At 65.3% G+C, this 57,016-nt stretch carries 51 protein-coding genes, 2 tRNA genes and 1 other RNA gene (2 of these 54 only partly in view); 37 read left to right on the forward strand and 17 right to left on the reverse strand.

Features of this window, described 5'->3' with window-relative positions; translation table 11 throughout:
- From FCT00_RS11105 to FCT00_RS11145, 9 genes are all read left to right on the forward strand, one after another.
- A protein-coding gene (locus FCT00_RS11105; protein ID WP_138423064.1) for an indolepyruvate ferredoxin oxidoreductase family protein crosses the window boundary here: on the forward strand, positions 1-1,733 show its 3' portion. Its footprint begins 1,690 nt before the window's first position; only the last 1,733 of its 3,423 coding nucleotides appear in the window; its start codon lies off the left edge, out of view; it ends in the stop codon at positions 1,731-1,733.
- A gap of 174 nt (positions 1,734-1,907) precedes the next feature.
- Positions 1,908-2,825 (forward strand): lysophospholipid acyltransferase family protein, encoded by a 918-nt coding sequence (locus tag FCT00_RS11110; RefSeq protein ID WP_235888996.1) that lies wholly within the window; start codon positions 1,908-1,910, stop codon positions 2,823-2,825.
- Between the two features lie 11 nt (positions 2,826-2,836).
- Positions 2,837-3,649, forward strand: a complete 813-nt coding sequence (murI, locus tag FCT00_RS11115; RefSeq protein ID WP_138423065.1) for a glutamate racemase — start codon at positions 2,837-2,839, stop codon at positions 3,647-3,649.
- A 54-nt stretch (positions 3,650-3,703) separates the two neighbouring features.
- A complete protein-coding gene (argC, locus tag FCT00_RS11120; RefSeq protein WP_138423066.1) occupies positions 3,704-4,732 on the forward strand; it encodes an N-acetyl-gamma-glutamyl-phosphate reductase in 1,029 nt (342 codons plus the stop codon).
- A 73-nt stretch (positions 4,733-4,805) separates the two neighbouring features.
- On the forward strand, positions 4,806-5,249 hold the full coding sequence (gene ccmE, locus FCT00_RS11125; RefSeq protein WP_040885396.1) for a cytochrome c maturation protein CcmE: 444 nt from the start codon (positions 4,806-4,808) through the stop codon (positions 5,247-5,249).
- 66 nt (positions 5,250-5,315) lie between these two features.
- Complete coding sequence (locus tag FCT00_RS11130) at positions 5,316-5,927, forward strand: holin-associated N-acetylmuramidase (protein WP_008328417.1); 612 nt, start codon at positions 5,316-5,318, stop codon at positions 5,925-5,927.
- A complete protein-coding gene (locus FCT00_RS11135) occupies positions 5,918-6,448 on the forward strand; it encodes a holin family protein (RefSeq protein WP_138423067.1) in 531 nt (176 codons plus the stop codon). Before FCT00_RS11130 ends, FCT00_RS11135 begins: the two co-directional genes overlap by 10 nt.
- Positions 6,438-6,629, forward strand: coding sequence for a hypothetical protein (locus FCT00_RS11140; RefSeq protein ID WP_008328420.1), 192 nt, complete (start codon positions 6,438-6,440; stop codon positions 6,627-6,629). The genes FCT00_RS11135 and FCT00_RS11140 overlap by 11 nt, the downstream gene beginning before the upstream one ends.
- A 129-nt stretch (positions 6,630-6,758) precedes the next feature.
- Positions 6,759-7,184, forward strand: a complete 426-nt coding sequence (locus FCT00_RS11145) for a hypothetical protein (protein ID WP_138423068.1) — start codon at positions 6,759-6,761, stop codon at positions 7,182-7,184.
- Between the two features lie 28 nt (positions 7,185-7,212).
- On the opposite strand, the gene FCT00_RS11150 is transcribed toward FCT00_RS11145, so the two are convergent.
- The 3 genes from FCT00_RS11150 to FCT00_RS11160 all read right to left on the reverse strand — a co-directional run bounded on the left by FCT00_RS11150 (position 7,213) and on the right by FCT00_RS11160 (position 8,667).
- A complete protein-coding gene (locus FCT00_RS11150; protein WP_008328424.1) occupies positions 7,213-7,716 on the reverse strand; it encodes an outer membrane protein in 504 nt (167 codons plus the stop codon).
- A gap of 128 nt (positions 7,717-7,844) precedes the next feature.
- Positions 7,845-8,123 (reverse strand): hypothetical protein, encoded by a 279-nt coding sequence (locus tag FCT00_RS11155; protein ID WP_138423069.1) that lies wholly within the window; start codon positions 8,121-8,123, stop codon positions 7,845-7,847.
- Between the two features lie 70 nt (positions 8,124-8,193).
- A complete protein-coding gene (locus tag FCT00_RS11160) occupies positions 8,194-8,667 on the reverse strand; it encodes an outer membrane protein (RefSeq protein ID WP_008328428.1) in 474 nt (157 codons plus the stop codon).
- Between the two features lie 239 nt (positions 8,668-8,906).
- On the opposite strand from FCT00_RS11160, the gene FCT00_RS11165 reads away from it, so the two are divergent.
- The 3 genes from FCT00_RS11165 (at position 8,907) to FCT00_RS11175 (ending at position 12,221) form a co-directional block, all read left to right on the forward strand.
- Entirely contained in the window at positions 8,907-10,883 is a 1,977-nt protein-coding gene (locus tag FCT00_RS11165; RefSeq protein WP_008328430.1) for a heme lyase CcmF/NrfE family subunit, read from the forward strand.
- Positions 10,880-11,332: a cytochrome c-type biogenesis protein gene (locus FCT00_RS11170; RefSeq protein WP_008328432.1), complete on the forward strand. Its 453-nt coding sequence runs from the start codon at positions 10,880-10,882 to the stop codon at positions 11,330-11,332. Before FCT00_RS11165 ends, FCT00_RS11170 begins: the two co-directional genes overlap by 4 nt.
- A gap of 112 nt (positions 11,333-11,444) precedes the next feature.
- Positions 11,445-12,221: an enoyl-CoA hydratase-related protein gene (locus tag FCT00_RS11175; RefSeq protein ID WP_138423070.1), complete on the forward strand. Its 777-nt coding sequence runs from the start codon at positions 11,445-11,447 to the stop codon at positions 12,219-12,221.
- 86 nt (positions 12,222-12,307) lie between these two features.
- On the opposite strand, the gene FCT00_RS11180 is transcribed toward FCT00_RS11175, so the two are convergent.
- The 6 genes from FCT00_RS11180 to ssrA all read right to left on the reverse strand — a co-directional run bounded on the left by FCT00_RS11180 (position 12,308) and on the right by ssrA (position 17,619).
- On the reverse strand, positions 12,308-13,216 hold the full coding sequence (locus tag FCT00_RS11180; RefSeq protein WP_138423071.1) for an AEC family transporter: 909 nt from the start codon (positions 13,214-13,216) through the stop codon (positions 12,308-12,310).
- A gap of 120 nt (positions 13,217-13,336) precedes the next feature.
- The gene (gene fumC / locus FCT00_RS11185) at positions 13,337-14,731 is read right to left on the reverse strand and encodes a class II fumarate hydratase (RefSeq protein ID WP_138423072.1); all 1,395 of its coding nucleotides are present in this window, start codon (positions 14,729-14,731) and stop codon (positions 13,337-13,339) included.
- A gap of 62 nt (positions 14,732-14,793) precedes the next feature.
- Positions 14,794-15,348, reverse strand: a complete 555-nt coding sequence (locus tag FCT00_RS11190) for a class I SAM-dependent methyltransferase (protein WP_138423073.1) — start codon at positions 15,346-15,348, stop codon at positions 14,794-14,796.
- Between the two features lie 81 nt (positions 15,349-15,429).
- The gene (locus tag FCT00_RS11195; RefSeq protein ID WP_138423306.1) at positions 15,430-15,924 is read right to left on the reverse strand and encodes an SspB family protein; all 495 of its coding nucleotides are present in this window, start codon (positions 15,922-15,924) and stop codon (positions 15,430-15,432) included.
- A gap of 71 nt (positions 15,925-15,995) precedes the next feature.
- Positions 15,996-17,213 carry a chromate efflux transporter gene (gene chrA, locus FCT00_RS11200; RefSeq protein ID WP_138423074.1) on the reverse strand — a complete coding sequence of 406 codons (1,218 nt, stop codon included), beginning with the start codon at positions 17,211-17,213 and terminating at the stop codon, positions 15,996-15,998.
- Between the two features lie 56 nt (positions 17,214-17,269).
- Positions 17,270-17,619: a transfer-messenger RNA gene (ssrA, locus tag FCT00_RS11205) on the reverse strand.
- Between the two features lie 432 nt (positions 17,620-18,051).
- Here ssrA and FCT00_RS11210 point away from each other — a divergent pair.
- From FCT00_RS11210 to FCT00_RS11255, 10 genes are all read left to right on the forward strand, one after another.
- Positions 18,052-18,471 carry a universal stress protein gene (locus tag FCT00_RS11210; RefSeq protein ID WP_008328444.1) on the forward strand — a complete coding sequence of 140 codons (420 nt, stop codon included), beginning with the start codon at positions 18,052-18,054 and terminating at the stop codon, positions 18,469-18,471.
- A 20-nt stretch (positions 18,472-18,491) separates the two neighbouring features.
- Entirely contained in the window at positions 18,492-20,222 is a 1,731-nt protein-coding gene (locus FCT00_RS11215; protein ID WP_138423075.1) for a BCCT family transporter, read from the forward strand.
- A gap of 89 nt (positions 20,223-20,311) precedes the next feature.
- Positions 20,312-20,749 (forward strand): SRPBCC family protein, encoded by a 438-nt coding sequence (locus tag FCT00_RS11220; RefSeq protein ID WP_138423076.1) that lies wholly within the window; start codon positions 20,312-20,314, stop codon positions 20,747-20,749.
- 31 nt (positions 20,750-20,780) lie between these two features.
- Positions 20,781-22,208, forward strand: a complete 1,428-nt coding sequence (locus FCT00_RS11225; RefSeq protein WP_138423077.1) for a cryptochrome/photolyase family protein — start codon at positions 20,781-20,783, stop codon at positions 22,206-22,208.
- Between the two features lie 60 nt (positions 22,209-22,268).
- Positions 22,269-23,477: an SAM-dependent methyltransferase gene (locus FCT00_RS11230; protein WP_138423078.1), complete on the forward strand. Its 1,209-nt coding sequence runs from the start codon at positions 22,269-22,271 to the stop codon at positions 23,475-23,477.
- A 10-nt stretch (positions 23,478-23,487) separates the two neighbouring features.
- Entirely contained in the window at positions 23,488-23,952 is a 465-nt protein-coding gene (locus FCT00_RS11235; protein WP_138423079.1) for a TrgA family protein, read from the forward strand.
- On the forward strand, positions 23,949-25,079 hold the full coding sequence (locus FCT00_RS11240; RefSeq protein WP_171042965.1) for an NUDIX domain-containing protein: 1,131 nt from the start codon (positions 23,949-23,951) through the stop codon (positions 25,077-25,079). Before FCT00_RS11235 ends, FCT00_RS11240 begins: the two co-directional genes overlap by 4 nt.
- Positions 25,080-25,139: 60 nt before the next feature.
- The gene (locus FCT00_RS11245) at positions 25,140-26,174 is read left to right on the forward strand and encodes a cysteine synthase A (RefSeq protein WP_138423081.1); all 1,035 of its coding nucleotides are present in this window, start codon (positions 25,140-25,142) and stop codon (positions 26,172-26,174) included.
- The gene (locus tag FCT00_RS11250; RefSeq protein WP_138423082.1) at positions 26,171-28,702 is read left to right on the forward strand and encodes a DUF3772 domain-containing protein; all 2,532 of its coding nucleotides are present in this window, start codon (positions 26,171-26,173) and stop codon (positions 28,700-28,702) included. Before FCT00_RS11245 ends, FCT00_RS11250 begins: the two co-directional genes overlap by 4 nt.
- Positions 28,703-28,768: 66 nt before the next feature.
- Positions 28,769-28,858: transfer RNA gene (locus FCT00_RS11255), tRNA-Ser, on the forward strand.
- A 226-nt stretch (positions 28,859-29,084) separates the two neighbouring features.
- On the opposite strand, the gene FCT00_RS11260 is transcribed toward FCT00_RS11255, so the two are convergent.
- Positions 29,085-30,794 carry a thiamine pyrophosphate-requiring protein gene (locus tag FCT00_RS11260; protein ID WP_138423083.1) on the reverse strand — a complete coding sequence of 570 codons (1,710 nt, stop codon included), beginning with the start codon at positions 30,792-30,794 and terminating at the stop codon, positions 29,085-29,087.
- A 151-nt stretch (positions 30,795-30,945) separates the two neighbouring features.
- On the opposite strand from FCT00_RS11260, the gene FCT00_RS11265 reads away from it, so the two are divergent.
- The 10 genes from FCT00_RS11265 (at position 30,946) to FCT00_RS11310 (ending at position 40,923) form a co-directional block, all read left to right on the forward strand.
- Complete coding sequence (locus tag FCT00_RS11265) at positions 30,946-31,899, forward strand: TAXI family TRAP transporter solute-binding subunit (protein WP_138423084.1); 954 nt, start codon at positions 30,946-30,948, stop codon at positions 31,897-31,899.
- A gap of 94 nt (positions 31,900-31,993) precedes the next feature.
- Positions 31,994-33,847 (forward strand): TRAP transporter permease, encoded by a 1,854-nt coding sequence (locus FCT00_RS11270; protein ID WP_235888997.1) that lies wholly within the window; start codon positions 31,994-31,996, stop codon positions 33,845-33,847.
- Positions 33,844-34,629, forward strand: coding sequence for an IclR family transcriptional regulator (locus FCT00_RS11275; RefSeq protein WP_138423086.1), 786 nt, complete (start codon positions 33,844-33,846; stop codon positions 34,627-34,629). Before FCT00_RS11270 ends, FCT00_RS11275 begins: the two co-directional genes overlap by 4 nt.
- Before the next feature lie 22 nt (positions 34,630-34,651).
- A complete protein-coding gene (locus FCT00_RS11280) occupies positions 34,652-35,668 on the forward strand; it encodes an amidohydrolase family protein (protein WP_138423087.1) in 1,017 nt (338 codons plus the stop codon).
- An 8-nt stretch (positions 35,669-35,676) separates the two neighbouring features.
- Positions 35,677-37,116: an aldehyde dehydrogenase family protein gene (locus FCT00_RS11285; protein WP_138423088.1), complete on the forward strand. Its 1,440-nt coding sequence runs from the start codon at positions 35,677-35,679 to the stop codon at positions 37,114-37,116.
- Positions 37,113-38,681 carry an FAD-dependent monooxygenase gene (locus tag FCT00_RS11290; RefSeq protein WP_138423089.1) on the forward strand — a complete coding sequence of 523 codons (1,569 nt, stop codon included), beginning with the start codon at positions 37,113-37,115 and terminating at the stop codon, positions 38,679-38,681. The genes FCT00_RS11285 and FCT00_RS11290 overlap by 4 nt, the downstream gene beginning before the upstream one ends.
- Before the next feature lie 250 nt (positions 38,682-38,931).
- Positions 38,932-39,384 carry a MarR family winged helix-turn-helix transcriptional regulator gene (locus FCT00_RS11295; protein WP_138423090.1) on the forward strand — a complete coding sequence of 151 codons (453 nt, stop codon included), beginning with the start codon at positions 38,932-38,934 and terminating at the stop codon, positions 39,382-39,384.
- A gap of 132 nt (positions 39,385-39,516) precedes the next feature.
- Entirely contained in the window at positions 39,517-40,194 is a 678-nt protein-coding gene (locus FCT00_RS11300) for a hypothetical protein (protein ID WP_138423091.1), read from the forward strand.
- A 54-nt stretch (positions 40,195-40,248) separates the two neighbouring features.
- A tRNA-Arg gene (locus tag FCT00_RS11305) sits at positions 40,249-40,325 on the forward strand.
- A gap of 151 nt (positions 40,326-40,476) precedes the next feature.
- Positions 40,477-40,923 (forward strand): GFA family protein, encoded by a 447-nt coding sequence (locus tag FCT00_RS11310; RefSeq protein WP_235888999.1) that lies wholly within the window; start codon positions 40,477-40,479, stop codon positions 40,921-40,923.
- Here FCT00_RS11310 and FCT00_RS11315 read toward each other — a convergent pair.
- The 4 genes from FCT00_RS11315 to FCT00_RS11330 form a co-directional block, all read right to left on the reverse strand.
- Positions 40,907-42,118, reverse strand: coding sequence for a glycosyltransferase family 4 protein (locus FCT00_RS11315; protein WP_138423093.1), 1,212 nt, complete (start codon positions 42,116-42,118; stop codon positions 40,907-40,909). The genes FCT00_RS11310 and FCT00_RS11315 overlap by 17 nt on opposite strands.
- A gap of 67 nt (positions 42,119-42,185) precedes the next feature.
- Positions 42,186-43,067, reverse strand: coding sequence for a transglutaminase family protein (locus FCT00_RS11320; RefSeq protein WP_138423094.1), 882 nt, complete (start codon positions 43,065-43,067; stop codon positions 42,186-42,188).
- Positions 43,068-43,071: 4 nt separating this feature from the next.
- A complete protein-coding gene (locus FCT00_RS11325; RefSeq protein ID WP_138423095.1) occupies positions 43,072-45,489 on the reverse strand; it encodes a circularly permuted type 2 ATP-grasp protein in 2,418 nt (805 codons plus the stop codon).
- A 27-nt stretch (positions 45,490-45,516) separates the two neighbouring features.
- Positions 45,517-48,873, reverse strand: a complete 3,357-nt coding sequence (locus tag FCT00_RS11330; RefSeq protein ID WP_138423096.1) for a transglutaminase family protein — start codon at positions 48,871-48,873, stop codon at positions 45,517-45,519.
- Positions 48,874-49,055: 182 nt separating this feature from the next.
- Between FCT00_RS11330 and FCT00_RS11335 the strand changes: the two genes are divergently transcribed.
- Entirely contained in the window at positions 49,056-49,796 is a 741-nt protein-coding gene (locus tag FCT00_RS11335) for a sulfite exporter TauE/SafE family protein (protein WP_138423097.1), read from the forward strand.
- 50 nt (positions 49,797-49,846) lie between these two features.
- Here FCT00_RS11335 and FCT00_RS11340 read toward each other — a convergent pair whose 3' ends face one another.
- Complete coding sequence (locus tag FCT00_RS11340; protein ID WP_138423098.1) at positions 49,847-50,587, reverse strand: glutamine amidotransferase; 741 nt, start codon at positions 50,585-50,587, stop codon at positions 49,847-49,849.
- Between the two features lie 115 nt (positions 50,588-50,702).
- On the reverse strand, positions 50,703-51,248 hold the full coding sequence (locus FCT00_RS11345) for a YcbK family protein (protein WP_407943655.1): 546 nt from the start codon (positions 51,246-51,248) through the stop codon (positions 50,703-50,705).
- A gap of 345 nt (positions 51,249-51,593) precedes the next feature.
- On the opposite strand from FCT00_RS11345, the gene FCT00_RS11350 reads away from it, so the two are divergent.
- From FCT00_RS11350 to FCT00_RS11360, 3 genes are all read left to right on the forward strand, one after another.
- Positions 51,594-53,213 (forward strand): L,D-transpeptidase family protein, encoded by a 1,620-nt coding sequence (locus tag FCT00_RS11350; RefSeq protein WP_008328523.1) that lies wholly within the window; start codon positions 51,594-51,596, stop codon positions 53,211-53,213.
- A 131-nt stretch (positions 53,214-53,344) separates the two neighbouring features.
- Complete coding sequence (locus tag FCT00_RS11355; protein WP_235889044.1) at positions 53,345-53,611, forward strand: acyl carrier protein; 267 nt, start codon at positions 53,345-53,347, stop codon at positions 53,609-53,611.
- An 8-nt stretch (positions 53,612-53,619) separates the two neighbouring features.
- The gene (locus FCT00_RS11360) at positions 53,620-54,828 is read left to right on the forward strand and encodes a beta-ketoacyl-[acyl-carrier-protein] synthase family protein (protein WP_138423100.1); all 1,209 of its coding nucleotides are present in this window, start codon (positions 53,620-53,622) and stop codon (positions 54,826-54,828) included.
- Between the two features lie 73 nt (positions 54,829-54,901).
- On the opposite strand, the gene FCT00_RS11365 is transcribed toward FCT00_RS11360, so the two are convergent.
- Positions 54,902-55,633 (reverse strand): invasion associated locus B family protein, encoded by a 732-nt coding sequence (locus FCT00_RS11365; protein ID WP_138423101.1) that lies wholly within the window; start codon positions 55,631-55,633, stop codon positions 54,902-54,904.
- A gap of 528 nt (positions 55,634-56,161) precedes the next feature.
- Between FCT00_RS11365 and FCT00_RS11370 the strand changes: the two genes are divergently transcribed.
- On the forward strand, positions 56,162-57,016 hold the 5' portion of the coding sequence (locus tag FCT00_RS11370) for a helicase HerA-like domain-containing protein (RefSeq protein ID WP_235889001.1). It continues 723 nt past the right edge of the window; 855 of the gene's 1,578 nt are visible here — the first part of the coding sequence; it begins with the start codon at positions 56,162-56,164; its stop codon lies off the right edge, out of view.

Raw genomic sequence — 57,016 nt, forward strand, 5'->3', positions numbered from 1 at the left:
ACGACCCGAAGGAAGAGGTCGATCCGGCGCGCTTCCCCAAGGGTGTCGAGGTGCGCGAGCGCGATCAGCTTGAGAACACCGAAAAGGAACTGCGCGAAATCAAGGGTGTAACCGTCCTTCTTTATGTTCAGACCTGCGCGGCCGAAAAACGTCGTCGGCGCAAGAAGGGCAAGTTTCCCGACCCGGACAAGCGCATCCTCATCAACACCGACATCTGCGAGGGCTGCGGCGATTGCGGGGTGCAGTCGAACTGCGTCGCCATCGTGCCGGAGGAAACCGAACTGGGGCGCAAACGCGCCATCGACCAGTCGGCCTGCAACAAGGATTTCTCCTGCCTCAAAGGGTTCTGCCCCAGCTTCATCGAGGTCGAGGGCGGCACGCCGCGCAAAAAGGCCGCGCCGAACATCACCATGCCCGACATGCCTGATCCGGTCCTGCCGACCATCGACGGGACGTGGAACATGGTGGTCACCGGCGTCGGCGGCACGGGTGTCGTCACCATCGGGGCCGTGCTGGCGCAGGCCGCGCATATCGACGGCAAGGGCGCGGGCATGATGGAGATGGCGGGCCTTGCGCAAAAAGGCGGCGCGGTTGCCGTGCACCTGCGCGTAGGCGAAACGCCCGAGGCCATTTCGGCCATTCGCATCGCGACGGGTGAACTGGACGCGCTTATCGGGGGCGAACTCGTGGTGTCCGCGGATGCCAAGACGCTTGGGCTGATGTCCACGGGGCGCACCGGGGGCGTGGTCGACAGCCACGAAACCGTCACGGGGGATTTCACCCGCGACACCGATTTCCGTATTCCGGGCGACCGTTTGGCGCTGTCTCTTGAAGCGCGGCTTAAGAATCGGGTGACCCTGTTCGACGCCACCGAACTGGCCGAAGGGCTGATGGGCGACACGATCTATTCCAACATGATGGTCATGGGCGCCTCGTGGCAAGCAGGCCTCATCCCGATCGGGTATGAGGCGATCATGACCGCGATCGAGCTGAACGGTCAGGCGGTCGAGCGCAACAAACGCGCCTTCGAGGCCGGGCGCTGGGTCATCGTGGACCGCGAGGCCGCCGAGCGCGCGGCTGGTTCGAAGGTGGTTCAGAAGCCATTGACTTTGGGCGAGAAAATCGCTTTCCGAGAGCGTCACCTGACCGCCTATCAAAACGCACGTCTCGCCAAGAAATACCGCAAACTGGTGGATCGTGCGCCGGATGATGCGATGCGCGAGGCGCTGGCTTTGGGCTATCACAAACTCCTGTCCTACAAGGACGAATACGAGGTCGCGCGGCTCTTGCGTGACACCCGCGCCAAGGCCGAGGCGGCGTTCGAGGGGGATCTGTCCCTGAAGGTGCACCTCGCTCCGCCCGTGATGAACGGCACGGCGCCGGACGGGCGACCCAAAAAACGCGCCTTCGGCGAAGGCTTCGTGAACGCGCTCGGCCTGCTCCCCCGGCTCAAGGTGCTGCGCGGCAACCCGCTCGACCCGTTCGGGCGGTCCGAGGAGCGGCGCATGGAGCGTGCGTTGATCGCGGAATACGAGCGCGACATGGACATGGTGCTGAACGGCTACGAGGGCGGGGAAAAGGCCGCGGCGCAGGCCCTGGCTCGCCTGCCGCTCGACATCCGCGGGTTCGGCCCGGTGAAGGAGGCGAATGCCGAAAAGGCCGCCAAACGGCGCGAGGAATTGCTGGCGGCGTTCCGGGATGGCCCTCAGGCGCAGGCCAAGGCGGCCGAGTAGCGTTTTCAGACGGAGCGGGCTTGCGCCGGCACAGGTCTTGCGCCGCCCCGCCTGAGGCGGGGCGTCGCGTTCTGGGGGCGCTGCCCCCGGCTGCATTTGCAGGCAAATGCATCCTCCCCCGAGGTATTTTGCGACCGGAGAAGTCGCGGACGGGCGCGCCTTCATCAAATCTTCATGCTGTTGTGGCATCAAGGCGGGAACGGCAGAGCAGGCAAGGTGATGCAGGGCGCGGCGCGCGGTATTTCCTATGCGCCCACCATCGAAGGGCGGCTGGCGCGGTTTGCCGTGCGCGTGATCGAGGATGCGACCGGGCGGCGGCGGCTCATGCGCCGCGCGATGGGATATGAGGCCGAGCTTGCGGGCGGGGCCGAGTTCTGGTCGCTGATGGCGGCCCGCTATGGGCTGGATCCGGTGCTGGGCGGCGCGGGCCTGTCCGCGATCCCTGTCACGGGGCCAGTCGTTCTGGTGGCGAACCATCCGTTCGGGGTTCTGGATGGGCTTTTGATGGGCCTGATCCTGCAACGGGCGCGGGTTGCGGGGTTCCGCATTCTGGCGCATGAGGTGTTCTCGCGGGCCGCCGACTTGCGCGACGTGATCCTGCCGGTCGACTTCGCCGGCACGCCGGAGGCTGCGCGGCGCACGATCCAGATGCGCAAGGACGCGCAGGGTTTTCTGACCGAGGGCGGGGCGATCGGGGTGTTTCCCTGCGGCACGGTGTCGACCGCCGCCACGCCCTTTGGCCGCGCGATGGACCCCGAATGGCGGCGGTTCACGGCCAAGTTGGTGGCGCGATCCGGGGCGACGGTGGTGCCGATCTATTTCGACGGCCAGAACTCGCGGCTCTTTCAACTGGCGAGCCATCTGTCGGTGTCCTTGCGCATGGGGCTGCTCATGCATGAGTTCCGCGCACGGGTGGATCGCCCGGTGCAGGCGATCATCGGCGAACCCATCGCCCCGGACACGCTTGCGCAATTTCGCGCGGACCCGAAATCCATGATGGATTTCCTCAGGGAACGGACCTATGCCTTGTCGCCAACGCCGGTGGATTGGCGCGCCACCGGGTATGAATTCGAGGAACGGCGCCGGGCATAGGGCGGCAGGCGATGGCAGTAGGGATATTCGACTCGGGGCTTGGCGGGCTGACGGTGCTGGACGCGGTCACGAAACGTCTGCCGGAAGTGCCCTTCGTCTACTTCGGTGACAACGCCCATACGCCGTATGGCGTGCGCGACGCCGACGATATCTACAACCTCACGACCAAGGCCGTGTCGCGGCTGTGGGACGAGGGCTGCGACCTTGTGATCCTGGCCTGTAACACCGCTTCGGCCGCCGCGCTGCGCCGGATGCAGGAAAGCTGGATTCCCTCTGACAAGCGCGTGCTGGGCGTTTTCGTCCCGCTGATCGAGGCGCTGACCGAACGTAAGTGGGGCGACAACAGCCCGCCGCGCGAGGTGGCAGTGAAACACGTGGCACTGTTCGCGACGCCCGCGACCGTGGCGAGCCGCGCCTTTCAGCGTGAGCTGGCGTTCCGCGCCATCGGTGTGGACGTCGAGGCGCAGGCCTGCGGCGGTGTGGTCGATGCGATCGAAGAGGGCGACATGATCCTTGCCGATGCGCTGGTGCGCTCGCACGTCGATGCGCTCAAGCGCAAGATGCCCAATCCCGAGGCCGCGATCCTCGGCTGCACGCATTATCCGATCATGGAGGATGTCTTTCAGGAGGCGCTGGGGCCGGAGGTGACCGTCTATTCTCAGGCGAGCCTCGTGGCGGCTTCATTGGCCGACTACCTCGAACGGCACCCGAAGATGATCGGGTCGGGCACGGAATCGAAATTCCTGACCACCGGCAAACCCGAAAAGGTGTCGGCCGGCGCGACCCGGTTCCTGCGACGCAAGATCGCGTTCGAACAGGCCTGAATTGCACGGGGGCGCGAAAAGCCCTAAATCCCATACGACTATTCGGAGGGGACTATGACCCACAAGATCGCCATTCTCGGTGCGTCCGGCTACACCGGCGCGGAACTCGTTCGCCTGATCGCGACCCATCCGTCGATGGAGATCGTCGCGCTGTCGGCGGACCGAAAGGCCGGGATGGAGATGGCCGAGGTCTATCCGCAACTGCGCCATCTGAAGCTGCCCAAGCTGGTGACGATGGACGAGATTGACTTTGCTCAGGTCGACCTGTGCTTCGCGGCGCTGCCCCACGGGCTGTCTCAGGCGCTGGTGCGCGATCTGCCGGACAGCGTGAAGGTGGTCGATCTTGGGGCGGATTTCCGGCTGCGCAACCCGGATGACTACACCAAGTGGTATGGCAACGACCACGTGGCGAAGGAGCTTCAGCCGTCCGCCGTTTATGGCCTGACCGAATTCTACCGTGACGACATCAAGTCCGCGCGGCTGGTCGCGGGCACCGGGTGCAACGCCGCCACGGTGCAATTCGCGCTGCGCCCGTTGATCGAAGAACGCCTGATCGATCTCGACCGGATCATCTGCGACCTCAAGAACGGTATCTCTGGCGCGGGCCGGTCGCTTAAGGAAAACATGCTGTTCGCCGAGCGGTCGACCGATGTCACGGGCTATTCCCAAGGCGGCAAGCACCGGCATCTGGGCGAATTCGATCAGGAATTCAGCGCCATCGCGGGCCGCAAGGTCGAGATCATGTTCACCCCCCATCTGGTGCCGGTGAACCGGGGCATCCTCGCCGATTGCTATGTCGAGGGCGACCCCAAGGCGATCCACAATGCGCTGGTCGCGCGGTATGAGGCCGAGCCGTTCATCGAAGTGCTCCCCTTCGGGCAGGCGCCGGGGATGGGGCATGTCATGGGCTCGAACTTCTGCCACATCGGCGTGATCGGGGACCGGGTGCCGGGCCGGGCGCTTGTCGTCGCGACGCTGGACAACTTGTGCAAGGGGTCGAGCGGGCAGGCGATGCAGAACGCGAACCTGATGCTAGGCGAGGACGAGACGACCGGGCTGATGCTGGCCCCGGTCTTCCCTTGATCGTGATCAACGTAATCCCGGCGTGTCGCGCTATAACGAGGCGCCTTGAAGTGGAGGACACCCTATGGCGGGCATGAAAGGCCTGAAAAAGAAACGGCGGGTGCAGATCATCGTCGTTGCCTTCGTGGCGCTCGCGCTGGCCACGGGGCTGATCGGCTATGCGTTTCGCGACGGGATCAACTATTTCCGTTCGCCCACGCAGGTGGCCGAAGAACCGCCCGCGCCGAATGAGATCTTCCGCATCGGCGGGCTGGTCGAAGAAGGCTCCATCGTGCGTGGTCAGGGCGAAACCGTGCGCTTTTCCGTGACCGACGGGGCCAATACGGTGCCGGTGGAATACACCGGGGTGCTGCCGGACCTGTTTGGCGAGAATCAGGGCATGGTGGGCACCGGAAGCTACATCGACGGCGTCTTTCAAGCCTCTGAAATCCTTGCGAAGCACGACGAGGAATACATGCCGAAAGAGGTGCTGGACGCGCTGAAGGAACAGGGCACCTACGTCGATCCGAACTCCTGATTTCGGGCGCATTAACTATTTGAGACCAGCATTGGTCCCGCAATTCATGTGCGGAGGCCAAGGCAGATGCAGAGCGTTCAGGACATCGCAGCCGCGATCGTCGCCCGCGAGGGCGGCTATGTGAACGACCCGGACGATCCGGGCGGTGCGACGAATTTCGGCGTCACGATCGGGACCATGCGGCGGCTGGGGCTCGACCTCGACGGCGACGGGCGCGTGACGGCCGAAGACGTGAAGCGGTTGAGCCGGGGGCAGGCGACCGAGATTTTCATCAAGCACTATTTCGAGGGGCCGGGCATCGCATCGCTGCCCGAGGCGCTGCAACCGTCGGTCTTCGATATGTACGTGAACGCGGGCGGGAATGCCGTGCGTATCCTGCAACGGATGCTGACCCGGATGGGCTTTCCCTGTGCCGTGGACGGGGCCATCGGGCCGCAGACGGCAGGCGCGGCCAAGGCGGCGGCGGCCAAGGCGCCTGATCACATCGCCGACGCCTATGGCATCGAGCGGCGCAACTATTACTACCGGCTTGCCGACCGCAGACCCGCGAGCCGCAAATATGCGCGGCGGCGTGACGGCGGCAAGGGCGGCTGGATCGTGCGCGCGGAAGAGTTCATTTCGCCCAAATATCACCTGTCGGAGGCCGAGCATCGCGCTCGGGTCGCGCAATGGGGTTGATCGACGGGGCCATGAACCTCGTCTTCGGCGGCGGGCGCAACATCGTGCGCGAAACGGCGGGCGTCTTCATGGAGAACGCCGAACAGCGCGCGGTGCGCGAAGCGATGCTGCAATCCTCGGCGCTGGAGCAGTTCTCCAGCGAATTCGCGCTGCCGAAAAAGGGCTTCTTCGACCGCTTCATCGACGGGATCAACCGCGTGCCGCGCCCGGCGCTTGCCCTCGGCACCATCGGGCTGTTCGTGTCGGCGATGGTCGACCCGATCTGGTTCGCGGCCCGGATGAACGGTCTTGCTCTGGTGCCGGAGCCGCTCTGGTGGCTCATGGGCGCGATCGTCAGCTTCTATTTCGGCGCGCGCCATCAGGTGAAATCGCAGGAATTCCAGCGGTCGGTCGCGACCACCATCGCCTCGACGGGCGCGGTGGTTCAAAACCTTGAAACCCTCGACAGCCTCGAGGCGGGAAGCCGGTCGCAGGGCGACCCGAACCCGGCGCTCGACGCGTGGAGGCGGGATGGCCAGTGAGGTTCTGCTCCAGATCCTCACGGATCACGGGCCTTGGGTTCTGCTCGTCTTTTACCTGCTCTGGCGCGACGTGCAGAAGGATCAGGCGACGCGCGCCGTGCTCGACAAGAACTCGGCGATCCTGATCGAGATCACCACCATCATCCGAGAGCGGCTTCCAAGCCGGGGCAGGGATCTGTGACCCGGCATTGGCGCAGAATCGGACACACGCTCAGAGCCTTTCTGGCGGGGCGAGAATTCAACCGTGCGTTGGAGCGGCATCAACGGGCGGCACGAGAACTGGACCATGCCGTGCGAGAGGTCCTTGGGCATGAAACAGGCGATTTTCCTCATCTTTCTGACCGTCCTCGCGCTTGAGGCGGGGTTCCTGCTGTTGGGCTACGTGCCGGTCGCGAACATCGTCTATGGGGCCATCGCGCTCATGGCCGTGATGATCGCGGCCACGTTCCTGTGGCTTTGGTTCGAACGGACGACGCCGCTCGCCATCGGGATGGTGGTCAGCTGGTTCGGCATGGCGTGCCTTGCGGGATGGTGGTGGGTCTACAACCTCACGGGGTCACCCGACTGGGCGCACCAGAACCCGGGCATGTTCGGCGTGCTTGCCCTGCCGATCGTCGGATCGGTTCTACACTTCGCCGTCATCCAGAGGAGTTTCGGGTATCACGGGATGCACTTTCTCTGGCCGCTCGCGGGAGCGGTCGGGCTGTCCATCGCCGTATACCTCGTGGTGGTGTGAGGCCCCCGAGGGGGCCTCATCACAAAGCTCAGAAGCTGTAGCCGACGCCGAGTTTGAAGTCGGTGCGCGGACGGGCAAGACCAGCACCCATCACGCGGACGACTTCGCCGCGCACAAGGTACTTGCCGCCGAGCGCGTATTCCGCACCAGCGCCGAAGTCGTAGATGAAGCCCGCGCCGGACATGAAGCCGGCACCGCCCTTGGCGTAGATCATGAAGTCGCTCGCGGTCGCATAGCCCGCACGCGCGTTCACGAGGCCGGTGAAGGCCGAACCCGCCGGAACCTGGCTCGTGGCCCAGTCGTACTGCACTTCAGCTTCCGCACCGAGGATGAACCCGTTTCCGAAACCGTAGTTGTAACCGGCCCAAGCGCCGACGGCACCGTCAAGACCCGCCGCCTTGGCGAAATCGTTCTGAATGAATGCACCCAGGTAGAACCCGTCGAACGCGGATTGTGCCTGAGCGGCGCCGCCCGCAAGCGACGCAACGGCAACCGAAGCTGCCATGGCAAATTTCTTGATCGTACTGCCCATTTTTATCTCCTGTGATTCAAGCGCAGTTGTCCCACGCATGTCACCGCCAGTATGCTGCGTTACGGCGAAACCGGCAAAGGGAATAGGTCTATTTCTTGTCAAATACGTGTCGAAGGGTGGTTAAAAGGCTACAATTTCATCACGACGCCTGCCCAAACGTATCCCTCGATACCGAATTCAAGGTCGCCGTCAGGAGTCTCTTTCACGTATGGGTTGTGTGGTGCGCGATTGGGTTTCGCCTCGCGCGAGCGCGGATTCGTGAGCGATTCCTCGCGTGCCGTGACGGACGGCCTGTCGGGCCATGAAAAAATCGGCTCGCTCGAACCGCGCGCCTGTCCGTCCTGCGCAAAGCCCGACGCGGGAATGAGCGTCGTGGAGAGGGCGAGAAGGGCGGCGATCCGTTTCATACCGACAATCTGACATGCAAAGAGCGGCAGGGCCAGCCTGCCGCTCTCACATTGTGTCGATAGGCGGATATCAGAACGTGTAGTTGATACCGGCCTTGGCGACATAGTCGGCCGCGCCGCCGGCGAAGTCCTGATACCGGTCCATGCCGAGGCGCAGCGAGGCACCGTTGCCGATGTCGTACTGGCCGCCGCCGCCGATGGTCCACAGGCGCGTGCCGGTCTGGTCCGCACCGGCACCGATCTTGGCATAGGCCATGAAGGGCGAACCGAAGTCGTAACCAAGACGCGCGGCGCCGGTGTAGATGTTCGCGCTGCCGCTCGGGAAATAGGCGTCGGCTTCGAAACCGGCATAGCCGCCCGGCGTGAACTCGTAGAGGTAACCGGCCTGCGCGCCGAAACCGTAGGTGTTGGGGTTGGTGAAGAAATCGCCCGAGGCGTAGCCGCCCAGGTAGAAGCCGTCGAAGTCGCCGGCGGTGGCGGCGGTTGCGGTGGCGCCGATGGCGAGACCCAGTCCAAGGGCCGTGGTTTTGACAAAGCGGTGCATGTGACCTCCTTCAGGTTTGTCGTTTTGCGGGTGCTCGTGCCCGCGTGCTGGTCAACTGTCCCGTCGCTCGTGTGGGCCCAATGCTGCGGGATGTCCCGTGTTCCATTTCGGGATCAGGAAATTTGGCATCGTGCCGCCCATGCCGCAGGGACAGTCCGGCAGAACTCTGCCGGTGACAAATGCGCGACATGCGCGCGCAGGCGATTGGCGGGGCAGGCAAAACACATTAGAAACATCGCATGATTGCAGAGCTTGGACATTTGGCACTGGTGCTCGCCTTCGGCGTGGCGATCGTGCAGACAGTCGTGCCCCTCGTCGGGGCGCAAAAAGGGTGGTCGGGTTGGATGGCGATGGCGGTTCCGGCGGCCTCGCTCCAATTCCTGTTGATCGCGGCGAGCTTCGCGGCGCTCACCTATTCATTCGTGAACTCGGATTTCTCGGTCCGGCTGGTGGCGCTCAATTCGCACAGCGCGAAACCGATGCTCTACAAGATTTCGGGCGTGTGGGGGAATCACGAGGGGTCCATGCTTCTGTGGGTGCTGATCGTGGCCCTGTTCGGCGCAATGGCGAGCTGGTTCGGCGGCGGTCTTCCCCCGAAGCTCAAGGCGCGCGCCCTTGCGGTTCAGGCGTCGATCGGCGTCGCGTTTCTGGCCTTCATCCTGCTCACGTCCAACCCGTTCCTGCGCCTCGCGCAGCCGCCGTTCGACGGGCAGGACCTGAACCCGCTTCTGCAAGACCCCGGTTTGGCGTTCCATCCGCCGTTTCTCTATCTAGGCTACGTCGGCCTTTCGATGGCGTTCTCCTTCGCGGTCGCCGCCCTGATCGAGGGGCGGGTGGACGCGGCATGGGCCCGTTGGGTCCGCCCGTGGACGCTGGCCGCGTGGATCTTTCTGACCATCGGCATCGCGCTGGGGTCGTGGTGGGCCTATTACGAGCTGGGCTGGGGCGGCTTCTGGTTCTGGGACCCTGTCGAGAACGCGTCGTTCATGCCGTGGCTCTTCGCCGCCGCGCTGCTCCACTCGGCCATCGTGGTCGAAAAGCGCGAGGCGCTGAAAAGCTGGACCATTCTGCTCGCCATTCTGGCCTTCGGCTTCTCGCTGATCGGCACGTTCCTCGTCCGGTCGGGCGTCATTACCTCGGTCCATGCCTTCGCGAACGATCCCGAGCGGGGGGTGTTCATCCTGATGATCCTCGGCGTCTTCACCGGCGGTGCGCTGACGCTGTTCGCCGTTCGGGCCAGCGCGATGGAGGCCAAGGGCATCTTCGGGATGGTGAGCCGGGAATCGGCGCTGGTGTTCAACAATATCCTGCTTGCGGTGTCGGCCATCGTCGTCTTCATCGGGACGATCTGGCCGCTGGTGGCCGAGATGTTCTTCGATCGCCAACTGTCGGTCGGCGCGCCGTTCTTCGAGGCCGCGTTCACGCCCTTCATGGTCGTGCTGGCGATCATCCTGCCGTTCGGGGCGCTGATGCCCTGGAAGCGCGCGAAGCTGGGTAAACTGGTGCGCCCGCTGGTGCCGGCGATGGTGCTTGCCGTCGCGGTCGCGCTGCTGGCCTGGTCGATCCAGACCGAGCGCACAATCCTTGGCCCGGTGGGCTTTTTGCTTGGCGTCTGGCTGGTGGGCGGGGCGGCCACGGACCTGTGGTCCCGGCTTGGCCGCGGCCCGGTGTCGGGGCGCTTCGGACGGATGCTGCGCCTGCCACGCGCCGATTGGGGCCGCGTGACCGCCCATGCCGGGCTCGGCGTCATCTTCATGGGCATTTCGGGGCTGATGGCGTGGCAGGTCGAGGACATCCGCGTCGCCAATTCCGCCGAACCCTTCGAGGTCGCGGACCTGACGCTGATGATCCGCGAGATCCGGCAGGTCGAGGGGCCGAACTACCTGTCGACCACCGCCGATATCGTCGTCTCGAAAAACGGGGAAGAGGTCGCCCTGCTGCAACCCGAGAAACGGGTTTATCCGGTGCAGGCGATGCCGACGACCGAAGCGGCCATCGACAACGGTTTCTGGCGCGACATCTACGTGGTGATCGGCGATCCGCAGGACAGTGGCGGGTATGCCGTGCGCACCTTCATCAAACCCTTCGCCAACTGGATCTGGGCCGGTTCACTCATCATGGCGTTGGGTGGACTTCTGAGCCTGTCGGACCGCCGTTACCGCGTCGCCGCCGGGGCCGCGAAACAGAAACCCGTTCAGGGGGTGCCTGCGGAATGAAGCGACTGATCCTCGCCCTGATCCTTGCCGCCGCCCCGGCGCTCGCCGTGAACCCGGACGAGGTGCTCGACGATCCGGCGATGGAGGCCCGCGCCCGCGCGATTTCGGCGGAACTGCGGTGCGTGGTCTGCCGGGGCGAGAATATCGACGAATCCAATGCCGCGATCGCGCGCGACCTGCGGCTGCTGGTGCGCGAGCGTCTGGTGGCGGGCGATACGAACGACGAGGTGATCGACTTCGTGGTCGACCGCTACGGCGAGTACGTCCTGATGAAGCCCACGACCGGCGGGGCCAATATTCTGCTTTGGGGGGCGGGCCCCGCGCTGTTCCTCATCGCGGCAGCTGGCGCGATCATCTATCTGCGCGGGCGTTCGACGGCGAAAGCGCCGGGGGCGGATGGTCTGTCTGACGCGGAGCAGGCACGGCTCGACGAACTCCTGAACCGCTGACAGCGGCGAAACCCGCTGCGGGTTTTGCATCCGAATTCGGGTGCCTGTCGTTGCGTTCCCCTTTCCAACCGGACCTCAGGCTCTAGTCTTCCCGCAACCGAGGAGGCCCGGAATGCAGTACGATACGATTCTCTATGACCTTGCCGGCGGCATCGCGACGATCACGCTCAACCGCCCCGACAAGATGAACGCTCTCACGCCGCAGATGCGCGCCGAACTGGCCGAGGCGCTGAAACGGGCCGGGACCACGGCGCGCGTCATCGTGCTGACCGGGGCCGGTGCGGCCTTTTGCTCGGGTCAGGATCTGGGCGAGGGGTCGACGGCGGCGGCGGTCGATCTGGAACGCGTGCTGCGCGACGAATACGAGCCGGTGATCCGGGCCATCGCCACGGTGCCGGTGCCGGTGATCGCCGCCGTCAACGGCCCGGCGGCGGGGGCGGGGGCGAGCCTCGCGCTGGCTGCTGACGTGGTGATCGCGACCCGTTCGGCCTATTTCCTTCAGGCCTTCACCCGGATCGGGCTGATCCCCGACGCGGGCGGCACCTGGGCGCTGCCGCGTCAGGTCGGCCTGCCGCGCGCGATGGGGGCCGCGCTTTTCGCCGAGAAGATCGAGGCCGAGCAGGCCGCCGACTGGGGCATGATCTGGGAAGTGTTCGACGACGACACGTTCGAGGCGGGCTGGCGCGCGCGCGCCGAACAGCTCGCCGCCGGTCCGACGCAGGCCTACCGCGCGGTTAAGACCGCGATGCGGGCGTCGCTTGAGAACGATCTGGATACGCAATTGTCGCTGGAGGCGAAGTTGCAGGGCAAATGCGGGCAGACTCGCGACTTCAAGGAAGGTGTGCTGGCGTTTCGCGAGAAACGGAAAGCCTCGTTCGAGGGGCGGTAAGCGGGGAAAGGGGGCCAGCCCCCTTGGACGCATTCGGGGAATGCGTCCCACCCCCGAGGTTTCTTGAAACAGAGAAGGGGCGGGCGTCAGGCCAGTCCGAGAAGTGCCAACATGACCGGGATCGTGACGACCGCCGCCATGGTCTGCGCGGTGATGAGGCCGGCCATATAGGTGCCGTCGCCGCCCAGTTGGCGGGTCAGCACAAAGGCGGTCGGCGCCGTGGGGATCGCCGCGAACACGGTGAGGACCAGCGTCTCGGTGGTGCCGAGGCCGATCACGCCCGCAATCAGCCAGGCGAGTGCGGGCATCGCCAACAGGCGTAGGGCGAGGGTGCCGGTCAGGGCGAGCCCGTCCTGACCGAGCGCCGAGGGCCGGAGCGCCGCGCCGACGCACAGAAGCCCCAGAGGCAGGCTGGCCTGTGCGATCAGGGTCAGGAAGCTTTCGATGCCGAAAGGAAGGCCGGTGCCCAGAAGGGCCAGCGCGATACCCACGATGCAGGCGAGGATCAGGGGGTTAGCGAACACCGTGCGCAACATCAGGCGCGGGTTGCGAAACGCGCTGCCCTCGGTCAGCGCCATGATCGACAGCACGTTCACCAATGGCACGCCGATGGCAAGGCAGACCGCCGCGCGTTCCAGCCCCGCCGGCCCGGTGAGCGCCGAGGTCACGGCGAGGCCAAGATAGGTATTGAACCGGATGACACCCTGAACCGTCGGGCCGAAGCGGGCGGCGGGCATGGGGCGGACGAGGCGGATCAGGCTCAGGGCGGCGAAGGCCATGAGGATCACCGCGACCATCGCACCGCCCAGCCGCAGAATGTCCGGATCGTCCAGCGGCGCGCCCGCGAGGTTGCGCACGAGCAGCGCAGGGAACAGGACGAAGTAGTTGATCCGTTCCGCCGCCGGCCAGAAGCCGGCATCGGGAAACCCGCGCCGCGACAGGACGAAGCCCAAGCAGATCAGCGCGAAGAGAGGCCAGATGGTGAGGAGGAGCACGTTTCGGGTCCGTGAACTGTTCCCCGTCCGACTACCACCTCGCCCGTCAAGGTGCCAGACGGACAAAAGAAAACGGCGCGGCCCGGGTGGGTCGCGCCGTTAGCGGTCTGGTCGAAACGATCAGTCCTTGGGACCGATCATATCCTCGGGCCGCACCACGCGGTCGAAGGTCTCTTCGTCCACGAAGCCAAGGCCGATGGCCTCTTCCTTCAGGGTCGTGCCGTTCTTGTGCGCGGTCTTGGCCACCTTGGTCGCGTTGTCGTAGCCGATGGTAGGGGCCAGCGCCGTGACCAACATCAGGCTTTCTTTCATCAGCTTGTCGATGCGCGCCTCGTTGGCCTGAATGCCCATCAGCATCCGCTCGGTGAAGCTGTCCGCCGCGTCGCCCAGAAGCTGGATCGACTGGAGCAGGTTGTAGCTCATCATCGGGTTGTAGACGTTGAGCTCGAAGTGGCCCTGCGAACCTGCGAACTTGATCGCCGCGTCGTTGCCCATGATATGCGCCGCCACCTGCGTCAGCGCCTCGGCTTGGGTCGGGTTCACCTTGCCGGGCATGATCGACGAGCCGGGTTCGTTCTCCGGCAGGATGAGCTCGCCCAGACCCGAGCGGGGGCCGGAGCCCAGGAACCGGATGTCGTTGGCGATCTTGTAGGCCGCGCCCGCCGTGGTCGCGATGGCGCCCGACAGGAACACCATGGCGTCGTGGGCCGAAAGCGCCTCGAACTTGTTGGGCGCGGTGACGAAGGGCAGGCCGGTGATCTCGGCCATGTTCGCCGCGACCTCTTCGCCCCAGCCGGGGCGGGTGTTGAGGCCGGTGCCGACGGCAGTGCCGCCCTGCGCCAATTCATAGATCCCCGGCATGGCCAGCTTGATACGCTCGATCCCGTTGCGGATCATCTGGGCGTATCCCGAGAACTCCTGACCCAGCGTCAGCGGCGTCGCGTCCTGCGTGTGCGTGCGCCCGATCTTGATGATGTCCTTGAACTCGTCGCGCTTGGCTTCCAGCCCGGCGGCGAGTTTTTCCAGCCCGGGCAGCAGCACGTCGCGCACCGACATGGCGGTGGCGATATGCATGGCCGTCGGGAAGGTATCGTTCGAGGACTGGCCCATGTTGCAGTGATCGTTCGGATGCACCGGGTCTTTCGATCCGATCACGCCGCCGAGGATTTCGATGGCACGGTTCGCGATGACCTCGTTCGCGTTCATGTTCGACTGGGTGCCCGACCCGGTCTGCCACACCACGAGCGGGAAGTTGTCGTCGAACTTGCCCTCGATCACTTCGCCGGCGGCCTGAATGACGGCCTCACCGATCTTGGCATCCATCGCGCCCGCTTTGGTGTTGGCCTGCGCACAGGCCTTTTTGATGACGCCGAGCGCGCGCACGATGGCGACGGGCTGCTTTTCCCAGCCGATGGGGAAGTTCATGAGCGAGCGTTGGGTCTGTGCACCCCAATACTTGTCGCTGGGCACTTCGAGCGGGCCGAAGCTGTCGGTTTCTGTGCGGGTCTCGGTCATGTCAAAAGCGCCTCCGAATGGAATCTGGCGCCTTCATACCAAGTGTTTCGCAAGGATCAACGTCAATGCTGTATACGATGGAATGCAAAGACGTGGGCGGGCGGCAGGTTGGCCCAGACCATGCCGCGATAGGTAGCGGTAACACCCAGTTCCGCCTGCATCGCCGTCCCGATGGGGGCGCGGGGGGAATAGGTGATCTGGCTGAACCAGCCGGTCGGCGCCATCACGTCCAGCGCGCGGCCCACCACCTCGCGCTGGATCTGGGGACGCGCCAGCACGGGGACGCCCGAGACGACCGCGCCGATGCCGGTCAGGCCGATCTTCTGGATGTCCTGCGCCGGGCGGTTGAGCACGCGCACGCCGGGGAAGCGCTCGCGCAGGATGGCGCAGAAGTTCTCGTTCGTCTCAAGCAGCGTCAGGCGCGACGGATGCACGCCGCGCATGAGGATTTCGCGGGTGAAGCTGCCGGTGCCCGGCCCGATTTCGACGATGGGGCCGCGCACGTTTTCCAGACCGCGGGTCATCTTGCGGCCCACCGCCTGTGACGAGGGCGCGATGGCGACCACTTCGCCAGGTTTGCGCAGGGTCTCTTTCAGAAAAAGCGTGACGTTCGACATGGGATCCCCCTGTTGGCTGGGGGAGAGAGACGACAGTTGCGTAACGCGCCCGTGTCGGCGGGCTGAAGGTTTTGTGACGGCTTACTTGCGGAAGCTGTCGAGGCTCACGACCTCGGCGTCCTTGGGCGCGGATTTGCCCTTGTCGGCCTCGCGCGCTTCGCGCACCGGACGCGCGGGCGCGTCCTCGATATCGGCCACATCGTCGTCTTCGTCGTCGTCATCGTCCTGCGTTTCGAACCGCAGACCGAATTCCACCGATGGGTCGACGAAGGTGCGGATCGCGTCGAAGGGGATGTACATGCGTTCGGGGTTGTCGCCGAAGTTCAGCGTCACCGCGAACCCGTCTTCGGTGACGTCCAGATCCTCGAACCAATGCTGCATGACGACCGTCATATCCTCGGGAAACCGGTCCGAAAGCCAGTCGGCCAGTTCCACCTCGGGGTGCATCGTGTCGAAGGTGATGAAGAAATGATGCGCACCGGGCAGCCCGTTTTCGGCCACGTCGGACAGGACCTGACGGATCAGGCTGCGCATGGCGTCGTGCATCAGGTTTCCGTAGTCGATGGACCGCGACATATTGGTTCCCATGGTCTCCTGCCCTCACCATACGGGATTCGGATGGGATGAAAAGGCGGCGTGTTCACATTTCATGGGACCATGCCGGTGAGCCATCCGGCCCCCGCCAGAAGCACGAGGGCGAGGGGAAGCGGCAGGCGGAAGAGCGTGAGAAAGACCGCCGCCAGCACCGTCAGCCCGACCGCGACCCATGACAGATCGCCGGGCGTTAACTGACCGTTTTGAAACAGGAAATGGCGTGCGAAATACAGCGCGAGGGCGGCGATGACGCCGACGACCGCCGCGCTGACGGCGCTCAGTCCGGCGGCCAGCCGGGGATGCGCCGTGAGCCGGTCCAGATGCGGGGAGAGCGTGAAGACGAGGCCGAAGCAGGGCGCGAATACCGCCCAGAGCGTCAGCACGCCTGCGCCAAGGGCCGCTCCGGTGCCCATCGGGGCGGCGGCGACCATCCCCGCGAACTGGGTGACGAGGATCAGGGGGCCGGGCGTCGTCTCGGCCAGCCCCAGCCCGTCGACCATCTGGTCGGGGGTGAGCCAGCCCTGCGTTTCGACCAGCGCCTGCGCCATCCACGCGAGTGCGGCATAAGCGCCGCCGAAGCTGAAGATCGCGAGGCGCGAGAAGAAGGCGGTGATCTGGGCAAGATGCTCTGCGCCGATCAGCCAGAGGATCGCGAGCGGTGCGAGCCAGAGTAAAGCCCAGAATGCTGCCGTCCTGACGCTGCGCCCGACGGGCGCCGGGGCCGCCACATGCTCCACCGTTCCGCTGCCGAAGGCCGCGCCAGTAAGCGCGGCGACGAGGACGACCACGGGAAACGGAAGCGAGAACAGGGCGAGGGCGATGAAGGCGGCGAGGGCGAGGGCGCGGGCCCTCCATGTGGTCAGAACCTTGCGCGCCAGCCGGGCAAGCGCCGTGGCCACCACCACGATCACGGCGGCCTTGATGCCCATGAACGCCGGTTCGACCCCCGGCAGACCGCCCCAGCGCAGGTAGGCCAGCGTGATGAGCGCCATGGCGACCGCACCGGGCAGCACGAAAAGCGCCCCGGCGATCAGCCCGCCCAGCGTTCCCCGCAGACGCCATCCCGCGTAGGTGCAGAGCTGCATCGCCTCGGGTCCAGGCAGGAGCATGGCGAAGGACAGGGCGCGGGTGAACTGCGCCTCGCTCAGCCAGCCCAGCCTGTCGACGAGTTCGCGGTGCATGACGCCGATCTGCGCCACCGGCCCGCCGAAGGACAGAAGGCCGATCTTGGCGAAGGTGCGGATCAGGTGGCTTAGGCTGGGTGGCTGCATGGCGCGATAGGGCCAGCAACCCGTGAGCGGCGCAAGAGCGTTCGTGATGGGGGATTAGTGCAGGTTTCTGTTGCCAGGTACCTGCGAACCCCGCCTTACGCTGCTAGGCGCAAGGGCTTAAATTTCGATCTTTCGGACTGCTTAGGCAGCCAGAGCGATCGGAGCACGATTGTCGTTGGCAATTATGCATTGTGAACCGATAACGGTGGTATCTCACCGGGACAAAGCAACACCTTTACACGTTCGTCGATCCTGTTTCGGCCCCATGTCCCCCCAACGACGGGTGTTTGGTGGAGCCGCCGGGTACCGCCCCCGGGTCCGATCCGCTTATTACGAGCGCGTTTATGCCCATAGTCCCCGAAGGGACAGGACAGATATAGGTCGGACCTTGGGGTTTGAGAAGGGGGTGCGGGCGAAATCCGGTGCGGATTCCGGTTCGAATTCGCGCGATCAAAGTGGGGCGACGAGGCGGCATTCCTGATGGTCGCGGACGACTGCGCCTGAATGGCGGCCTTGGCGGGCCGGACGTGGTGAGGGTCTGGATCGGGTGGCGGGGCATGGGGCAGGCCGCCACGCCGCCGGGAATCGGCCCCTCGATTCGGCACTCGCCGCCGCGCCCGACATCCGGCCCGTGCCGTTTCGGCCTGCGCCAGCGTCGCTTGATCGCCTGTTTGCGACGCCGATGTCGTAAATGGGGAAACTCGTTTGCGAAATCCATATCCTACGTTAACCTTCACTTACGGGCGGACGCGTTGCGGAGACGCCGCATCGCCCCCCGAAACGTCAAGAAGATGCGGGCGGCGCCCTAGGGTCCCGACCTGCACGGAGAAGGGGGACCATGTTCAAACACATCATGGCGCCGGTCGATCTGGGTCATCTGGAGGGGCTGGAACATGCGCTCAAGGTGACGGCCGACCTCGCCAAACTTTACGACTGCGACGTCACATATGTCGCCGTCGGCGCATCGACCCCGGGCAGCCTCGGGCACAACCCCGAGGAATTCGCGCAGAAACTGGGGGAATTCGCGGCCTCGCAAGGTGAATTGCACGGGGTCCGGACCAAACATCACGCGATGACGTCGCATGATCCGACGACCGAAATGGACGATGCGCTGCTGAAAGCGGTGGACGAAACCGGGGCCGACCTCGTGGTCATGCAAAGCCACGTGCCGGGGCTGATGGACTACATCTGGCCGTCGAACGGCGGCAAGATCGCGGGCCATGCCAAGGTCTCGGTCATGGTCGTGCGCGGCGCCTAAGCGAACAGGAAGGATAACACATGACGGAAACAACCGACGATCAGGGCATACCCCAACCAACGGGTCATGCCGACGTGATCGAAACCGAATACGAGATCGGGCAGGACAATATCGAGTCCTCGATCGGGCCCTTCGGGTTCGACATCCACAACCCGGTCTTCCTGATCTCCGGCCTTGCGATCGTGGCGTTCGTGCTGTTCGCCTTCATCGCGCCGACGACGACCGCGAACTTCTTCTCGGGCGTCGATGCCTCGGCAGTCGAGGGATGCGAAGCGGGCGCGTTCTGCGATGTGGGTCTGAGGGCCTATCTCACGTCGGGCTTCGACTGGTTCTTCCTGTCGGCGGCCAATATCTTCGTGATCTTCTGCCTTCTGCTCATCGTGACGCCCCTCGGCAACGTGCGCCTCGGCGGCGTCGACGCCAAGCCGGACTACGGCTACGCCGGCTGGTTCGCCATGCTGTTCGCCGCCGGCATGGGCATCGGCCTGATGTTCTTCGGGGTGCTGGAACCGGCCTATTACTTCGGCACGCCTTGGGGTGACGAGCCGCTCGGCGCCGTGCGTCCCTTCACCGAAGACGGCGCCCTCATCCCCGAGAACGTGGCCGAGGCGAAACGGATGGCGCTAGCCGCCACATCCTATCACTGGGCCTTGCATCCCTGGGCGATCTACGCGGTCGTGGCGCTGTCGCTGGCATTGTTCAGCTACAACAAGGGCCTGCCGCTTTCGATCCGCTCGGCCTTTTACCCGATCCTCGGCGACCGTGTCTGGGGCTGGTGGGGCCACATCATCGACGTGCTCGCGGTGTTTGCCACGCTCTTCGGTCTGGCGACCTCGCTGGGCATCGGCGCACAGCAGGCCAATGCGGGCCTCGGCTTCGTCTACGGCGTGCCGGTCAACACCACGGTTCAGGTCATCCTGATCTGCGGGATCACGGCCATCGCGCTCGTCTCGGTGCTTCGGGGTCTCGACGGGGGCGTCAAGATCCTGTCCGAGATCAACATGGTGGTCGCGGTCGCGCTCCTGCTCTTCGTGGTCATCACGGCGGGCGTCGTGCAGGTGTTCGGCAACTTCTTCACCGGGCTTCTCGGGTATTTTCAGGAGATCATTCCCCTGTCGAACCCGATCGGACGGACGGATGACGGCTACCGCGAAGGCTGGACCGCGTTCTACTGGGCCTGGTGGATTTCCTGGTCACCGTTCGTGGGCATGTTCATCGCCCGCGTGAGCCGTGGTCGTTCGGTGCGCGAGTTCGTCACCTGCGTTCTCATCATCCCGTCGCTCGTCTGCGTGTTCTGGATGGCGACCTTCGGCGGCTCCGCCATCGCCGATATGGTGGCGAGCCCGGAAGCCTCGGCGGTGAAGGCGAACGTGATCGACAGCTACAAGCCGGAACTGTCGCTCTTCGCGATGCTTCAGGGCCTGCCGCTTACCGCGATCACCTCGACCATCGGGATCGTGCTCGTCATCGTGTTCTTCGTGACCTCGTCGGACTCCGGTTCGCTGGTCATCGACACGATCACGGCGGGCGGCAAGGTCGATGCGCCTGTCCCGCAGCGCGTGTTCTGGTGCACCTTCGAGGGGGCCGTCGCCATCGCGCTCCTTGTCGGGGGTGGGTTGTCATCGCTACAGGCGATGGTGATCTCCACCGGCCTGCCGTTCACGATCATCCTGCTGCTCATGTGCTACGCGATCTGGAAGGGTCTGGCATCCGAGCGCACGACGGTGAAAGAGGCTCTGGCCGCAGAGTGACCCAAGCCCCCGGCGGCCCGTGTCGCCGGGGGTTCACACCGCTTGACAGTCCACATCATGCGCGCACTCTGGCGCAAACGGAGGCTGCCATGCGTTATGTCGAACAAACCACCATCGACCGGTCCCGCGACCGCGTGATCGCGAAATTCGACAACCCCGAGAACCTCGCGAAATGGCAGGAAGGGCTGGTGTCGATGACGCATCTGTCCGGCACGCCGGGGCAGGCGGGCGCGAAGTCGAAACTCGTCTACCAGATGGGCAGCCGGACCATCGAGATGGTGGAAACCATCGAAGAGAACGCGCTCCCCGACCGCTTCGTCGCGATCTACGAGGCCGACGGCATGTGGAACCGCAACGAAAACCACTTCGAGGAAACCGACGAGGGCAACACCGAGTGGTCGATGCTGTGCGAATTCCGGCCCAGCAGCCTCATGCTCAGGGTGATGGCGACGCTGATGCCGGGGATGTTCCGAAAGCAGACCCGTCAGAACATGGACGCGTTCCGCGATTTCGTCGAAAACGGTTGAACCGGGCGGGGTTACGGGGCGTAGACCCTGCATGAGTGCTTCACCCGTCATCCTCTGGTTTCGCCGCGATCTGCGGCTGTCCGACCATCCCGCCCTGTGTGCTGCCGCCAAGGCCGGCCTCGTCATTCCCCTGTTCATCCGCGACCAGTCCGTCGATGGCCTGGGTGCCGCCGCGAAATGGCGGCTGGGCGAGGGGCTGCGGGTGTTTTCCGAGGCACTGGAAGAGCGCGGCCTGAAACTGATCCTGCGGCGCGGCAACGCGCGCGACGTGTTGCGCGAGGTGATCGAAGAGACCGGGGCGACCGAAGTGCATTGGTCCCGGCTATACGACCCGGAAGCGATCGAACGGGATACGGATGTGAAATCCGCGCTCAAGGAGGCGGGTATCGTGGCCGAAAGCCACCCCGGCCACCTGATATTCGAGCCGTGGACGGTCGAGACGCAGACGGGCGGGCCCTACAAGGTCTACTCGCCGTTCTGGCGCGCCGTGAAGGACCGCGACGTCGATGACCCGCTGCCGACGCCGGACCTGACCGGGCCTGAGAGCTGGCCCGACAGCGACGATCTGGCGGACTGGGCGCTTGGCGCGGATATGAACCGTGGGGCCGGGGTGCTGGCGAAATACTGCAATCCGGGCGAACGCGCGGCGACATCGCGCCTCGGGTCGTTCGTGGCGCACAAGATCGATGCCTACAAGGCCGACCGCGATCTGCCGGCCGAAGATGCGACCAGCCGGATGTCGGAATACCTGACCTATGGCGAGATTTCCCCGCGCCAGCTTTGGGCCGCCGGGGCGCGGGCGATGGACGCGGGCAAGGCGGGGGCCGAGCATTACCTGAAAGAGGTGGTCTGGCGCGAGTTCGCCTATCATCTGCTTTACCACTTCCCCCAGATGCTGACCGAGAACTGGCGCGAGGGGTGGGATGACTTTCCATGGCGCGAGGATGAACGACTGGCCGAGGTCAAGGCGTGGAAGCAGGGGCGGACGGGCGTGCCCTTCGTCGATGCGGCGCTGCGTGAGATGTATGTCACCGGCTACATGCACAACCGCGCCCGCATGATCGTGGCGAGTTACCTGACCAAGCACTGCATGATCCACTGGCGCGTGGGGCAGGCGTGGTTCGACGATTGCCTGACCGACTGGGACCCGGCCTCGAACGCGATGGGCTGGCAGTGGGTGGCGGGCTGCGGCCCGGACGCGGCCCCCTATTTCCGCGTCTTCAACCCCGAGACGCAGGGCGAGAAGTTCGACCCCAAGGGCACCTATCAGAAACGCTGGATCGCAGAGGGTCAGACCAGCCCGCCCGAAACCGCCACCGACTATTTCGAGGCGATCCCGAGAAGCTGGAAAATGGAGCCGGGCGGAAACTATCCGCGCGAACCTGTCGTGGGTTTGAAGGAGGGGCGCGAAGCCGCGCTCGCCGCATACGAGGCGCGTCCGAAAGCCTCAGACAGTTAAGAAACCCTTGCGAGAGCGGGAAAAATCCGCTCACCTATCCAAAAAGACAGGGACGACCGAATGATCCACACCTCGACCAAGGGGCAATCTGACTTGCCCCGCTATTTTCCGCAGGTCTTCTTCATCGCTCAGAAAATCGGCAAGGGCCGTGTCGATTTCGTGATGCCCGATGGCCGGACGTTCCGCGCCGAGGGGAAGGAACCCGGGCATGTGGCCGAGGTGCATATCCATTCCGACGACGTCTTCGCCCGCCTTGTGCGCGAGGGCGATCTGGGCTTTTGCGACAGTTACATCGAAGGCGGCTGGTCGACGCCCGACCTGCAATCCTTCCTCGACTTCATTCAGGACGGGAACGATGTGCTTTACGCGGGCTTCAACGGCGGTGGTATCATTCGCGCCTACGAACGGTTCCGCCACTGGCTGCAACGCAACACCAAGAAGCAGGCGAAAAAGAACATCTCGGCCCATTACGATCTGGGCAACGATTTCTACACGCTTTGGCTTGACGACACGATGACCTACAGTTCCGCCTACTTCAAGACCGGGCAGGAAAGCCTTGAAAAGGCTCAGGAACAGAAATACGCCAGCATGATCGACGAGATGGGCGCGCAGCCCGGCGATCATGTGCTCGAGATCGGGTGCGGCTGGGGCGGTTTCGCCGAATATGCCGCGAAAGAGCGTGGGCTACAGGTGACCTGCCTGACCATCAGTCAGGAACAGTTCAATTATGCCGTGGATCGCATTGAAAAGGCCGGGCTTTCCGACCGGGTGACGATCAAGCTTCAGGACTATCGCGACGAAACCGGCCAATACGACGGCATCGCCTCGATCGAGATGTTCGAGGCGGTGGGCGAGAAATACTGGCCGGTCTATTTCGAGACGCTGAAGAAGTGCCTGAAGCCCGGCAAGCAGGCGACGCTCCAGATCATCACGCTGACCGAACGGCGCTATGAACGTTATCGCAAGGGCGTCGATTTCATCCAGAAATACATCTTTCCGGGTGGGATGCTGCCCTCGAAGACGGTGCTGCGGGCCGAGATCGACAAGGCGGGACTCGCGTTTCGCAACCAGATCGCGTTCGGGGAAAGCTACAGCGTGACGCTCAGGCGCTGGTTCGATACGTTCAACGCGAAATGGGACCAGATTCAGACCATGGGGTTCGACGACAGGTTCCGGCGGATGTGGAACTTCTACCTTGCAGGCTGCGCCGCGGCGTTCCACACCGGCAACTGCGACGTGGTGCAGGTCACCGTGGGAAAACCCGCCTGAGGAGCCAGACATGGCCCGGATGAATGCCAGACGACTGCCGACCTTCGCGGGTCTCGTGGCCGCGATCCTGCTTGCCGTGCTTGGCGTCGGCGTCTCGGAACTGACGCGGCCCTATTTCGACGAAGGCACGCCGCTTACGTGGCTGCACCCGGTCGCGGCTGCGATGGGGCTGATCGTCGGCTGGTTCTTTACCGGACCGAAGCTGCAAAAGGGCAAGGGGAACCCGGTTGCGATTGGGCTGACCTCGTCGATCGTGCAGGCCTTCCTGACCATGTTCATCTTCGCCTCGGACCTGATGCTGACGCGGGCCTTGCGCAATTCCTACCGCACGGTGATGGAGGCGGTCGCCGGCGTGTTCGAAGCGATGATGGATTACGGCATCCGGGTTGCGCAGCCCGACGTGATCGTCGCCACGCTTCTGGGCGGCGTGCTGGTCGGCTTCATCACCAACTGGGTCGCACGGCGGACACGGTGAGCGACCTTCCGATCTTCGTTTTCGGCACCCTGTGCCATGATGCCCTGCGCGACGTGGTGCTGGGGGACGCATCCGTTGTTGCGGCTGTGCCCGCCTGTCTGAGCGACTACCGGACCCATTGGGTCGAGGGGCAGGACTATCCCATGCTGGTGCCCACGCCGGGCGCGCAGGCCGATGGTCTGATCCTCGACGGTCTAACCGACACCCATCGTGCGAGACTGGACTTTTTCGAGGGCGGGTTCGGCTATGACCTGATTGAGGTCGACGTGACCTCGGGGGGCGAGACCCGGAAAGCGTTGCGGTTTCAGCCCGATCACGATGCGCGGCCCGGCGTGGCTTGGCGCTTGTCGGACTGGGCCGATTTGCACGCGCCGCTCTGGGCCGCGGCGGCGCGCGAGGCGATGGGATATTTCGGCCGGATCACCGGGGCCGAACTTGCCGCGCGGATGCCGCTCATCCGGCTTCGGGCTGCGGCGCGGGTGCGGGCCGAGGCGTCGCTTCCCGCCACGCTGCGCTCGGACATGGACACGTCCGCCGACATCGATGTGCTCGCCACCCGCCAGCCCTATGTCGACTATTTCGCCGTGGGCGAGGTCGATCTGACGTTCCGCCGTTTCAACGGCACGATGAGCGCGCCTGTGACCCGCGCGGCCTTTCGCATGGGCGATGCGGTGACGGTGCTGCCCTACGATCCGGTGGCCGATACCGTCCTGCTGGTCGAGCAGTTCCGCATGGGGCCCTATATGCGCGGCGATCCGAAGCCTTGGCTGCTGGAACCCATCGCGGGCCGCGTCGACCCCGGAGAGACGGTCGAAACGACGGCCCGGCGCGAGGCGCTGGAAGAGGCCGATCTGAACGTCACCAAGCTGCATTACGTCAGTGGGCATTATCCCAGCCCGGGCGCGGTGACCGAGTTCATCTATGCCTACGTGGCCGAGGCCGATCTGTCGGCCAAGGATGGCACCGTCGCGGGGCTGGCGAGCGAGGCGGAGGACATCCGCTCGCACGTCATATCCTTCGATCACTTCATGCGGTTGGTCGAGACTGGCGAAGTGGCGGCGGGGCCGCTCGTCACCTCGGCCTATTGGCTGGCACTCAACCGCGCACGATTGCGCGGGGATGCTTGATACCCGCCCCCCGGTCACATACCAAGAAGATGGAATGTGACGACATAAAAAGGCAGGCTCATGGACACGCGCAAGGATCTGGTGGATCTGATCGGGAACACCCCGCTGGTGAAGCTGAAAAAAGTGTCCGAAGAGACGGGCTGCGACATCTACGGAAAATGCGAGTTCATGAACCCCGGCCAGTCGGTCAAGGACCGCGCCGCGCTGTTCATCATCCGCGACGCCATCGCGCGCGGTGAGCTGGCCCCCGGCGGCACCATCGTCGAGGGGACGGCGGGCAACACCGGGATCGGCATCGGGCTGGTCGGCGCCGCCATGGGCTTTCGCACCATCATCGTGATCCCCGAAACGCAGAGCCAGGAAAAGAAGGACATGATCCGCATCGCCGGTGCGGAACTCGTCGAAGTGCCGGCGGTGCCTTACAAGAACCCGAACAACTACGTGAAATACTCGGGCCGGCTGGCCGCCGAGATCGCCAAGACCGACCCCAAGGGCGCGATCTGGGCCAACCAGTTCGACAACGTGGCGAACCGTCAGGCGCATATCGAAACCACCGGGCCGGAGATCTGGGACCAGACCGACGGTAAGGTTGATGGCGTGGTCTGTGCTGTCGGCTCCGGCGGCACGCTTGCGGGCCTTGGCATGGCGCTTCAGCCCAAGGGCGTGAAGGCCGCCATCGTCGACCCCGAGGGCGCGGCACTTTACAGCTACTACACCACGGGCGAATTCGCCTCGGAAGGCTCGTCGATCACCGAGGGGATCGGGCAGGGGCGCATCACCGCGAACCTCGAAGGCTTCACCCCCGACATGGCATACCGCGCCACCGATGCCGAGGCGCTGCCCTATGCGTTCGACCTGCTCGAACACGAAGGCCTGTGCGTCGGCGGATCGTCGGCGATCAACATGGCGGGCGCGGTGCAGATGGCGCGTGAAATGGGGCCGGGCAAAACCATCGTCACGATCCTGTGCGACTATGGCACGCGCTATCAGGCCAAGCTCTATAATGCCGAGTTCCTGCGCGACAAAGGCCTGCCGGTGCCCGCGTTCCTCGCCCGCGAGCCCCGCGACCTGCCGACGGTGTTCGAGGACGCATGATCCAGCGGACCGCCCAAACACTCTGGCTGGCGCTCGCCGCGCTGTGTGTGAGCGTGGTCCTCGCCACCGCGCAGGACACCGCCGGACAGGAGAACCCGGCCCCCGAACCCGAAATCGACGCGCCGATCGTCGACGATCCCACCGTGTCCGCCGCCGAGCAGATGATGCAGGGGATCGAGCCCCCCGATGGCGCGCCGGATTATGACGCGTGGTCGCAGGTGGCCGCGCGGGCCGAACGGGCGCTGGAAGCGGGCCGGGCCTCGGACGAGGTGCTCGAAGGGCTGCGCGACGAGATCGACGGCTGGCGGGCGGAGTTCGCGGCGGCGAGCGACGAGAACAAGGTGCGCATCACCACGCTGCGCAACCAGATCGCGGCGCTTCCCGAGCCGCCCGCCGATGGCGAAACCGAAAGCCCGGCGCTGGCACGGGAACGCGAGCAACTGACCAGCCAGCTGGCCCAGATCGAAACCCCGGTGCGGGCCGCCGAAGTGGCTTTTGCCCGCGCCGACACGATCATTTCCGAGATCGACGACCTGCTGCGCACGCGTCAGACGGAAGAGCTGTTGTCGGCCGGGCCGAACCCGCTCAACCCCGCCAACTGGTCGCAGGCCCTGTCCGACCTTGGCGGGACGATGCGCGATGCGTGGAACGGCACGCGGTCGTCGCTCGACACCGAAACGCAGCGCGCGGAATTCCGGCAGGCGTTGGTCCCGGCGATCATCCTGCTCGTCATCGCCTTCGTGCTGCTGTTTCGCGGGCGAAAATGGGTTATCAACGCGGGCAACCGCGTCCGGTCGAGCGGTGACGGGCCTGCGCGCGGCGTCTGGAGCTTCCTGATTTCGCTGGGTCAGGTGATCGTCCCGCTTCTCGGCCTAGTCGCCGCGATCCTCGCACTCAGCCTGTCGGGGCTCATGGCTCAACGCGCCCAGCTTATCGCGCAACTCATGCTCAGTATCGGGATCAACCTCATCCTCGCCCGCTGGCTCGGGGTGCGCGTCTTCGGGATGCCGGGGGCGGAAAGTCAGGTTCTGAACCTCGGCAACCTCGCCCGCGCCGAAGGGCGGTTCGAGGCGACGATGCTTGGCCTGTCCTTCGGTCTTTACGTCTTCGTCTTCCAACTCGCGGAATTCGAGGGCTACCCGGACGCGACGCGCGCCGTCCTCGAACTCCCCGTGCTGGTGCTGGCCGGCGTTCTGATGGTGCGCATGGGCAGGCTCCTGCGCAATCACCGCGAGTCGATCGAAACGGGCGAGGACGAAGAGGGGCCGAACTTCATCGACCGGACCCTGTCGCTGGCCGGGCGCCTTCTGATGATCGTCGGCATCGTCGGCCCGATCCTCGCCGTGCTCGGCTATTCCCAGCTTGCCGGGACGGCGGTTTTCAACACGGCCTCGTCCTTCGCGCTGATCGGCTTCCTCCTCGTACTGCACGGGTTCTTCGTCGACCTCTACGGCATGGTGCGCAAGACCACGACGGCGGACGCACAGAACGCGCTTGTTCCGGTGCTTGGCAGTTTCGTCGCCATCATCCTGTCGTTGCCCTTCTTCGCCCTGATCTGGGGCGCGCGGGAGAACGACCTGCGCGAGATCTGGGGCACGATGATGCGCGGCATCACCTTCGGGGATACCGTGATCTCGCCCTCGGACGTGTTGCTTCTGATCGTCGTTTTCCTGCTGGGCATCGGGCTGACCCGCCTGATCCAGGGGATGCTCAAGCAGACGGTTCTGCCCAAGACCCGGATCGACATCGGCGGGCGCAACGCGATCACGTCGGGCATCGGCTACATCGGTATTTTTCTTGCCGCCGTCATCGCGATCACCTCGGTCGGGATCAACCTGTCCTCGCTCGCGGTCGTCGCCGGTGCGTTGTCGGTCGGCATCGGTTTCGGCCTTCAGAACATCGTGTCGAACTTCGTGTCGGGCATCATCCTGTTGATCGAACGCCCGATTTCCGAGGGCGATTGGATCGACGTCGGCGGGCGCATGGGGATCGTCAAGGACATCTCGGTGCGCTCCACCCGGATCGAGACCTTCGACCGGACCGACGTGGTCATCCCGAACTCGGACCTGATTTCCGGGGTGGTCACCAACTACACCCGCGGCAACCGGGTCGGGCGGCTGGTGATGGACATCGGCGTCGGCTACGGATCGGATACCCACCGCGTGTCCGAGATACTCATGGAAATCGTGATGGATCACCCGATGGTCACGGTGAACCCGGAACCGCAGGTCGGGTTCATGAACTTCGGGGCCGATGCGCTCGAGTTTCAGATCCGCGCGATCCTGTCGGACGTGTTCTTCATCCTCAAGGTGCGCGACGAGTTGAACCACGAGATCGCACGCCGTTTCGCCGAGGAGGGGATCGAGATCCCGTTCGCACAGCGCGACATCTGGCTGCGCAACCCCGAGGCGCTGCGCCCCGTGGCGGCATCGAGCGACGCGACCGGCGTCACGATCCGCCGCCCGGACGACCCCCGGCTCGACCCCGACAGCGACGTCACGCCCGAAGACGGGCTCGACGGCGACTGAGCCCCGAAAAACATGCGAAATCGCCCCTTGCAAGCCGGGGCCGGGTCCGGGTAGATACCCCGGCACGGAGAGGTGGCCGAGTGGTCGAAGGCGCACGCCTGGAAAGTGTGTAGGCGGGAAACCGTCTCCAGGGTTCGAATCCCTGTCTCTCCGCCACTTGCCCCGGTTACCCTGCTTTCGCCATGACCTGCGCCGTGGTTCCCGACTCGTGACTCCGTTCCACATATCCGCGCGCTATCCGGAATGCTTGGCCACCGCCCTCACCGAATGGCGCGCGCTTTGCCTAGAGATGCCGCAAAGAACCCGTGTCGGCAGACACCTTTTGACCTGTTCGCTCGGCCCCCCGAAACCAAGCCAAAACGCCCGAACGGTGCCGCCGGGTCTAATTGACGTCCGAGATCCCGACAGCCACGTCCAGCAGCGCGGGGCGGCCTTCGGTTCGGATCGCTTGGATCGCGCGGGTCAGGGCCGCGGGGAGGGCTTCGGGCTCTTCCACGCGTTCGGCGAATGCGCGGCTCGCTTTCGCGATGGCTGCAAAATCCGGGGTTGGGGCAAGCGAGGTCAGGGGCATCTCGTTCGCGCGGACCGCGGCACCCTCGGGATAAGCGCCCAGGATCGAGCGTCGGACGGCATTCCACATCGCGTTGTTCTTCACGATGATGAGGACGGGCAGGCCGAGGGCTTCGGCGACCTGATGACAGGCGACCGGGTTTGCGAAGATGTAGGAGCCATCGCCCATCGCGGCGATCGTCAGCTTGCCCGGGCGCGCGAGTTGTGCGCCCATCGCGGCCGGGAGCGCCCATCCCAATCCGCCGGAATGCGGGTTCGAGAACAACCTGTTCGGGCCCTTGAGCCGCATGGCGCCGGGAACCAGACCGAGTTCGCTGAAGATCACGGCGTCCTCGTCCATGATGTCGGAGAGGCAGTGGCTCAACCATTCCGCGCCCATCGGGGTCGCGGCGCGGGCGGTTGCGACGATCTCCGCGCGGCGGCGTTCGCGGCGGTCTGTTCGGTCGGTCAGGCGCTGGGTCCGGTTGGCAAGGGCCGGGGCCTCGGTCGTCATCGCCCGCGAAATGGCCGCGATGGTCATGGCCGGGTCGCCGGTGAGTGAGAGGTCCGAGCGATAGCCGCGGATCGGCATGCGGGTGAACTGCGGGTCCGCGCCGATATGGATGATCGTCGCGTCCGGGGCAGGGGCCTGCGTGGCCTCGATCCACGGCACGCCAGAGTCGACGACGACGATCACGTCAGCCTCGCGTGCCAGTGTCGGTTCGTATCCCAGCGATGCCGGGTCGTCGTGGGCAAGCAGGTTGCGCACCACGAACGGCTCGACGGTGCCGATCCCATGCTCGCGGCCAAGCTCGGACAGAGCGGAGGCAAGGCGGCCATCAGGGTCACCGCGCTGGCAGATGACCAGAGGCCGCTCGGCCCCGGCGAGGGCCCGCGCAGCGGCCTGCACGGCGTCCGGGTCCGGTGCCGGGGCCGTGGCGGCGGGGCGGGGCGACGGATCGGAGGCCTGAGGCGGCGCGATGCGCGCGGCCAGGGGTTCGCGCGGCAGGCTCAGATAGACCGGGCCACGCGGTTCGGACATGGCGAGCGACACGGCGCGGGAGGTGAGCGCGCCGGCCTGATCCGGGTAGCGCATTTCGTAGTCGAACTTGACCGCCTCGCGCACGAGCGAGGTCTGGTCATACATTTCCTGCCCATACTGGATGGGGGTCATGCGGCTGCCCTCGTGCCCGGATTCGGTAAGCGGTGTCCGGCCGGACATCATCACGATCGGCACGTTGTCGGATGCTGCGTTCAGCACGCCCATGACGGTGTTCGCGAGCCCCACGTTGACGTGAACCATCACCGACTGCGGCTTGCCGGAGACGAGGTAATAGCCATGTGCCATGCCCACGGCGGCCGTTTCGTGCGGGACCGTCACCGGGGTCGGCATCTCGGGGGCCGAGGTGCCCGCAAGTGCCTCGATAATCGAAGGAAAATCGGTTCCTGCATTGGCAAATAGGTAGTCGATCCCATTGGCCTTGAGGCCCGTCAGAAGCGCCTCTGCGCCGGTCGGCGCGGTCGCGCTGCTCGCATCATCCATTCCGTTCTCCTCCCTCGGTCCGTGGTCGGACCCTGCGGATAAATTGTTCTTGTCATTCACCTTTAGCAACCCCAAACTGATCCCGAATCTCATAAAGTGAGATTTGGGTTCGCTCCTTGGAGGGGAGCGGCACAACTTGGGAGGAAATAAAATGCGCAAGATATTCGCGTCTGCGGCCATGGCGGCCGGCCTTGTGGTCGGTGCCGGTGCCGCACTGGCTCAGAACGTGGGGATCGCCACGTCGAACCCCGGTTCGCTGTTTCACAACATCGGCACGTCGGTGGCGAACGCGGCCAACGCAAACGGCCTGAACACCACGATCCAGCCCGCCACCAGTCCGAACCAGTTCATTCCGTTCGTGAATTCGGGCGGCATCGAATTCGGCGTGGCGAACCTTCAGGAGGTGAACTACGCGATCACCGGAGAAGAGTGGTGGAACGGGGTCCAGAACCCGAACCTGCGTGTCGTCGCCCATCTTCAGCCGCTGGTCGAAGCGATCTTCGTGCGCAAGGACAGCGACATCATGTCGGTCGCGGACCTTCGGGGCAAACCGATGACGGACGGCTATACCGCGCAGAACACCATCCTGCCGCAGCTTTCCGCGTTCTACTCGACCGCGGGCATGACCCGTGACGATGTCGAAAAGGTCTCGGTCGCCTCGGTGGTGGCCGGTGCGGATGCCTTCATGGCCGGCGATACGGTCGGCTTCATCTTCGCCCATGGCGCCGGCAAGGTGCGCGAGGCGGATGCCGCCGTCGGCGGTCTGCGCGCACTCGGCGTCGGTGACGACAGCGACGAGGCACTGGCCGCCGCGCGAGAGCATTGGCCCACCGCTTTCTTCACGACCCTGCCCGAGGGCGCCATGCCCGGCGTGCTCGAGGAAACGACCTATATCGCGTTCCCGCAGGTCGTCTTTACCCATGCCAACGTGCCGGACGACGTGGTCTACGAGATGGCGAAGGCCATGTACGAACAGGCCGCCGTCATGGGCGACACCTTCCCGCCGATGCGTGCTTTCAAGCCTGAGAACATGCGCGGCGATCCGGGTATCGCCGAGTTCCATCCGGGGTCGCTGCGCTTCTTCGAAGAAGTCGGCTTGAACTGAGGCACCACTGATGGCGGCTATGGACCAACGGAAGGCCGGTTTCGGCCTTCCTCCCTCGGTGTGGCGCCCGATCTCGAACGTATTGGCTGCATTGATGACGCTCACCGCGATCGGTTGGGCCTTGTCGGTGAACCGCTACTTCGGATTGGGGCTTTACCCGCAGCAGTTTTTCGCAGCGATGCTGGTGTTCGTTCTGCCCATCGCCTATCTGACGCTGCCCGCCCGCCAAGGGGCGACGCGCGAGACCGTCCCGCTTTACGACGTCGCGCTGGGTCTGTTGTCCATGGCCGCCTTCGCGTTCATCGCGGTCGGGTATCCCGACCTCGTGCTTATGATCTTCTCAAGGCCCTTGGAAGTCTGGCTTCCGGGTCTCATCGCCATCGCCCTGACGCTCGAGGCGCTGCGGCGGGCGACGGGCTGGGCGCTGGTCATCATCATCGCGGTCTTCATCCTTTACGCGCTCTTCGGAGACATCTTCCCCGGCCGGCTTCAGGGCCGTCCGCAGAACTGGCAGCTTCTGTCAGGCTACATGGCCTTCGATTCGAACGGCATCCTCGGGCTGCCCATGTCGATCGCCTCGACCGTGGTGGTGGCCTTCATCCTGTTCGGCGTGCTTCTGAACCTCACCGGAGGCTCGCACTTCTTCACCGACGCGGCGATCATCGGCATGGGCCGCTATCGTGGCGGGTCGATGAAAATCGCGGTGCTCGCCTCGGGCCTCTTCGGCTCAATCAGCGGGTCCGCCGTGGCGAACGTCGTCGGCACCGGGGTCGTGACGATCCCCATGATCAAGCGCGACGGTTATCCGGGCCACAAGGCCGCAGCGATCGAGGCGGTCGCGTCGACGGGCGGTCAGCTCATGCCGCCGGTCATGGGGGCGTCGGCCTTTCTGATGGCCGAATTCCTCGCCGTTCCTTATTCGTCCATCGTGCTCGCGGCACTGGTGCCTGCGATCCTTTACTACATCGCCCTGTTCATTCAGGCCGATCTCGAAGCCGCCAAACTGGGCATCCGCGCGATCCCGAAAGAGGACATTCCGGACCGGCGCAAGGTGCTTGTCGGGGTGCACTTCGTGCTCGCCTTCGCGGTCCTGATCTACCTGTTGTTCTGGCAGCGATACCAGCCGGAGCGCGCCGCGCTCTGGTCGGCGGTGGTGCTGATCGCCACCTCGCTGGCCATCGGATACGACGGCGTGCGGCCCAGTGTGCGGACCGTGTTCTCGGCCCTGTCGCGCACCGGACACGGCGTTGTGGAAATCCTGCTCATTTCGGCCGCGTCCGGCATCGTGATCGGTGTGCTCAACGTCACCGGCCTGAGCTTCAACCTGACCTACGCGCTGGTGCAGATCGGCGGCGGCAGCGCGGTGATCCTGCTCGCCCTGTCGGCAATCGTCTGCATCGTGCTTGGCATGGGGCTTCCGACGCTCGGCGTCTACGTGCTTCTGGCCGCGCTCGTGGCCCCGGCGCTGATCCAGGTCGGAATCGAACCCATCGCCGCGCATCTTTACGTCCTGTATTTCGGCATGATGTCGATGATTACGCCGCCGATCGCGCTTGCGGCCTTCGCAGCCGCATCTATCGCGAAATCACCGTCGATGGCGACGGGCTGGGCGGCCATGCGGTTCGGGTGGTCGGCCTATGTGATCCCGGTGCTCTTCGTCTTTTCGCCGACCCTCATCCTGATCGGGGCGCCGCTGGAAATCGCAATCGCGCTTATCACCGCGATCGTGGGCGTCTGGCTCGTCTCCTCGGCGCTCGCCGGATACTTCTCGCAGCGACTGAGCCGTGGGAAACGCTGGCTGTTCGCCACCTTCGGCCTGCTCGCGCTCGTGCCGGCGGGCATGTTCGAAGGCGCGATCTACTCCGACGCCATCGGCGTTCTGGGGGGCATCGTCCTGATGGGCGCGGAACTTCGCCGTGGCCGCGCAACGGCAGAGGCGCAGGTATGAGCAGCGGGGCCGGGAGCGCGGAACGGATCCTGGGGATCCTCGATCTTTTCAACGAGAGCCGGCTCGAGTGGACGGCGGAAGAGATGATGAGCGAACTCGGCTACACCCGTCCGACGCTCTACCGCTATATCAAGACCCTGAAGGATGCAGGCTTTCTAAGCCAGAACGGGCCGCATGGGTTGACGCTCGGCCCCCGTGTCGTGGAACTCGACTACCTCATGCGCAAGTCCGACGCGCTTTTGCTCGAAGGGGGTGCGGTGCTCAAGGAGCTTGCGGCACAGCACCCCTCGACCGCGCTTCTGGTGCGCTGGTATGGAAACAAGCTTCTGTGCGTCGCGTCGGAAGTCTCGACCCCGCAGCCCAAATCCAGCTACCCGCGCGGGCGGCCCATGCCGCTGGCCCGTGGCGCGATCAGCCGCGCCATCCTCGCACATCTGCCACGCCGTCAGATGCTGGCGAAGATCAACGAGAATTTCTCGGACCTGCGCGAGCTTGGGCTGGGCGACACCGTGGACGAGATTGCCGAGACCCTGCGCCACATGCGCAAGGGCGGCGCCCTCGTCGCGCGCGGCGAGGTTACCGACGGGGTGGTGGGGATCGCCGCGCCCGTGTTCGACGCAAGCCGAGCACCCATCGCGGTGCTCTGCCTGACCATCGACCGCGACACATTGGACGACGCCAAGGTGAAAGACCTGTCCGACACGATCTGGGCGGCCAGCACGCGCCTGAGCGACGCCCTGACACACATGCGTTCCGAGGACATGGTCCTCGGGGAACTTTGACCTTCGAGAAACGAGGCAGCCCATGAAAAAGATCGACATCTTCAACCACATCTGGCCGAAGCCCTTTCACGAGGCGCTGATCGCCCATGTGGGCGAGACGACGGACATCACCCGCCGGTCCGAGGCCGTTCCGATGATGACCGACCTCGACCGCCGGTTCGAGGTGATGGATATGTTCGGGGACGACTACTGCCAGATCCTGTCGCTCGCCTCGCCGCCGTTCGAGAAATACGCCGACCCCGAGAAGTCGCTGGAACTGGGCAAGATCGCGTCGGACAGCATGGCGGAGTTGTGCCAGAAATATCCCGACCGCTTCCCCGGTTTCATCGGGTCCGCCGTCATGAACAACCCGGACGCGGTGGTGGACGAGGCGCGCCGCAACATCGAAGAGCTCGGCGCCGTCGGGATGCAGATTTTCACCAATGTCGGGGGCAAACCGCTCGACCTGCCGGAATTCGAACCGTTCTTCGAATACATGGCGCAAAGCGGCAAGGCGGTCTGGCTGCATCCGGCGCGGGGTGCGAATTTCCCCGACTACCTGACCGAGAAACAGTCGGAATACGAAATCTGGTGGACCTTCGGGTGGCCCTACGAAACCTCCGCCGCCATGGCGCGGATGGTGTTCTCGGGGCTTTTCGACCGGAACCCGGGCCTCAACATCGTGACCCACCACGCGGGCGGCATGGTGCCGTTCTTCGAGGGGCGCGTCGGACCGGGCTGGGACCAGATGGGCGCCCGCACCACCGACCGCGATCTGGCCGCCGTCCGCAAGGCGCTGAAGAAGCCGCATCTTGAGTATTTCAAGGACTTCTACGCCGACACGGCCACCTTCGGCTCGGCCACCGCCATCAAGCATGCCATCGAGTTCTTCGGCGAGGATCACGTCATGTTCGCCTCCGACGCGCCCTTCGATCCCGAGGCGGGGCCGATGTACATCCGCGAGACGATCCGCATTCTGGACAAACTCGACATCTCCGATGAGACACGTCGCAAGGTCTATCAGGACAACGCGGCGAAGTTGCTCGGCCTGACGCTCTGAGGTCCGCCATGACGTATCCGACCGCACGGCATTTCATCGGCGGCACATGGGTGTCGGACGGGGCGACGGGCGAAAGCGCGAACCCGGCCGACGACACGGTGCTCGGCCAGTATCACGCAGGGTCCGCCGCCCTCGTCGAACAGGCCGCGCGAGCGGCGCGTGAGACGTTTTTCGCGACCGACTGGGCCCACGCGCCCCGCCAACGCGCGCAGGTGCTGTTCGAATTCGCCGACCGGATGGAGGCGGCGCGGGACGAGATCGTCGACCTGATCGTCGCCGAGAACGGCAAGCTCCGCTCCGAGGCGATGGGCGAAACCATGGGGTCGATTTCCGAGGTGCGCTATTACGGCGGACTGGCGCGCAACCTCAGGGGAACGATGCAGGAAATCAGCCCCGGCCAGATGTCGCTCTTTCACCGCGAGGCGGCGGGTGTGGCGGGGATCATCGTGCCGTGGAATGCGCCCGTCACGCTTCTGGTGCGCTCGCTCGGCCCCGCGCTCGCGGCCGGCTGCACCTGCCTTATCAAGCCCGCGCACCAGACCCCGCTGGTTCATGCGCGCGTCATGCAATGCCTTGCCGACTGCCCGTCGCTTCCGCCGGGTGTCGTGAACTCGATCAACGAGAGCGGGATCGAGGTGGGGCAGGCCATCGTGTCCTCGGCGCTGGTGGACACGATCTCGTTCACCGGGTCATCGGCCACGGGCAAGGCGATCATGGCCGCGGCGGCGCCGACGCTGAAGCGTGTCGGGCTGGAGCTTGGCGGCAAGGCGCCCGCCGTGATCTTCCCCGATGCCGATCTGGACAAGGCCGTGGCCGAACTCACCCATGGGGCGCTGACCATGGCCGGTCAGATCTGCGTCGCGGCGGCCCGGTTCCTTGTGCATGAAAGCATCGCGAAGGACTTCGAAGAAAGGATCAAGGCAAGCTTCGCCGCCGTCCACGTCGGACCGGGCAACGACCCGGCAAGCGAGATGGGCAGCTTGATCGACCGCGCGAACCTCGACCGGCTCAGGACGATCATCGAACGGGCGGGCGACGAGGGCGAGATGGTGCTGCGGGGCGAGGCCCTGAATGCCGGGGCCTTCCTGACCCCGACGCTGTTTCGCATCGACGACGTGTCATCGCCGCTCGTGCAGGAGGAACTCTTTGGTCCGATCGTCTCACTCGAGACCTTCTCGGACGAGGGCGAGGCGGTGTCGAAGGCGAACGCGACCTGCTACGGGCTTGCCGCCAGCGTCTTTACCACCGACCTGTCGCGCGCCATGCGAATGAGCCGCGCGATCCGCGCGGGGACCGTCTGGCTCAACAGCCACATGCGCCTTGCCGCCGAGGCCGAAACGGGCGGCTTCGGCCAGTCCGGTCTGGGGCGGCTGCACGGGCCGGAAGGGCTGCATGACTTCATGGAAACGAAACATATCTACCTCGAACAGGGAATGATCGGCGGATGAAGGCACGAACGGATTACGACGTCGTTATCTCGGGCGGGGGGCCGGTCGGCATGGGGCTCGCCATCGAGCTGGGGCAGCGCGGCATTCCGGTGCTTGTGATCGAACGCTACCCCGAGCCGCAGCCCATTCCAAAGGGCCAGAACCTGACCCAGCGCACCACCGAAACGCTGCATTTCTGGGGCTGCGAAAAGGAACTTCGCGCGGCCCGGTCGATCCCCGACGAGGTCGGCATCGGGGGGCTTACGCTCTACGAACACCTCCTCAGCGACTATCACTACGATTGGCTGAACCGCTCCAGCGTGAACGAGTATTATTTCACGACCAACGAACGGCTCCCTCAGTACGAGACGGAAAAGGTGCTGCGGGCGCGGGCCGAACAGATCGCGTCAATCGATATCCGCTATGGCTGGACGGTCGAAAGCGTGACGGATCACGGCGACCATGTTTCGGCCACGGCGACCCGCCGCGACGGGGCCGAGCGTGATACGGTCACGGCGCAATACGTCGTCGGGTGCGACGGAAGCCGCTCCGTGGTGCGCGCGACGGGCGGCATTCCGCAGACCCAGTCGGACCATGACAAGCTGATGGTGCTTCTGGTGTTCCGGTCGATGGAATTGAACGACCTGTTGAAACGCTATCCGGGCAAGGCGTTCTTCAATGTCCTGCACCCGGACCTCAAGGGCTACTGGCGCTTTTTCGGCCGCGTCGATGTGGGGAGTTTCTTTTTCCACGCGCCGGTCCCGGCGGGCACGACCGAGACAGACGATTTCGAGGCCCTGCTGCATGAGGTCGTCGGGCGTCCTTTCGCGCTCAACATCGACTACGTGGGGTTCTGGGATCTGCGCGTTTCCATCGCGTCGCATTACCGGGCGGGGCGGGTGTTCGTCGCGGGCGACGCGGCCCACAGCCATCCGCCCTACGGCGGATACGGCATCAACACGGGGTTCGAGGATGCCCGAAACCTAGGCTGGAAGCTCGCGGCGCGGCTTCAGGGCTGGGGGGGCGAGGGGTTGCTCGACAGTTACGATGCCGAACGGCGGCCCGTGTTCGAATCGACGGCGCGTGATTTCATCGAGTTCTTCATCGAAGACGACCGGCGATTCCTTGAAACCTACGACCCCCGCAAGGACCGGGACGCGTTCGAGACCGCGTGGAACAAGCGCAACGCCACCGCCGCAGAGGTCGCGAATTTCGAGCCGAACTACGAAGGGTCGCCGATCGTCGCAGGTGGCGGCGGTGCGCCGAGTGCGCGGGGCGATCACAGGTTCGACGCCCGCGCCGGGCACCATCTCGCACCCCAAATCCTGTCGGACGGCGCGAACGTCTTCGACCGCCTCGGAAACGGATACACACTACTGAATTTCGCGCCTTCCGGAACGGTGGACAAGGTCGTTGCGGTGGCGTCCAGAGAAGGGATTCCCTTGACGGTCGTCGAGGACGGCGCGTCGACTGACTACGGCGCGTCCCTGATCCTCGTGCGCCCGGATCATTACGTGGCATGGAGCGGCGAGGATCCGTCCGAGGGCGCGGATGCGCTGTTGAAGGCGGCTGTGTCGGCGTCGTGAGGTCTGGTGCGCTACGTCACCACGCGGGTGGGGCAGTCGAGGACGTTCAGTCGGCGCTGTGACCGCGTGGCGCGATCTCTGCGAAGCACGGTGAAAACTGTCCTGCCTCGCCGGACGTCCTGCGCGTGGTCGTCTGAGACACAGGCGACGCTTCGCAGGTGCGGTGATCCTAAGCCCGTTTTTCACGTGCATGACGCGCCTGTCGGCATAGTATCCTTGGTTCAGGGCCTCCAAGACGGGTGAATGTTCAGTGAACGACGACGACGCCTTCGATCGGGCCGGTTTGCCAAACGCGGAATGGCCGTTTTTCTGGATCACCAAGACGGCGCATCGCTACACGCATGTGATGGAGGCGCGGCTCAAGACGATCGGCGTCGATCCGACCTATTGGCGCGTGATGACGGCCCTTGATGAGGGCAAACGGCTCTCGGTCTCCGAGATTTCCGCGCAATGCATCCTGAAGCCCAATACAGCGACCAAGATCGTGCACCGGATGCTGGCAGAGGGGCTGGTCGAGACCGGCGAACGCGCCGGCGACGCCCGCGTGACCGAGGTGATGCTGACCGGAAAGGGGGACGCACTCGCGGCCAAGGCGCGCGTCGTGGCGGATGAAGTCTATGCGCAGGCCTTCGCGGGGCTCTCGCAGGACGAACGACTCGTGCTGGACATGCTGCTGGAGCGGGTGTTCAACCGACTGGGCTAGGGCGGTGCTTGTGGCCTGACTTGCGGGCGGTGCCCCTAACGGCGCGCTCGCATTTGGGCAGGCGGAAGGTCGACCGAGGAGACCCGGACGCCGTTGTGTGACCGGCGGCCGAGTGCGATAGCGGTGGGCGACATGATTATTTGCCACGACAGACGTCTTATCTTCCTCAAAGGCCGCAAGGTCGGCGGGACGGCGCTCGAAATCGCGTTGTCGACCGTCTGCGGGCCGCGCGACGTCATCACGCCGCTCACGCCCGAGGACGAGGCCCTGCGCCGCGACGTGGGCGGGCAGGGGCCATGTCACCACGACCGGGTGCGCTGGCCCGGCACGCTCTGGCCCCGGCGGGTCGCATTTCGCAATCATTCCACCGCCGCCCAGGTCCGCGCGCAGGTGCCGGAGGCGATCTGGACCGGATACCGAAAGATTGCGATCACACGCGATCCGTTCGACGTGGCGATTTCGCGCTACAATTGGCGGCGCTCGCGGGGGACGCTCCCGGACGATATGGATTTCGGTGGGTTCGTCGCGGCCCGACGGGATCGGCTGGACGCCAACAGCCGGATCGCCCCGCATCGCGGGCCGGACAAGATCGATCTACACCTGCGCTATTCCAGCCTGCTTCAAGATCTGCGCGACAACGACCTGTCCGACATCGCGGAGATCGTCGCGCGCATCCGGCCCAAGGGCGGCATTCGCCCGCGCGAGGCCCGTGTCGCCGAGGTCTATCGCGCCCATCCCGAGGCGCTGGACATCGTGGCCGAAGCCTGTGCTTCGGAAATCGCGGCCTTCGGCTACCCACGCCCTGCGTGAGACCGCAAATCCTGTTGCGAGCCCGCCAGCCTTGCCCTATACCGCGCGAACGACGCACCCGTAGCTCAGCTGGATAGAGCGCTGCCCTCCGAAGGCAGAGGCCATAGGTTCGAATCCTATCGGGTGCGCCACATTTATTTGCGCCACCGCTTCGTTACTTGAGCGCCTGTTTGGCGCGTTCGAAGGAAATCCTTCTCGGCGCGCCACCATCCTTCCTCCCCGACGTGACCTTTGACGCCGCGCGTGTTTGCGCCAGAGTGGTGCGAAAGGGAGGGCCGGATGATGAGTGAACTGCACGAAGGGGGCTGTGCCTGTGGAGCGGTGCGCTACCGGACCGTGGGGCTGCCGGTCAGGGCCGGTGTCTGTCATTGCCGCTACTGCCAGCTTCGCACCGGGTCCGCATTCGGCGTTTCGGTCTATTTCGCGCAGGACAACGTGACCGATCTGTCGGGGGCTTTGCGCGATTACACGTTCCACACGGAAAGCGGGCGCGCCTTCACCACGCGGTTCTGCACGACGTGCGGCACGAGCGTGTTCTGGCGGCTGGAGGTGTTTCCCGATCTGGTCGGGATCGCGGGCGGGACGTTCGATCCGCCGACGTTCTGGTTCGACGTGACGCGCGAGATCTTCACCCGGACCCGTGCGCCGTTCCTGACGCACGACCTGCCGGACAGTTCGGAAACCTCGGCCAGCTACGTGCCGGGCGGCGCCGTCAGCGGCGGGATTTGATCGCCTCCTTCACCGCCTTGGGGACGAACCGACGCCATGTGCGCGGAAAGTTCGGATCGGGGGTGAAGGACGACCATGCCTTCGGTGACCACTCCGGCGCGGGCTCGGCCATCACCGCGCGAAACAGGTCGGCATAGGCCCGTGCGGTTCCGGCGCTGGAAAACCGTTCGCGGGCGGTGGCGGCGACGGCGGCGCTCATCGCGCGCAGGTGGTCGCGATCCTGATCGAGCCTGTGAATGCCTTGGGCGAGGGCTTTGGCGTCCTCCTGCGGGACGAGGAGGCCGGAGCGGTCGTGATCGACCATGAAATCGGTGATGCCCTCGATGTTGAAGCAGGCAGGCACCGCGCCCGCCATCATCGCCTCGATCAATGCGTTCGGCATGCCTTCGAATTTCGAAGTGAACAGGTAGATGTCCACGTCGCCCAACAGGTCGGGGATCTCGCCCGGACCGAGGGCGCCGAGAAATTCGACCCGGCCCGCCGCGATATGGGGCGCAAGCTCTGTGCGCAGACGGTCGCCGTGGCGGCCCTTGCCCGCGATCCTGAGGCGGTAGTCACAGCCGAGCGCGTCGAGTTCGGCCAGGATCGCGGGGATATGCAGCACGCCTTTCTGGCCGTGTTCAAGGCGCCCGACGAACCCCAGTTCCAACCGCGCACCCGTGCCGCGCACACGGGCGGCGGCCGCATCGAAGGGGGCCGGATCATGGCCGTTCGGGATGAGCACGAGCTTGTCCGGGTCCGCGCCATAGTCGGCGATCAGATCGTCGCGCAGACGGGGGCTGAGGGCCACGATCCGGGCGAGCCGTTCGGCCCCCGACATGGTGATCCGGTACCCGTGGTCGAACGCGTTGGCGCAGCGCGACATGACACGCACGCTTTGCGGCAGATGCGGGATGGCCGAAAGGATCGCGAAGGAGTTGATGCCGAGCGCGATGTCGATGCGTTCCTCGGCACACCAGTCGACGAAGGCGCGCGCTTGCCGTTTCGCGTTGGACACGTCGGGCACAAGCAGGTGGCAGCCGTCATCGGCATAGGCCGCTTCCCACAAGTCCGCATCCTCGCGCCCGACGCTGACGCAGCGCATGTCGATGCCATGTTTCAGAAGCTCGGGCCGGATGTTGCGGTAGAAGGTGAAGGTTCCGCCATCCTTCGGAACCGACCCGAAGGCGACGCGGATCGTGGGGCTGTCAGTCATTTGTCGGGAACGGTCCCTTGCGTGAGAATAGGTGGTCGGACCGATGCCCGCGGAATGCATGGGGAATTCACGCGACAACCGGGATGACGTCAACCGCCTGCGAACTGTCCTGACCGCCGGACCCGCGCAAAGCGCCGCGCACCGGGGCCACGTCGTCATAGTCGCGCCCGTGGGCCACGGTGACGTAGTCGGCGCCCGCGAATTGCGCGTTGGTGGGGTCGTATTCGACCCAGCCCAGTTCCACGCCCACCCAGGCCCGCACCCAGGCGTGCATGGCATCGGCCCCTTCGAGACGCGGCTCGCCCGGGGGCGGATCGGTGCGCAGGAAGCCCGAGACATAGCCCGCCGGAATGCCCAGCCCGCGCAGGCAGGAAATCATGATATGGGTGAAATCCTGACAGACCCCGTGCCGCTTGGCGAAGGCCTCGGCGGCGGGGGTCGCCACATCGGTCGCCGTCGCATCGAAGCGCATTTCGGAATAGAGCGCGCGCCCCACCGTTTCGACCGCCTGCAAGGTGGTCATGCCGGGCGTGACATGCGCCTGTGCGAAGGCGGTCATGTCGGGTTGCGGCCCGGCCCGGCGCGAGGGCGCGGTGAAATGCTGCGGGGCGATGGGCGACAGCCCGCGTTGCATGTCGATCTCGGCCCCCAGCGCCTCGACCGTCGGCGAGAAGTCCAGAAACTTGGGGTCGGGGCGCCGGTCGAACCGGGCGGCGAGGTCGATGGTGATCGCCTCGACCGGCTCGTGCCAGACCACGCTCGTCAGGGTGTTGCCGAAGAAATCCACCCGCTCGCGCCGCTCGGCCGGCATCGGGTCGAGGGTGAGCAGGCGGGCGAGCACCTTCTGCGTCGCCGGAATGTCGTTGGGCAACAGACGCAGCACGAGCCGCGACTGGTCCGAGGGGGTTTCATAGCTGTAGGCGATGCGCAGTTTCACGTCATAAAGCATTGCGTCACCTCAGATAAGCCGCCGAGACCTGCTCGGAAATCGCGGCCAGATCGCCGCGCAGTTCACCGAAGACGGCAGGCGTGATCGCAATGGGGTCGGCCACTTCCAGCCGGGTCTTGAGCGGCAGGATCGCGCGCAGAAGCGGGCCGGGGCGGCCGTCGGGCATGATGTCGGGCAGGCCCTCGACCAGTCGCTTCATCTCGTTCACCTGAAACAGGACGGCGCGCGGGTTGTCGGCGTCGAGGGCGAGAAGGTCGACCACCGTGTCGCGGTTCGTGTTTATGCGGTAACGGCGCTGATGGGTCATCACGCTGTCGGCCACCTCGACCGCGATGTCGAAACAGCCCGCGGGCGCCTTGGAATCGGTGAACGTCGCAAGCATGGCAAGCAGCCCGTCGGCCCGTTCGATCGCGCGTCCAAGCGACAGGAACCGCCAGCCCGCGAACCGATACATATTCTCGTGCACCAGCCCCGCGAAACCGGTGATCTTGCGCAGAAGAACGCTCATCGCGCGGGCGGCATCGTCGCCCGGCGCCGCGGTCTCGCGCATCGCGCGCATGGTCTTGTCCAGATCCTTGAGCGCGAGCCAGCCGTCGGTCGAGAAGCGGTCGCGCACCTTCGACGCGCAGGTCTGCGCGGCGGCGAGCCGGTCGAGCAGCGCCGCAGGCATCGCTTCGGTCGGGTCGACGCCGAACGGGGCAAGGTAGGCCTGTATCGTCCTGAGGCGCGGATCGTCCGGCCCGTCGGTGGTCGCAAGGCGCAGGTGATAGGCGCGCACGAGCCGGATCAGGTCTTCGGCCCGCTCGAGATAGCGGCCGAGCCAGTACAGGTTGTCGGCCCCGCGTGACGGCAGCGTGCCCGAGGTGATGCGCCGATAGGGCTGGTCGTCGGTCGGCGTCAGCGTGGGCTGCGGCACCGGGCCGTCGGATGCGATCCAGACATCGGCCACCGACCCGCCGCGCTGCATGGCAAGCGCGGTGGCGTCGCCTTCGGGGCCGATCCGGGCATAGCCGCCCTTCATGAAGCTCCAGCCCTTGTCCGTGCGGGCGGCAAAGACGCGCACGGTCATCGGACAGGGGCGCAGGCGGCCGGTTTCGCCGTCCCCGACCCAGGCCGGCGTGGTGGACAGGTTCACCGCCTGTTGCCCGACGAGAGAGGCGCCCTCGGTCGCCAGCAAAGTGTCCAGCGGTCCGCGCGCCGCGTCGCGCACGTCGCCGCCGACGATGGCGTTCGCGCCCCAGTCGAAGGGCAGGTCCACCGACAGGGCCGGACCGATGACGAGGTTTTGCGCGTTCGACCGCACGTATTCCCGCTCGCTCGGGCTGCCGCACCACCATGTCGCGATGTTGGGCATCGCCAGAGGTTCGCCGTTCAGAAGCCTGTTGATCTTGGGCAGGAACGCCATCAGCGCGCGGGTTTCCAGCACGCCCGATCCCAGCGCATTGGCGAGGGCGAGGTTTCCGGTCGCCACCGCCTCCATCAGCCCCGGCGTTCCGATCTGGCTGTCGGGTTCGAACTCCAGCGGATCGGCGAACTGCGCGTCGATCCGGCGCCAGAGCACGCCAAGCGGCTGCGGCCCCTCGATCGTGCGCACCATCGCTTCGCCGTTCTTGACGATCAGGTCTTCGCCTTCGAGCAGCATGAGGCCCAGATATCGGGCGATATAGGTGTGCTCGAAATAGGCGTCGTTGGCGGGGCCGGGGGTAAGGATGCCCGCGCGACGCGGCAGCCCCTCGCGCCGGTTGGCGAGCGTGTCCAGCGCATGTCTGAAATCCCCGAAGAACCCTGCGAGCCGGTGAATGCGGTCGCCCGAGAAGCTTTCGGGAAAAATGCGGCTGGTGGCCATCCGGTTTTCCAGCGCGAACCCGGCCCCCGACGGGGCCTGCGTCCGGTCGCCCAGCACGAACCACGACCCGTCCGGGGAGCGTCCGATCTCGAACGCGAGGAAGTGGAGGTAATGCCCGCCCGCCGGTTCGACCCCGACCATCGGCCTGAGCCATGCCGGATGGTTCGCGACTAGATCGACCGGCAGATGCCCGTCTGCCACCAGCGTGCCCGGCCCGTACAAGTCGGCCATCACCGCTTCGAGCAGATCGGCACGCTGCGACAGGGCAGCGCAAATGCCGTTCCATTCGGTCTCGTGCAGGATCACGGGCACATGGCTGAGGGGCCATTCCCGTTCAGACAGCGGCTGGTTGGAATACTGGCGGAAATAGACCCCGGCATCGCGCAGATATTGGTTGCCGCGCTCGAACCGCCCGGCGACCTGCGCGGGCGTCAGACGTGAAAACGCATCGACAAAGGGTTGCCAGACCGGGCGCATCTCGCCGGTCGTGCCGAACAATTCATCCGACACGCCCGACTGCGGCGCGTAGCCTTCGAGATAGGGCGGAGTCACGCGGACCCCCGCTTGCTGTTCCATTGCGTCTCCGAGCGCGGCGCGATTGACCTAGACCAGCCCGACGGGGCGGCGCAGGTCAAGGGTCATCGGAAACTCCGGATGGGTGGGTTCGGGTTCCGGGCGATAGGCCTTGGTCGAATGACCATGCGCCTCGAACCGCGCCAGTCGCCGCGCCTCGGCCTCGTTCCCGTTGACCGGGAAGGTGTCGTAGTTGCGCCCGCCGGGGTGCGCGACGTGATAGGTGCAGCCCGCCAGCGCATGTCCCGTCCAGTCGTCGTAGATGTCGAAGGTCAGCGGGGCGTTGACGGGCAGGGTGGGATGCAGGGCTTCTGCGGGTTGCCACGCCTTGAACCGCACCGCACCCACCGACACGCCCGACGTGCCGGACCGGGCGAGCGGGACGGGGCGGCGGTTGCACATCACGCGGTAGCGGTCCTGATGGAGCGTCGTGAGCTTGACCTGAAGCCGCTCGACCGAACTGTCGGTGTAGCGCACCGTGCCGCCGATCGCGCCGGTTTCACCCAGCACGTGCCACGGCTCCAGCGCCTGCCGGATTTCGAGGTTGATGCCCTCGGCGTCGACCTGCCCGCAGAACGGGAACCGGAACTCGGCCTGCGCCTCGAACCAGACCGGGTCGAGGTGGAAGCCGTGCTGGCGCAGATCGGCGAGCAGGTCGAGGAAATCCTCCCACAGGAAATGGGGCATCATGAAGCGATCGTGCAGCACCGTGCCCCAGCGCACGGGCTTTCCTTCGACCGGCGCATCCCAGCAGCGGGCGATGATGGCGCGCAACAGCAGTTGCTGGGCCAGCGACATGCGCGGATGCGGCGGCATCTCGAAGCCCCGGAACTCGACCAGACCCAGACGGCCCGTGGGACCGTCGGGTGAGAACAGCTTATCGATGCAGATCTCCGCCCTGTGCGTGTTGCCGGTCACATCCGTCAGCATGTTGCGCAGCAGTCGATCCACCAGCCACGGCGGCGGGACGCTGCCGTTTGCGGGCGGATTGATCTGGGACAGCGCGATTTCCAACTCGTAAAGCGTGTCGTGGCGCGCCTCGTCGATGCGCGGGGCCTGAGACGTGGGGCCGATGAAGAGGCCGGAGAAGAGGTAGGACAGCGACGGATGGCGCTGCCACGTCAGGATGAGCGACTTGAGCAGGTCGGGGCGGCGCAGGAACGGACTGTCGTTCAGCGTCCCGCCGCCCACGACGACGTGGTTGCCGCCGCCGGTGCCGGTGTGGCGCCCGTCGATCATGAACTTGTCGGCGCCGAGACGGCATTGCCGCGCCTCTTCATAGATCGCCTCGGTCGTCGCCACGCAATCGTCCCAGCTATGGGCCGGGTGAATGTTCACCTCGATCACGCCGGGGTCCGGGGCCACGCGGATCACGTTCAGGCGCGGATCGTGCGGGGGCGAGTAGCCTTCGATATGGACCGGGATGCCGAGTGCGCGGGCGCTTTCCTCGGCGGCGGCGACAAGTTCGAGGTAGTCGTCCACGCTTTCGGTCGGCGGCATGAAGACGCAAAGCCGCCCGTCGCGCGGCTCGACCGACAGCGCGGTGCGCACCACGCCGCCCACGGTGTCGAGCACCTGTTCCACGATCTCCTGTCCCGGTTCCGCGGCCTGAGCCTCGCTCACCGGCTGGGCGCGCGACTTTTCGGTTTCGGGCGCGCGCTTTTCCAGTTCCTCGTGATAGTCGGGCAGGTCGCCCACCTCGATCGAAGGGTCGGTGACGTAGTGATAGGGATACTGCGCGGGCGGCACATGCGGCAGCGCCCCCAGCGGCAGACGGAAACCGGCGGGACTGTCGCCGGGGATGAGGAACAGCTTGCCGCGCCGGGTCTTCCACACTTCGGACAGCCAGCGCGCGCCGGTCGCCTTGGTCTGCCAGCGCTGGATGGGGAGGACGTAGCCCACCGGCTGATCCAGCCCGCGCTCGAACACGCGGGCGAACCGGCTGCGCTCCTCGGGGTCTTTCAATTTGCTGTCCTCGGGCGTCACGTTCGGGGGCAGCTTGCCCTCCTTCAGCATCCACTCCGCCGGGTCTTCATAGACCGCGTGGGTGAACTTGCCGTCGAGCCCCAGCCGCGCCGCGATCCCGTCGAGCAGTTTCTCGGCCTCCGGTGCCCCCGCGCCGGTGTCGTCGCCTTCGTGCGCGATAAGGCTTTCGTCACGCCAGACGGGTTTGCCGTCGCGCCGCCAGTAGAGCGAGAAGGTCCAGCGCGGCAGGCTTTCGCCCGGATACCATTTGCCTTGCCCGTAGTGCAGGAACCCGCCCGGTGCGAAACGGTCGCGCAGGCGGCGGATGAGTTGATCGGCGAGCGCGCGTTTCTGGGGGCCGACGGCGGCGGTGTTCCATTCGTCACTCTCGAAATCGTCGACCGACACGAACGTCGGCTCGCCCCCCATCGTGAGCCGCACGTCGTTCTTTTCCAGACTCGCGTCGACCTGCTGGCCGAGTTTGTTCAGCCGCTCCCACGCCTCGTCCGAAAAGGGTTTGGTGATGCGCGGATGTTCCGACACGCGCTTCACCTGCATGTCGAAGGCGAAATCGACCTGCGGTGTGCCTGCCGAGGAATAGCCGCCCGCGATGGGAGCGGCGTTCACGTAATGCGGCGTGGCGGCCAGCGGGATATGGCTTTCGCCCGTCAAAAGCCCCGATGTCGGGTCCAGCCCGATCCAGCCCGCACCGGGGATGAACACCTCGCACCAGGCGTGAAGATCGGTGAAATCGTGGTCGGTCCCCGACGGGCCGTCGAGCGATTTCAGGTCCGGCTCCAACTGGATCAGGTAGCCCGACACGAACCGTGCGGCGAAACCCAGATGGCGCAGCACCTGCACCAGAAGCCAGCTTGAATCGCGGCAGGAGCCGGAGCCGATCCGAAGCGTCTCGTCCGGCGTCTGCACCCCCGGTTCCATCCGGATCGTGTATTCGACATGCTTCGAGATCGCGGCATTCAGGCCGACGAGGAAATCCACCGTCCGCTTTTCGCCCAGGTCCAGCGAGCCGATGAACTTGGCAAGCCCCGGTCCCTCGGGTTCCGGGGTGCGGTAGATCGCCAGATCGGGGGTCAGCTCGGCTGGATAGTCGAAGGGCCATTCCTCGGCATATTCCTCGACGAAGAAATCGAACGGGTTGTAGACCGACATATCGGCGACCAGATCGACCTCGATCTTGAACTCGGTCACCGGCTCGGGAAACACGAAACGCGCCAGCCAGTTGCCATACGGGTCTTGCTGGTGGTTCACGAAATGGCCGCCGGGCGAGACTTTGAGAGAATGCGAGATGACGCGAGTGCGTGAATGCGGCGCGGGCCTGAGCCGGATGATCTGCGGCCCCAACGTGACGGGCCGGTCATACTTGTAATGGGTCAGGTGATAGATGCTCGCATGGATCGCCATTTGGGGCCTTCCGTTTGTCTGTCTCCCCCACGTTATTGGGATGGGCCGGGGTGTAACACCCTCATTTCACGCGAAACCTGACAAACGCGGGTCGCTGCCCAAAAATCAGGCGTTCGTGACGTTCCGCAGGTTTCCTCGCCCGTCCCGCGTGGTATGGGACCGCAAAACAACACGAGCCGCTCATGGACATTCAAGCCGTCATCCTCGTCTGTCTCGCCTTCGCCGCCGGGGGAATCGTCAAAGGGGCGACCGGGGCGGGTGCGCCGCTGTTCGCGGTTCCGCTCATGGCGATGCAGCGCGATATCCAGTTCGCGGTGGCGGTGTTCGTGCTGGCCAACATCGTGCCGAACCTCTGGCAATTCCTGCAATACCGGCGCGCGCTCGAGGCGCCGCGCTTTGCGGTGTTCTTCGCAGCGGCAGGCGGGGTCGGCGTCGGGTTGGGAACCGTCGCCTTGGCGGGATGGGAGCCCGATCTTCTGGTGTTCGGCGTCGGGCTGGTGCTTGCGGCCTATGTGGTTTTCCGGCTGCTCAATCCGCGCTGGCGACTGACCATGGCGGCCGGATGGCGCGCCGTGGTGCCAGCGGGGCTGGTGGCCGGGGTCTTGCAGGGGGCGACGGGCCTGTCCGCGCCCGTTTCGATCACCTTCCTCAACGCGCTCGACCTTAAACGCGAGACCTTCATCGCGACGATCTCGCTGTTCTTCGTGACGCTTGGGGTGGTCCAGTTGCCCGCCCAGTTCGCATTGGGCGTGACGAACCCGCACCTCGTGCTGTTGAGTGCGCTGGCCCTGATCCCGCTCATGCTGGGGATGCCGGTGGGAGCGTGGCTCGGGCGGAGGCTGCCGCAGGTGATGTTCCAACGCGCTGTCCTCGTCATCCTCGCGGTCCTTGCCGTGCGGTTGATCTACAGCGGGATCGCTTGAGCTTCATGTTTTGAGTGCGGAACGCGACGTAAGACGCTGATAAAACTTCCTTACCGGCGATAGAGGTCGGCGAAGTTGCGCAGGACCAGCGCCGGGGCCTCGACCGTTTCCGCATGACCCTTCGCGATCAGGCCTTCGGCCTCGTCGGGCGCGAAATAACCGCGATGTTTGTAGATGTTGATCCGGGTTTCCAGCCCGTGTCCGTCAAGCTCGGGGTGGAACTGCGTGGCATAGACGTTCCGGCCGAGCCGGATCATCTGAAAAGGGCACGGCGCGGATTGGGCGAGGTGGACGACCCCATCGGGCAGATGTTGCAGGGCTTCCTTGTGCCCGACGAAAGCCTTGAAGCTGGCGGGCATTCCGGCAAGCAAAGGATCGTCCTTGCCCGCATCGGTCAGGGTGCAGGTCGTGGCGCCCACAGGCTCGCCGTAGCGGGCCTTGGACACCGAACCGGGTTCGAGGTGGTGGCCCAGAATGCCGATCCCGTAGCAGCAGCCGAGGAACGGCAGGTCGCGTTCTGTGATTTCGGGCATGAGCGACAGGATCGACGCCTCGATCCGCGCCTCCACCGGGTCTTTCGTCTCCGGCGCATCCGAAACGCAGCCCGGACCGCCGCCGACGATCACGCCGGAATAGGCGGTCAGGTCCAGATCGTCCGGCAAATCCTCTTGATCCAGACGGATGCGGTGCACCTCGTCCGCGTCCAGACCGCCCTTGGTGAGCATCGCGGCGAATTCATCGTCCGCGGCGTCGGTTTCGGGGCGAAGCTGAAGGATCAGAAACGGTTTCATGGGGCCGGACTTAGCCGCGCGGGGCCGGGCCGTCTATCGCGCATTCGGTCGCGTGCGGGCAAAAAGAAACCCCGGCGCGCGGGCCGGGGTGGTTCCTTGTCGCATTCGGGCGCGATCAGCTTCCCCAGGAGCGAACCTGACCGCAATCCATGTGCACGAAATTCGAGCCGGAGTATTTGCCGACGCCGCCGGCGCGACAGGCCTGAGCGGCCTTGAAGATCTGGTTCACCGAGCGGGAGTTCAGGCGAAGGTCGGCGGCCTGACCCTTGAGGTGGAGCGAATTCTTGGCCACGCCGCGCGAGCGGGACCGAAGCATCGCGTTGGTTTCCGGCGAACGGTAGCCCGACAGCAGCATGTAGGGTTCGGTGGAATCAAGCAGCGCGTGCGCGGCTGCGGTGATGTCCAGCGTCCGCGTGTCGATCGCGATCTGCTTGTCGACCCGCGCGTCGCGCATGAAGTAATTGATCTCGGCGAGCGCCTCTTTGATGTACTCGCCCTCGATCCAGTAGATCGTGTTGATGCTTTCGCCGGTTCGGCCTGCGTACATCGCGATCCGCCGCACGTCACCCGCGCCACGAAGGAACCCTGCTGCATTTGAAAAGGTCGGTGCTGCTGCTACTGCGGTTGCCGCGAAGGCACCCAGCAGAGCACGGCGGCTCATGCCATTGGAGCTCGACATCGTCATTGTCCCAAACGTCCCAGTTTCTTGCCTACCCACTCCGTTCAGCGGGATATTTCGCCATTAGTCCCCAGGCGATGAGGGGAATATGACACAACTCGATTCGTGGGAAAAGCCCAGTTTGTTGCCCTTCGGAACGAATCAAGTGGTTTGGGCAAAATCTCGCTGAAAGGCCCAAACATTGCCTTAAAGCGTGGTGAAACTGTCGCACCCCTTGGGTGACGGCCCGAAACGCCCGGACCTGTCGGCTTTGTGATTTCCCCCGGATGGACCCTGTGGCAAGACTTGGGAGTTAGGGAAGAAACGCCATTTGACGAACCGGGGACCATGAAGACGACAAAGCTCAACCGCCTATTCCGCCCGATCCTGCTCTCCATCGCACTTGCCGTGCCTGCCACCGCGGTCGCCACCTTGCCCGCGACGGCGCAGATCAAGATTTCCACCTTCGCACAGGCGATCGCCGAAGCGGCCTCGGACGACGAGGATATCGCGGGTTTTTATCGCGAGAATGGCTATCAGCCGATCTGGACCTCGGGCTCGGACGAGCATCAGGCGCGGATCATGGCGCTGTTTCAGGCGATCCAGCATGCCGACGACCACGGGCTGCCGGAGCGTGCCTTCGACACCGCCGCACTGGAAAACGCGATGCGGGCCATCGACAGCCCCCGCGATCTGGGCCGCGTCGAAGTCGATCTGTCCAAGCTCTTTCTGACCTATGCGAAATACATCCAGACCGGCATCCTGACGCCCGCTGCCGTCGACGACGGGATCAAGCGCGAAGTGCCGCTCAAAGATCGCACCGAATTGCTCAAGGCGTTCTCGCAGGCGCAGCCCGCGCCGTTCCTGCGCACGCTGCCCCCGAAATCCGAGGAATACGCCCGCCTCATGCGCGAAAAGCTGCGGCTGGAGCGTGTCCGCGCCGAGGGGGGCTGGGGTCCGACGGTTCAGGCCGGCTCGCTGCGCCCCGGCGATCAGGGGCAGGCGGTGATCCAGTTGCGCAACCGTCTGGTCACCATGGGCTACATGGATCGTTCTGCGACGCAGACTTATGACGAGAATATACAGCGCGCGGTGCAGCGGTTCCAGACCAACCACGGGCTGACCGCCGATGGCGTCGCCGGTGGCGACACGGTGAAGGCGATCAACACGCCGGTCGAGGATCGGCTGGAGCGCATCATCGTCGCGATGGAACGCGAACGGTGGATGAACATCGAACGTGGCGACCGCTACGTCTGGGTGAACCTCACCACCTTCACCGCCCGCGTCGTCGACGGTGGCAAAGTGACGTTCGAAACCCGGTCGGTCGTCGGCCAGAACCTGTCGACCCACCGCACGCCTGAATTCTCGGACATGATGGAGCACATGGTCATCAACCCGTCGTGGTATGTGCCGCGCTCGATCATCGTGAACGAATATCTGCCCGCCCTGCGCGCCAACAGCGGTGCGGCGGGTCACCTGCTCATCACCGATGCGCGGGGGAGGACGGTCAGCCGGGCGACGGACTTTTCGCAATATTCGGCCCGCAACTTCCCGTTCGACATGCGTCAGCCGCCGGGACCGGGCAACGCACTGGGCTACGTGAAATTCATGTTCCCGAACCAATACAACATCTACCTGCACGACACTCCGTCCAAGAGCCTGTTCGGGCGTGAAGTGCGGACCTTCAGTCATGGTTGCGTGCGTCTCCAGCAACCGTTCGACTTCGCGTACACCATGCTCGCGCCGCAGGAGGCCGACCCCGAAGGCTTCTTCCAGTCGATCCTGCGCACGGGGCAGGAAACCAAGGTCGAGCTGGACGAGCCGGTTCCGGTGCACCTCGTCTACCGCACGGCCTTCACCGATACGCGTGGCGAGATGAACTATCGCAACGACATGTATGGCCGCGACGCCCGCATCTGGGCCGCGCTTCAGGCCGCCGGCGTCGATCTGCGTATGCTCGACAGCTGACCGGGGCCGAGATCCTGAGAACCGGCGCGGGCCTTGCCTGCGCCGGTTTTTTCATGCGCCGTCATCCGGGCGTTGCATTTCGGTGGCAGGGGACCGGGAAATGAGACAGGATGGAGGCGACTATGAAAGACATGACCGACGATATCGCAGGACAGGTGATCGACATTCTCGCCCGCCAGGCGGTGCGCGATCCTGCCGACATCGACCCTGACGCCGCGCTCGAAACCCTCGGGATCGACAGCATGGGGCTTGTCGAGATCATCTTCGCCATCGAAGAGACCTTCGACGTGTCGGTGCCGTTCAACGCGAACGCGCCCGAGGCCGGGGGCTACAACCTGACCACCGTGAACGGGGTGATCGACGCGGTGCGCGCACTGGTCGGGGCGCGGGGCGCCTGAGCCACCCAATGCGGCGTGTCGTCATCACCGGGTCCGGGACGATCAACCCGCTCGGCGTTAGCGTTTCCGAGACCTTCGAGGCGATGAAAGCCGGGCGATGCGCCATCGGCCCGCTCGACATCCGTGACGCGGACCGGCTGACAGCCCCCATCGGGGCGCAGGTCGCGGGCTTCGACCCGGCGGCGCATCTGGACCGCCAGACGATCTCGCTCACCGACCGGTTCAGCCAGTTCGCGCTCGTCGCGGCGGAGGAGGCGATGGGGCAGGCGGGGCTTGCCGCCGATCCCGACCTCGCGCCCCGGTTCGGTGCGGTCCTCGGCAATTCCGGCGGCGGAATGGAAACGCAGGACGACGGCTTCCGTGCGGTCTATGAGGCGGGCAAGGCGCGGGTTCACCCGTTCACCGTGCCCCGGCTCATGGGCAATGCGCCAAGCGCGCATCTGACGCTGCGCCACGGCCTCAGGGGGCCGTCCTTCACCGTCTCGTCCGCCTGTGCGTCGTCCAATCACGCGATGGGGCAGGCGGCGAGCTTGATCGCCAGCGGGCAGGCCGACGTGATGCTGACAGGCGGGACCGAGGCGATGCTGACCTTCGGCGGGTTGAAGGCGTGGGAGGGGCTGCGCGTCATGTCGGCCACCGGATGCCGCCCGTTCTGCGTCAGCCGCGACGGCATGGTGCAGGGCGAAGGCGCGGCGATTTTCGTGTTCGAGGCCGAGGAACACGCACGCGCCCGTGGCGCGACCATCCTCTCCCATGTCGCGGGCCACGCGATGACCTCGGATGCGCGCGACATCGTTCTGCCGGACGCGTCCGGGGCGGCGGCGGCGATGACGGGGGCTCTTCGGGCCGCGGACCTGACGCCGGGCGACATCGGCTATATCAACGCCCACGGCACGGCCACGGCGGCCAATGACCGGACCGAGGCCGCGGCGATCCGCGCCGCGTTCGGGCCGGAGGCCGACCGGGTCGCGGTGTCCTCCACCAAGTCCATGCACGGGCACCTGATCGGCGGGGCCGGCGCGGTCGAGCTGATCGCCTGCCTGCTGGCGCTTGGCGAAGGCGTCATCGCACCCACCGTCGGATGGCGCGAGGCGGATGCGGATATCGCGCTGAACCTCGTCACCGGACAGGCGCGAACGGCACGGGTCGAAGCGGTCCTGTCCAACGCCTTCGCCTTCGGGGGCATGAACGCCGTTCTCGCGCTGACCGCACCGTGAAAACCGGATCCTGAAACGAAAACCGCCGCACCCGGTGGGGCGCGGCGGTTCGAACTTTCGATTTGAGCTTCGCTTACTGCGCGGCTTCCGCTGCGGGTGCGGCGGCCTCGGGGGCTGCCGGCTGCTCGAGCGAGTCATAGGCGGCGGTGAAGCCCTTGAGCGACAGCGGCAGTTCGACCTTCTGGTCGGGGGCCGCGACCGGCACCACCGTCAGGGTCGCCGAGCCGCCCGCCTTGAACGCCGCCACTTCGGCCGAGGTGTAGCCGATCTGGGCGACACAGCCGTTCGGATCGCAGAAGCGGAACGGGTAGCGCTTGGGCGCGGCGCTGTCGACGCCGATGGTCATCTGCTGGGTCAGCAGAACGCCGAGCGGCACGATAATCATCGAACCGGCTGCGGCCTCGTTGCCTTCCGGCAGCTTGCCGATGGAGACTTTGCCGACCGGCGCGCCTTCGGGCTCTTCGCGCAGGAACTGGGTGATCTGGCACGGCGCGGGGCCGTCGTTGCCCGGAATGCGCAGGCATTCGCGCTGCCAGTCGTCGAACACTTCGTCGACATAGGTTTCGACCTGCGGCGCTTCCGTCGTTTCGCCCATGTCGAGGTCCGGGTTGCCGGTCGCTTCGTCAGCGGTGGCCGGGGCCTCTTCGGTTGCGGGGGCGTCGGTGGCAGGCGCTTCGGCGGCGGGCGCTTCGGCGGCGGGCGCTTCGGCGGCCGGTGCGTCGCCTTCGTTGGTGTCTTGCGCATAGGCCGCACCGCCCAGCGCGATCAGCGCGGCAAGGCCAAGAGGTTTCAGGATCGTTGCCATTGTGGTTTCCCTGTTTCCGTCCGGAGTTGTCGAAGGACCCACTAACATGAGCCTTGGATGAGGTCAGCCCCCGATTTGGTCCGCGCAGATTTCCGCCCATGCGGGCCGGGGGCGTCGGGTGTCCGGACAAGGGGTCGCCACGATAGAAAAAGGGCCCGCAAACTGCGAACCCTTTCTCGTTTTTTTGTTCTCCCTGCCGGACTGGCCGACTTATGGGCAGGACGCTACGATGAAAGATGAGACCCGTCAACAGCCCATTCGCGATCTGTGATGGAACCCGTAACGGATCGTGAAGACGTGCCGCAGACGCATGAAAACAAGGGGCTTCACCTCTGGTGATCCCCTCTTCACCGCGATGCGCGGGACCGGGCGCAAAAAGACCGCGCCCCAAGGGGCGCGGCAGTCTGACAGGGAGGAAGTCATCCGGACCCAAATGGACATGCGCCCGGATGCGGATCACTCTGGCAGGAAAGGGTTAAAAATGTATTGTCACCTGAGAACGTTGCAGGACTAAGGGGTATTCGGGGCATGGTTGGCGGACTGGACGGGGCGATTTTCGTGGGTGGCGGCGGCGAGGAATACGCCACCAAGCAGGAGTTGCTCCTGAAATACGCGAACCGGCACGGTCTGGTCGCGGGCGCGACCGGGACCGGCAAGACCGTCACGCTCCAGATCCTGTCCGAAGGGTTCTCCAAGGCCGGGGTTCCCGTCTTCGTCTCGGACGTGAAAGGCGATCTCTCCGGTCTCGCCGCGACCATGAGCGCCGATCACAAGCTACATGAGCCGTTCCAGAAACGGGCTGGCATCATCGGGTTCGAGGATTACGCCTACGAGGCGTTCCCGGTCACCTTCTGGGACATCTACGGCGAACAGGGCCACCCGATCCGCACGACGGTGAGCGAGATGGGGCCGCTGTTGCTCTCGCGTCTCCTCGAGCTCACGGACGTGCAGGAAGGGGTGCTCAACATCGCCTTCCGGGTCGCCGACGAACAGGGCATGCCGCTTCTCGACCTAGAAGACCTTCAGGCGCTTCTGGTCTGGGTCGGCCAGAACGCCGAGGATCTGTCGCTGCGCTATGGCAACGTCGCCACGGCCTCGGTCGGGGCGATCCAGCGGGCGCTTCTGGTGCTCGAAAACCAGGGCGGCAAACGGCTGTTCGGGGAACCGGCGCTGGAATTGTCCGACATGATGCGGACCGAGCCGAACGGGCAGGGCCGCATCTCGATCCTTGCCGCCGACAAACTGATGGCGTCGCCCAAGCTTTACGCCACCTTCCTGCTCTGGCTGCTGTCGGAACTGTTCGAGGAGCTGCCCGAAGTGGGCGATCCCGACAAACCCAAGCTGGTGTTCTTTTTCGACGAAGCGCACCTTCTGTTCGACGAT

Origin of the sequence: Maritimibacter alexandrii (genome assembly GCF_005871115.1) — a bacterium.
In the GTDB taxonomy this organism is placed as follows: domain Bacteria; phylum Pseudomonadota; class Alphaproteobacteria; order Rhodobacterales; family Rhodobacteraceae; genus Maritimibacter; species Maritimibacter alkaliphilus.

Coding starts and splice junctions, on each gene's coding strand:
- FCT00_RS11110 (WP_235888996.1), top strand. CDS start 1,908: ATGCTGTTGTGGCATCAAGGCGGGAACGGCAGAGCAGGCAAGGTGATG.
- murI (WP_138423065.1), top strand. CDS start 2,837: ATGGCAGTAGGGATATTCGACTCGGGGCTTGGCGGGCTGACGGTGCTG.
- argC (WP_138423066.1), top strand. CDS start 3,704: ATGACCCACAAGATCGCCATTCTCGGTGCGTCCGGCTACACCGGCGCG.
- ccmE (WP_040885396.1), top strand. CDS start 4,806: ATGAAAGGCCTGAAAAAGAAACGGCGGGTGCAGATCATCGTCGTTGCC.
- FCT00_RS11130 (WP_008328417.1), top strand. CDS start 5,316: ATGCAGAGCGTTCAGGACATCGCAGCCGCGATCGTCGCCCGCGAGGGC.
- FCT00_RS11135 (WP_138423067.1), top strand. CDS start 5,918: ATGGGGTTGATCGACGGGGCCATGAACCTCGTCTTCGGCGGCGGGCGC.
- FCT00_RS11140 (WP_008328420.1), top strand. CDS start 6,438: ATGGCCAGTGAGGTTCTGCTCCAGATCCTCACGGATCACGGGCCTTGG.
- FCT00_RS11145 (WP_138423068.1), top strand. CDS start 6,759: ATGAAACAGGCGATTTTCCTCATCTTTCTGACCGTCCTCGCGCTTGAG.
- FCT00_RS11150 (WP_008328424.1), bottom strand. CDS start 7,716: ATGGGCAGTACGATCAAGAAATTTGCCATGGCAGCTTCGGTTGCCGTT.
- FCT00_RS11155 (WP_138423069.1), bottom strand. CDS start 8,123: ATGAAACGGATCGCCGCCCTTCTCGCCCTCTCCACGACGCTCATTCCC.
- FCT00_RS11160 (WP_008328428.1), bottom strand. CDS start 8,667: ATGCACCGCTTTGTCAAAACCACGGCCCTTGGACTGGGTCTCGCCATC.
- FCT00_RS11165 (WP_008328430.1), top strand. CDS start 8,907: ATGATTGCAGAGCTTGGACATTTGGCACTGGTGCTCGCCTTCGGCGTG.
- FCT00_RS11170 (WP_008328432.1), top strand. CDS start 10,880: ATGAAGCGACTGATCCTCGCCCTGATCCTTGCCGCCGCCCCGGCGCTC.
- FCT00_RS11175 (WP_138423070.1), top strand. CDS start 11,445: ATGCAGTACGATACGATTCTCTATGACCTTGCCGGCGGCATCGCGACG.
- fumC (WP_138423072.1), bottom strand. CDS start 14,731: ATGACCGAGACCCGCACAGAAACCGACAGCTTCGGCCCGCTCGAAGTG.
- FCT00_RS11190 (WP_138423073.1), bottom strand. CDS start 15,348: ATGTCGAACGTCACGCTTTTTCTGAAAGAGACCCTGCGCAAACCTGGC.
- FCT00_RS11195 (WP_138423306.1), bottom strand. CDS start 15,924: ATGTCGCGGTCCATCGACTACGGAAACCTGATGCACGACGCCATGCGC.
- chrA (WP_138423074.1), bottom strand. CDS start 17,213: ATGCAGCCACCCAGCCTAAGCCACCTGATCCGCACCTTCGCCAAGATC.
- FCT00_RS11210 (WP_008328444.1), top strand. CDS start 18,052: ATGTTCAAACACATCATGGCGCCGGTCGATCTGGGTCATCTGGAGGGG.
- FCT00_RS11215 (WP_138423075.1), top strand. CDS start 18,492: ATGACGGAAACAACCGACGATCAGGGCATACCCCAACCAACGGGTCAT.
- FCT00_RS11220 (WP_138423076.1), top strand. CDS start 20,312: ATGCGTTATGTCGAACAAACCACCATCGACCGGTCCCGCGACCGCGTG.
- FCT00_RS11225 (WP_138423077.1), top strand. CDS start 20,781: ATGAGTGCTTCACCCGTCATCCTCTGGTTTCGCCGCGATCTGCGGCTG.
- FCT00_RS11230 (WP_138423078.1), top strand. CDS start 22,269: ATGATCCACACCTCGACCAAGGGGCAATCTGACTTGCCCCGCTATTTT.
- FCT00_RS11235 (WP_138423079.1), top strand. CDS start 23,488: ATGGCCCGGATGAATGCCAGACGACTGCCGACCTTCGCGGGTCTCGTG.
- FCT00_RS11245 (WP_138423081.1), top strand. CDS start 25,140: ATGGACACGCGCAAGGATCTGGTGGATCTGATCGGGAACACCCCGCTG.
- FCT00_RS11250 (WP_138423082.1), top strand. CDS start 26,171: ATGATCCAGCGGACCGCCCAAACACTCTGGCTGGCGCTCGCCGCGCTG.
- FCT00_RS11260 (WP_138423083.1), bottom strand. CDS start 30,794: ATGGATGATGCGAGCAGCGCGACCGCGCCGACCGGCGCAGAGGCGCTT.
- FCT00_RS11265 (WP_138423084.1), top strand. CDS start 30,946: ATGCGCAAGATATTCGCGTCTGCGGCCATGGCGGCCGGCCTTGTGGTC.
- FCT00_RS11270 (WP_235888997.1), top strand. CDS start 31,994: ATGACGCTCACCGCGATCGGTTGGGCCTTGTCGGTGAACCGCTACTTC.
- FCT00_RS11275 (WP_138423086.1), top strand. CDS start 33,844: ATGAGCAGCGGGGCCGGGAGCGCGGAACGGATCCTGGGGATCCTCGAT.
- FCT00_RS11280 (WP_138423087.1), top strand. CDS start 34,652: ATGAAAAAGATCGACATCTTCAACCACATCTGGCCGAAGCCCTTTCAC.
- FCT00_RS11285 (WP_138423088.1), top strand. CDS start 35,677: ATGACGTATCCGACCGCACGGCATTTCATCGGCGGCACATGGGTGTCG.
- FCT00_RS11290 (WP_138423089.1), top strand. CDS start 37,113: ATGAAGGCACGAACGGATTACGACGTCGTTATCTCGGGCGGGGGGCCG.
- FCT00_RS11300 (WP_138423091.1), top strand. CDS start 39,517: ATGATTATTTGCCACGACAGACGTCTTATCTTCCTCAAAGGCCGCAAG.
- FCT00_RS11310 (WP_235888999.1), top strand. CDS start 40,477: ATGAGTGAACTGCACGAAGGGGGCTGTGCCTGTGGAGCGGTGCGCTAC.
- FCT00_RS11315 (WP_138423093.1), bottom strand. CDS start 42,118: ATGACTGACAGCCCCACGATCCGCGTCGCCTTCGGGTCGGTTCCGAAG.
- FCT00_RS11320 (WP_138423094.1), bottom strand. CDS start 43,067: ATGCTTTATGACGTGAAACTGCGCATCGCCTACAGCTATGAAACCCCC.
- FCT00_RS11325 (WP_138423095.1), bottom strand. CDS start 45,489: ATGGAACAGCAAGCGGGGGTCCGCGTGACTCCGCCCTATCTCGAAGGC.
- FCT00_RS11330 (WP_138423096.1), bottom strand. CDS start 48,873: ATGGCGATCCATGCGAGCATCTATCACCTGACCCATTACAAGTATGAC.
- FCT00_RS11335 (WP_138423097.1), top strand. CDS start 49,056: ATGGACATTCAAGCCGTCATCCTCGTCTGTCTCGCCTTCGCCGCCGGG.
- FCT00_RS11340 (WP_138423098.1), bottom strand. CDS start 50,587: ATGAAACCGTTTCTGATCCTTCAGCTTCGCCCCGAAACCGACGCCGCG.
- FCT00_RS11345 (WP_407943655.1), bottom strand. CDS start 51,248: ATGAGCCGCCGTGCTCTGCTGGGTGCCTTCGCGGCAACCGCAGTAGCA.
- FCT00_RS11350 (WP_008328523.1), top strand. CDS start 51,594: ATGAAGACGACAAAGCTCAACCGCCTATTCCGCCCGATCCTGCTCTCC.
- FCT00_RS11355 (WP_235889044.1), top strand. CDS start 53,345: ATGACCGACGATATCGCAGGACAGGTGATCGACATTCTCGCCCGCCAG.
- FCT00_RS11360 (WP_138423100.1), top strand. CDS start 53,620: ATGCGGCGTGTCGTCATCACCGGGTCCGGGACGATCAACCCGCTCGGC.
- FCT00_RS11365 (WP_138423101.1), bottom strand. CDS start 55,633: ATGGCAACGATCCTGAAACCTCTTGGCCTTGCCGCGCTGATCGCGCTG.